Source organism: Halalkaliarchaeum desulfuricum, assembly GCF_002952775.1.
Classification (GTDB): Archaea; Halobacteriota; Halobacteria; order Halobacteriales; family Haloferacaceae; genus Halalkaliarchaeum; species Halalkaliarchaeum desulfuricum.
In genome coordinates, this window is record NZ_CP025066.1 from 1,635,008 (window position 1) to 1,687,632 (window position 52,625).

67 protein-coding genes and 3 pseudogenes (2 of these 70 running past the window's edge) are annotated in these 52,625 nt (G+C 58.1%); 45 read left to right on the top strand and 25 right to left on the bottom strand.

Features of this window, described 5'->3' with window-relative positions; all coding sequences use genetic code 11:
* The 13 genes from AArcSl_RS08030 to AArcSl_RS08090 all read left to right on the top strand — a co-directional run.
* Positions 1-287: the 3' portion of a hypothetical protein gene (locus tag AArcSl_RS08030; RefSeq protein WP_119817456.1), read on the top strand. 4 nt of this gene lie to the left of the window's left edge; only the last 287 of its 291 coding nucleotides appear in the window; its start codon lies off the left edge, out of view; it ends in the stop codon at positions 285-287.
* A 2-nt stretch (positions 288-289) separates the two neighbouring features.
* Positions 290-922 carry a helix-turn-helix domain-containing protein gene (locus tag AArcSl_RS17690; protein WP_321167773.1) on the top strand — a complete coding sequence of 211 codons (633 nt, stop codon included), beginning with the start codon at positions 290-292 and terminating at the stop codon, positions 920-922.
* A 138-nt stretch (positions 923-1,060) separates the two neighbouring features.
* Positions 1,061-1,714: a cupredoxin domain-containing protein gene (locus AArcSl_RS08040; protein WP_119817459.1), complete on the top strand. Its 654-nt coding sequence runs from the start codon at positions 1,061-1,063 to the stop codon at positions 1,712-1,714.
* Positions 1,715-1,727: 13 nt separating this feature from the next.
* On the top strand, positions 1,728-3,548 hold the full coding sequence (locus tag AArcSl_RS08045) for a cytochrome c oxidase subunit I (protein WP_119817462.1): 1,821 nt from the start codon (positions 1,728-1,730) through the stop codon (positions 3,546-3,548).
* Positions 3,538-4,299, top strand: a complete 762-nt coding sequence (locus tag AArcSl_RS08050; RefSeq protein WP_161945923.1) for a cytochrome c oxidase subunit II — start codon at positions 3,538-3,540, stop codon at positions 4,297-4,299. The genes AArcSl_RS08045 and AArcSl_RS08050 overlap by 11 nt, the downstream gene beginning before the upstream one ends.
* Entirely contained in the window at positions 4,289-5,101 is an 813-nt protein-coding gene (locus AArcSl_RS08055) for a cytochrome c oxidase subunit 3 (RefSeq protein WP_133412139.1), read from the top strand. The genes AArcSl_RS08050 and AArcSl_RS08055 overlap by 11 nt, the downstream gene beginning before the upstream one ends.
* Positions 5,102-5,110: 9 nt before the next feature.
* The gene (locus AArcSl_RS08060; RefSeq protein ID WP_245883399.1) at positions 5,111-6,529 is read left to right on the top strand and encodes a heme o synthase; all 1,419 of its coding nucleotides are present in this window, start codon (positions 5,111-5,113) and stop codon (positions 6,527-6,529) included.
* Between the two features lie 56 nt (positions 6,530-6,585).
* Positions 6,586-7,107 (top strand): hypothetical protein, encoded by a 522-nt coding sequence (locus tag AArcSl_RS08065; RefSeq protein ID WP_217563514.1) that lies wholly within the window; start codon positions 6,586-6,588, stop codon positions 7,105-7,107.
* The gene (locus AArcSl_RS08070) at positions 7,085-7,348 is read left to right on the top strand and encodes a hypothetical protein (protein ID WP_119817469.1); all 264 of its coding nucleotides are present in this window, start codon (positions 7,085-7,087) and stop codon (positions 7,346-7,348) included. Before AArcSl_RS08065 ends, AArcSl_RS08070 begins: the two co-directional genes overlap by 23 nt.
* Before the next feature lie 270 nt (positions 7,349-7,618).
* The gene (locus tag AArcSl_RS08075) at positions 7,619-7,840 is read left to right on the top strand and encodes a UPF0175 family protein (protein WP_119817472.1); all 222 of its coding nucleotides are present in this window, start codon (positions 7,619-7,621) and stop codon (positions 7,838-7,840) included.
* The gene (locus AArcSl_RS08080; protein ID WP_119817476.1) at positions 7,841-8,347 is read left to right on the top strand and encodes a hypothetical protein; all 507 of its coding nucleotides are present in this window, start codon (positions 7,841-7,843) and stop codon (positions 8,345-8,347) included.
* 44 nt (positions 8,348-8,391) lie between these two features.
* On the top strand, positions 8,392-8,718 hold the full coding sequence (locus AArcSl_RS08085) for a hypothetical protein (RefSeq protein ID WP_119817479.1): 327 nt from the start codon (positions 8,392-8,394) through the stop codon (positions 8,716-8,718).
* Between the two features lie 314 nt (positions 8,719-9,032).
* A complete protein-coding gene (locus AArcSl_RS08090; protein WP_119817482.1) occupies positions 9,033-10,379 on the top strand; it encodes a tyrosine-type recombinase/integrase in 1,347 nt (448 codons plus the stop codon).
* Here the strand turns inward: AArcSl_RS08090 and AArcSl_RS08095 are convergent.
* The 9 genes from AArcSl_RS08095 to AArcSl_RS16800 all read right to left on the bottom strand — a co-directional run bounded on the left by AArcSl_RS08095 (position 10,361) and on the right by AArcSl_RS16800 (position 13,238).
* Complete coding sequence (locus AArcSl_RS08095; RefSeq protein ID WP_119817485.1) at positions 10,361-10,573, bottom strand: hypothetical protein; 213 nt, start codon at positions 10,571-10,573, stop codon at positions 10,361-10,363. The genes AArcSl_RS08090 and AArcSl_RS08095 overlap by 19 nt on opposite strands.
* On the bottom strand, positions 10,570-10,851 hold the full coding sequence (locus tag AArcSl_RS16625; RefSeq protein ID WP_133412140.1) for a hypothetical protein: 282 nt from the start codon (positions 10,849-10,851) through the stop codon (positions 10,570-10,572). The genes AArcSl_RS08095 and AArcSl_RS16625 overlap by 4 nt, the downstream gene beginning before the upstream one ends.
* Entirely contained in the window at positions 10,848-11,018 is a 171-nt protein-coding gene (locus AArcSl_RS16795) for a hypothetical protein (RefSeq protein ID WP_154670807.1), read from the bottom strand. The genes AArcSl_RS16625 and AArcSl_RS16795 overlap by 4 nt, the downstream gene beginning before the upstream one ends.
* The gene (locus AArcSl_RS08100; protein ID WP_119817488.1) at positions 11,015-11,257 is read right to left on the bottom strand and encodes a hypothetical protein; all 243 of its coding nucleotides are present in this window, start codon (positions 11,255-11,257) and stop codon (positions 11,015-11,017) included. The genes AArcSl_RS16795 and AArcSl_RS08100 overlap by 4 nt, the downstream gene beginning before the upstream one ends.
* A complete protein-coding gene (locus AArcSl_RS08105) occupies positions 11,254-11,607 on the bottom strand; it encodes a hypothetical protein (protein ID WP_119817491.1) in 354 nt (117 codons plus the stop codon). Before AArcSl_RS08105 ends, AArcSl_RS08100 begins: the two co-directional genes overlap by 4 nt.
* Positions 11,604-12,167, bottom strand: coding sequence for a hypothetical protein (locus tag AArcSl_RS08110; protein ID WP_119817494.1), 564 nt, complete (start codon positions 12,165-12,167; stop codon positions 11,604-11,606). The genes AArcSl_RS08105 and AArcSl_RS08110 overlap by 4 nt, the downstream gene beginning before the upstream one ends.
* Positions 12,164-12,511, bottom strand: coding sequence for a hypothetical protein (locus AArcSl_RS08115; protein ID WP_119817497.1), 348 nt, complete (start codon positions 12,509-12,511; stop codon positions 12,164-12,166). The genes AArcSl_RS08110 and AArcSl_RS08115 overlap by 4 nt, the downstream gene beginning before the upstream one ends.
* Positions 12,508-12,792, bottom strand: a complete 285-nt coding sequence (locus tag AArcSl_RS08120; RefSeq protein WP_119817500.1) for a TFIIB-type zinc finger domain-containing protein — start codon at positions 12,790-12,792, stop codon at positions 12,508-12,510. The genes AArcSl_RS08115 and AArcSl_RS08120 overlap by 4 nt, the downstream gene beginning before the upstream one ends.
* 140 nt (positions 12,793-12,932) lie before the next feature.
* Positions 12,933-13,238 carry a hypothetical protein gene (locus AArcSl_RS16800; protein ID WP_154670808.1) on the bottom strand — a complete coding sequence of 102 codons (306 nt, stop codon included), beginning with the start codon at positions 13,236-13,238 and terminating at the stop codon, positions 12,933-12,935.
* Positions 13,239-13,440: 202 nt separating this feature from the next.
* On the opposite strand from AArcSl_RS16800, the gene AArcSl_RS08130 reads away from it, so the two are divergent.
* Entirely contained in the window at positions 13,441-13,698 is a 258-nt protein-coding gene (locus tag AArcSl_RS08130; RefSeq protein ID WP_161945924.1) for a helix-turn-helix domain-containing protein, read from the top strand.
* Here AArcSl_RS08130 and AArcSl_RS17765 read toward each other — a convergent pair.
* Positions 13,653-13,910, bottom strand: coding sequence for a MarR family transcriptional regulator (locus tag AArcSl_RS17765; RefSeq protein ID WP_133412141.1), 258 nt, complete (start codon positions 13,908-13,910; stop codon positions 13,653-13,655). The two genes, AArcSl_RS08130 and AArcSl_RS17765, sit on opposite strands and share 46 nt — an antisense overlap.
* 143 nt (positions 13,911-14,053) lie before the next feature.
* Between AArcSl_RS17765 and AArcSl_RS08140 the strand changes: the two genes are divergently transcribed.
* Both AArcSl_RS08140 and AArcSl_RS08145 read left to right on the top strand, forming a co-directional pair.
* Positions 14,054-14,452, top strand: coding sequence for a hypothetical protein (locus tag AArcSl_RS08140; RefSeq protein ID WP_119817509.1), 399 nt, complete (start codon positions 14,054-14,056; stop codon positions 14,450-14,452).
* Positions 14,449-14,655, top strand: a complete 207-nt coding sequence (locus tag AArcSl_RS08145) for a hypothetical protein (RefSeq protein ID WP_119817512.1) — start codon at positions 14,449-14,451, stop codon at positions 14,653-14,655. Before AArcSl_RS08140 ends, AArcSl_RS08145 begins: the two co-directional genes overlap by 4 nt.
* 298 nt (positions 14,656-14,953) lie before the next feature.
* Here AArcSl_RS08145 and AArcSl_RS08150 read toward each other — a convergent pair whose 3' ends face one another.
* The 5 genes from AArcSl_RS08150 to AArcSl_RS08170 form a co-directional block, all read right to left on the bottom strand.
* Positions 14,954-16,024 carry an HNH endonuclease gene (locus AArcSl_RS08150; RefSeq protein WP_119817515.1) on the bottom strand — a complete coding sequence of 357 codons (1,071 nt, stop codon included), beginning with the start codon at positions 16,022-16,024 and terminating at the stop codon, positions 14,954-14,956.
* Positions 16,025-16,199: 175 nt separating this feature from the next.
* Complete coding sequence (locus AArcSl_RS08155; protein WP_119817518.1) at positions 16,200-16,679, bottom strand: FxLYD domain-containing protein; 480 nt, start codon at positions 16,677-16,679, stop codon at positions 16,200-16,202.
* A gap of 33 nt (positions 16,680-16,712) precedes the next feature.
* Entirely contained in the window at positions 16,713-16,934 is a 222-nt protein-coding gene (locus AArcSl_RS08160) for a hypothetical protein (RefSeq protein ID WP_119817521.1), read from the bottom strand.
* A gap of 10 nt (positions 16,935-16,944) precedes the next feature.
* Positions 16,945-17,124, bottom strand: a complete 180-nt coding sequence (locus AArcSl_RS08165) for a hypothetical protein (RefSeq protein WP_119817524.1) — start codon at positions 17,122-17,124, stop codon at positions 16,945-16,947.
* Positions 17,125-17,207: 83 nt separating this feature from the next.
* Entirely contained in the window at positions 17,208-18,446 is a 1,239-nt protein-coding gene (locus AArcSl_RS08170) for a helix-turn-helix transcriptional regulator (protein WP_161945925.1), read from the bottom strand.
* A gap of 106 nt (positions 18,447-18,552) precedes the next feature.
* Between AArcSl_RS08170 and AArcSl_RS16630 the strand changes: the two genes are divergently transcribed.
* From AArcSl_RS16630 to AArcSl_RS08185, 3 genes are all read left to right on the top strand, one after another.
* Positions 18,553-18,906, top strand: coding sequence for a hypothetical protein (locus AArcSl_RS16630; protein ID WP_133412142.1), 354 nt, complete (start codon positions 18,553-18,555; stop codon positions 18,904-18,906).
* A 216-nt stretch (positions 18,907-19,122) separates the two neighbouring features.
* Entirely contained in the window at positions 19,123-20,295 is a 1,173-nt protein-coding gene (locus AArcSl_RS08180; protein ID WP_119817532.1) for an ISH3 family transposase, read from the top strand.
* A gap of 214 nt (positions 20,296-20,509) precedes the next feature.
* Positions 20,510-20,785: a hypothetical protein gene (locus AArcSl_RS08185; protein WP_119817535.1), complete on the top strand. Its 276-nt coding sequence runs from the start codon at positions 20,510-20,512 to the stop codon at positions 20,783-20,785.
* A gap of 13 nt (positions 20,786-20,798) precedes the next feature.
* Here AArcSl_RS08185 and AArcSl_RS08190 read toward each other — a convergent pair whose 3' ends face one another.
* Complete coding sequence (locus AArcSl_RS08190) at positions 20,799-21,815, bottom strand: hypothetical protein (RefSeq protein ID WP_119817538.1); 1,017 nt, start codon at positions 21,813-21,815, stop codon at positions 20,799-20,801.
* A 147-nt stretch (positions 21,816-21,962) separates the two neighbouring features.
* Here AArcSl_RS08190 and AArcSl_RS08195 point away from each other — a divergent pair, with 147 nt between their 5' ends.
* The 5 genes from AArcSl_RS08195 (at position 21,963) to AArcSl_RS08220 (ending at position 28,505) form a co-directional block, all read left to right on the top strand.
* Positions 21,963-23,036, top strand: coding sequence for a PDDEXK family nuclease (locus tag AArcSl_RS08195; RefSeq protein WP_119817541.1), 1,074 nt, complete (start codon positions 21,963-21,965; stop codon positions 23,034-23,036).
* 150 nt (positions 23,037-23,186) lie between these two features.
* Positions 23,187-24,887 carry a hypothetical protein gene (locus AArcSl_RS08200; RefSeq protein ID WP_119817544.1) on the top strand — a complete coding sequence of 567 codons (1,701 nt, stop codon included), beginning with the start codon at positions 23,187-23,189 and terminating at the stop codon, positions 24,885-24,887.
* Positions 24,884-26,533, top strand: coding sequence for a hypothetical protein (locus tag AArcSl_RS08205; protein ID WP_119817547.1), 1,650 nt, complete (start codon positions 24,884-24,886; stop codon positions 26,531-26,533). Before AArcSl_RS08200 ends, AArcSl_RS08205 begins: the two co-directional genes overlap by 4 nt.
* Positions 26,530-28,092, top strand: a complete 1,563-nt coding sequence (locus AArcSl_RS08215; RefSeq protein WP_133412143.1) for a hypothetical protein — start codon at positions 26,530-26,532, stop codon at positions 28,090-28,092. Before AArcSl_RS08205 ends, AArcSl_RS08215 begins: the two co-directional genes overlap by 4 nt.
* Positions 28,092-28,505: a hypothetical protein gene (locus AArcSl_RS08220; RefSeq protein WP_119817556.1), complete on the top strand. Its 414-nt coding sequence runs from the start codon at positions 28,092-28,094 to the stop codon at positions 28,503-28,505. The genes AArcSl_RS08215 and AArcSl_RS08220 overlap by 1 nt, the downstream gene beginning before the upstream one ends.
* Positions 28,506-28,546: 41 nt before the next feature.
* Here the strand turns inward: AArcSl_RS08220 and AArcSl_RS08225 are convergent, their stop codons facing one another.
* The gene (locus AArcSl_RS08225) at positions 28,547-29,905 is read right to left on the bottom strand and encodes a DNA cytosine methyltransferase (protein WP_119817558.1); all 1,359 of its coding nucleotides are present in this window, start codon (positions 29,903-29,905) and stop codon (positions 28,547-28,549) included.
* Positions 29,906-30,021: 116 nt separating this feature from the next.
* On the opposite strand from AArcSl_RS08225, the gene AArcSl_RS08230 reads away from it, so the two are divergent.
* The 6 genes from AArcSl_RS08230 (at position 30,022) to AArcSl_RS16805 (ending at position 33,411) form a co-directional block, all read left to right on the top strand.
* The gene (locus tag AArcSl_RS08230) at positions 30,022-30,276 is read left to right on the top strand and encodes a winged helix-turn-helix domain-containing protein (protein WP_119817561.1); all 255 of its coding nucleotides are present in this window, start codon (positions 30,022-30,024) and stop codon (positions 30,274-30,276) included.
* Positions 30,277-30,281: 5 nt separating this feature from the next.
* Positions 30,282-31,064: an HhH-GPD family protein gene (locus AArcSl_RS08235; RefSeq protein WP_119817564.1), complete on the top strand. Its 783-nt coding sequence runs from the start codon at positions 30,282-30,284 to the stop codon at positions 31,062-31,064.
* Between the two features lies 1 nt (position 31,065).
* A complete protein-coding gene (locus tag AArcSl_RS08240; protein WP_119817567.1) occupies positions 31,066-31,521 on the top strand; it encodes a hypothetical protein in 456 nt (151 codons plus the stop codon).
* Between the two features lie 126 nt (positions 31,522-31,647).
* Positions 31,648-32,592, top strand: coding sequence for a DUF7260 family protein (locus AArcSl_RS08245; RefSeq protein ID WP_119817570.1), 945 nt, complete (start codon positions 31,648-31,650; stop codon positions 32,590-32,592).
* Between the two features lie 343 nt (positions 32,593-32,935).
* Positions 32,936-33,271 (top strand): hypothetical protein, encoded by a 336-nt coding sequence (locus tag AArcSl_RS08250; RefSeq protein ID WP_119817573.1) that lies wholly within the window; start codon positions 32,936-32,938, stop codon positions 33,269-33,271.
* A complete protein-coding gene (locus tag AArcSl_RS16805) occupies positions 33,268-33,411 on the top strand; it encodes a hypothetical protein (protein WP_154670809.1) in 144 nt (47 codons plus the stop codon). Before AArcSl_RS08250 ends, AArcSl_RS16805 begins: the two co-directional genes overlap by 4 nt.
* A gap of 2 nt (positions 33,412-33,413) precedes the next feature.
* On the opposite strand, the gene AArcSl_RS08255 is transcribed toward AArcSl_RS16805, so the two are convergent.
* Positions 33,414-33,770 carry a GTP pyrophosphokinase gene (locus tag AArcSl_RS08255; protein ID WP_193588453.1) on the bottom strand — a complete coding sequence of 119 codons (357 nt, stop codon included), beginning with the start codon at positions 33,768-33,770 and terminating at the stop codon, positions 33,414-33,416.
* 74 nt (positions 33,771-33,844) lie between these two features.
* The gene (locus AArcSl_RS08260) at positions 33,845-36,931 is read right to left on the bottom strand and encodes a UvrD-helicase domain-containing protein (protein WP_119817575.1); all 3,087 of its coding nucleotides are present in this window, start codon (positions 36,929-36,931) and stop codon (positions 33,845-33,847) included.
* A 155-nt stretch (positions 36,932-37,086) separates the two neighbouring features.
* Between AArcSl_RS08260 and AArcSl_RS17610 the strand changes: the two genes are divergently transcribed.
* Positions 37,087-37,212 (top strand): hypothetical protein, encoded by a 126-nt coding sequence (locus AArcSl_RS17610; protein ID WP_281259874.1) that lies wholly within the window; start codon positions 37,087-37,089, stop codon positions 37,210-37,212.
* A gap of 206 nt (positions 37,213-37,418) precedes the next feature.
* On the opposite strand, the gene AArcSl_RS08265 is transcribed toward AArcSl_RS17610, so the two are convergent.
* From AArcSl_RS08265 to AArcSl_RS17770, 3 genes and pseudogenes are all read right to left on the bottom strand, one after another.
* Positions 37,419-39,140: a HEAT repeat domain-containing protein gene (locus AArcSl_RS08265; RefSeq protein WP_119817578.1), complete on the bottom strand. Its 1,722-nt coding sequence runs from the start codon at positions 39,138-39,140 to the stop codon at positions 37,419-37,421.
* Positions 39,140-40,048, bottom strand: a complete 909-nt coding sequence (locus AArcSl_RS08270) for an ADP-ribosylglycohydrolase family protein (protein ID WP_119817581.1) — start codon at positions 40,046-40,048, stop codon at positions 39,140-39,142. Before AArcSl_RS08270 ends, AArcSl_RS08265 begins: the two co-directional genes overlap by 1 nt.
* A gap of 43 nt (positions 40,049-40,091) precedes the next feature.
* A pseudogene (locus AArcSl_RS17770) lies at positions 40,092-40,361 on the bottom strand (hypothetical protein).
* A 659-nt stretch (positions 40,362-41,020) separates the two neighbouring features.
* Between AArcSl_RS17770 and AArcSl_RS08280 the strand changes: the two are divergent.
* Complete coding sequence (locus AArcSl_RS08280; protein ID WP_119817584.1) at positions 41,021-41,707, top strand: helix-turn-helix domain-containing protein; 687 nt, start codon at positions 41,021-41,023, stop codon at positions 41,705-41,707.
* A 375-nt stretch (positions 41,708-42,082) separates the two neighbouring features.
* Here the strand turns inward: AArcSl_RS08280 and AArcSl_RS08285 are convergent.
* Positions 42,083-42,393, bottom strand: a pseudogene (locus AArcSl_RS08285) (helix-turn-helix domain-containing protein); the annotation flags it as partial.
* Positions 42,394-42,442: 49 nt separating this feature from the next.
* Between AArcSl_RS08285 and AArcSl_RS08290 the strand changes: the two are divergent.
* Positions 42,443-42,790 (top strand): annotated as a pseudogene (locus AArcSl_RS08290) (ISH3 family transposase); the annotation flags it as partial.
* A 625-nt stretch (positions 42,791-43,415) separates the two neighbouring features.
* Here AArcSl_RS08290 and AArcSl_RS08305 read toward each other — a convergent pair.
* Positions 43,416-44,762 (bottom strand): DUF790 family protein, encoded by a 1,347-nt coding sequence (locus AArcSl_RS08305; protein WP_119817590.1) that lies wholly within the window; start codon positions 44,760-44,762, stop codon positions 43,416-43,418.
* Positions 44,749-46,158 (bottom strand): DEAD/DEAH box helicase family protein, encoded by a 1,410-nt coding sequence (locus tag AArcSl_RS08310; RefSeq protein WP_119817593.1) that lies wholly within the window; start codon positions 46,156-46,158, stop codon positions 44,749-44,751. The genes AArcSl_RS08305 and AArcSl_RS08310 overlap by 14 nt, the downstream gene beginning before the upstream one ends.
* 211 nt (positions 46,159-46,369) lie before the next feature.
* On the opposite strand from AArcSl_RS08310, the gene AArcSl_RS08315 reads away from it, so the two are divergent.
* From AArcSl_RS08315 to AArcSl_RS08365, 12 genes are all read left to right on the top strand, one after another.
* Entirely contained in the window at positions 46,370-46,930 is a 561-nt protein-coding gene (locus tag AArcSl_RS08315) for a S8 family serine peptidase (RefSeq protein ID WP_119817596.1), read from the top strand.
* Complete coding sequence (locus AArcSl_RS08320; protein ID WP_119817599.1) at positions 46,930-47,664, top strand: hypothetical protein; 735 nt, start codon at positions 46,930-46,932, stop codon at positions 47,662-47,664. The genes AArcSl_RS08315 and AArcSl_RS08320 overlap by 1 nt, the downstream gene beginning before the upstream one ends.
* A gap of 2 nt (positions 47,665-47,666) precedes the next feature.
* Positions 47,667-47,921: a hypothetical protein gene (locus AArcSl_RS08325; RefSeq protein WP_119817602.1), complete on the top strand. Its 255-nt coding sequence runs from the start codon at positions 47,667-47,669 to the stop codon at positions 47,919-47,921.
* 131 nt (positions 47,922-48,052) lie between these two features.
* Positions 48,053-49,090: a hypothetical protein gene (locus AArcSl_RS08330; RefSeq protein ID WP_119817606.1), complete on the top strand. Its 1,038-nt coding sequence runs from the start codon at positions 48,053-48,055 to the stop codon at positions 49,088-49,090.
* 9 nt (positions 49,091-49,099) lie between these two features.
* Positions 49,100-49,342, top strand: coding sequence for a hypothetical protein (locus tag AArcSl_RS08335; RefSeq protein ID WP_119817609.1), 243 nt, complete (start codon positions 49,100-49,102; stop codon positions 49,340-49,342).
* Between the two features lie 33 nt (positions 49,343-49,375).
* Positions 49,376-49,540: a hypothetical protein gene (locus AArcSl_RS16810; RefSeq protein ID WP_154670810.1), complete on the top strand. Its 165-nt coding sequence runs from the start codon at positions 49,376-49,378 to the stop codon at positions 49,538-49,540.
* Between the two features lie 187 nt (positions 49,541-49,727).
* Positions 49,728-50,012 carry a hypothetical protein gene (locus AArcSl_RS08340; RefSeq protein ID WP_119817612.1) on the top strand — a complete coding sequence of 95 codons (285 nt, stop codon included), beginning with the start codon at positions 49,728-49,730 and terminating at the stop codon, positions 50,010-50,012.
* Positions 50,013-50,090: 78 nt separating this feature from the next.
* The gene (locus AArcSl_RS17375; RefSeq protein WP_245883176.1) at positions 50,091-50,723 is read left to right on the top strand and encodes a hypothetical protein; all 633 of its coding nucleotides are present in this window, start codon (positions 50,091-50,093) and stop codon (positions 50,721-50,723) included.
* Between the two features lie 343 nt (positions 50,724-51,066).
* On the top strand, positions 51,067-51,291 hold the full coding sequence (locus tag AArcSl_RS08350) for a hypothetical protein (protein ID WP_119817615.1): 225 nt from the start codon (positions 51,067-51,069) through the stop codon (positions 51,289-51,291).
* An 11-nt stretch (positions 51,292-51,302) separates the two neighbouring features.
* Positions 51,303-52,217 (top strand): hypothetical protein, encoded by a 915-nt coding sequence (locus AArcSl_RS08355; protein WP_119817618.1) that lies wholly within the window; start codon positions 51,303-51,305, stop codon positions 52,215-52,217.
* Positions 52,214-52,420 carry a hypothetical protein gene (locus tag AArcSl_RS08360; protein WP_133412144.1) on the top strand — a complete coding sequence of 69 codons (207 nt, stop codon included), beginning with the start codon at positions 52,214-52,216 and terminating at the stop codon, positions 52,418-52,420. The genes AArcSl_RS08355 and AArcSl_RS08360 overlap by 4 nt, the downstream gene beginning before the upstream one ends.
* A protein-coding gene (locus AArcSl_RS08365) for a hypothetical protein (RefSeq protein ID WP_119817624.1) crosses the window boundary here: on the top strand, positions 52,421-52,625 show its 5' portion. It continues 56 nt past the right edge of the window; only the first 205 of its 261 coding nucleotides appear in the window; it begins with the start codon at positions 52,421-52,423; its stop codon lies off the right edge, out of view.

Here is a 52,625-nt window from a genome sequence, read left to right on the forward strand (position 1 = left end):
AGTCGATATACGGGATCACGATCGCGTTCGCGCTCGTCGCGGGAACTGCGGCAGCGTTACTCTCGTTGCTGACCTGGAGAGTGTTCCGTCAAACTCCGTTCGGCCGTGCGATATTTTTTCTGACGTTCGTGATGTCGATTTTCATCGTCTACCACGCGTTGTTGCTCACGTTAGCGGCACAGACGCTCCTCTTCAACGTCATCGAAAGCATCGTCTACACCGGATTTGCGATCGTGATCTGGTGGATCGCACTGACACATCCGGTTGGGAAACCGGGAGGGAGCTGACGATGCACACCGCGTTCCACCTCTACAACCTGATCATGGGTGTTCTCGCGACCGCAGGACTCGGGTATCTGTTTTACCTACACCAGTACGAGATCGAGTACAACCGGTTCGTCTTCGTCACGGTAACGGGAATCGTGATCTTCGCCCTGGTTGCACCAGTCATCGAGGCGGTGGTGCAACCCCTGGTCCATTTCGCACACGCTGTCGCAGCGCTTTTCATCATTTTCGGCCTGTACGACCCCGTCAACAACGACCTGCGAAAAGAGCAGTGGGCCGAGTTACTGCTCAAGGATCCGACGACGATACGCAAGCCCTCCGAGTGGATGGTTCCGATGGACGACCGCATCCTCGAACTGTTCCACACGTCGGATCTGGTGTTGACCCCTGCGCTCATCGCGTACAACATCGATTACAGCCGGGAAGAGGTAAACCGTCGCCTCTCGGAACTGGAAGAACACGGGCTGGTCGATCGCGTGGAACGGGGAAAATACCGGATCACGGATCTTGGCGAGAAATACCTCGACGGTCGACTGCACGTAGCACTGCTCGACAACGACGAGACCACAGAAAGCGACCATGTAAACTCGGAAAGCGAGGGCATCACGGGAAGTGACGACGAATCGCCCGATTCATAACCTCAGCGCGCCTCTCGACCCCGTGCTCACTGTCGAGTGAGGCGCACGTCTGAACCCGAATCGGCATCCCTCACTAATTAGTATCATCCTTAACGATCTTTCATACTTAATAGACCTTAGATATGAGGGCGGGTGTATATGATTCGCGAACAAAGCGGCCGACGGCGATTCCTGACAGTGATGGGTACAACGGCTACAGTCGGCCTCGCCGGCTGTGTCGGCGGGGACGAGGAGCCAGCTGAAGAGGAGACCGGAGAAGAAGAACACGATGAGGAAGAGGACCACGACGATGATGAGATGGAAGACGATCACGATCACGGCGTAGATCACGATCTTGGACATCCCGTAGACGAATTCACCGTCGAGATGGCGAGTATGGAGGGCGCCGAACACTTCATGCCGCACGTATTGCACATTGAGGTCGGGGGAACGGTCACCTGGGAGATCGCAGACGATCTCGAAGCCCACGATTCCACAGCATATCATCCCCTCTACGACAAACCGTTGCGAATCCCGGACGAAGACGAACACTGGCAGAGCCCCGAAATGGACGAACAGGGAGCGACCTGGGAACGAACCTTCGATGTCGAAGGCGTGTATGACTACTTCTGTGGCCCCCATTACGAAGACGAGATGATCGGCCGAGTGATCGTCGGCTGGCCGGATCCCGATCCCGAGGAACAGCCGGCGCTCGCGCCACCGGAGGACGAACTCCTGGATATCGAAAAAGAGATGATCGAGATGTTCAACGAGAACACGATTCCGGTACTGGAAGACGGTAACGGCCATTAGGGGGCGGTTCCGAATGGGCGATACTACAGACGACGAGCACGATCATCCGGAGCTGACAGGCTGGCGTCGGTGGCTGCTCACTACCGATCACAAGGACATCGGCATCATGTACCTCTGGGCAGCCGTGTTCTTTTTCGTGCTCTCGGGGGCGGCTGCGCTGTTGTTCCGCATCGAACTGCTAACCCCCGAAATGGGGATGATACTGCCGAACAGCGAAACCTTCAATTCGCTGGTGACGATCCACGGTGGAACCATGGTCTTTCTCGTAGCCATGCCCGCGCTCGGGGGACTGGCGAACTATCTCATTCCACTGATGGTCGGCGCCGACGAGATGGCGTATCCCCGACTCAACGCGTTCGGGTTCTGGGTGATCCCGGCGGCAGGCCTGCTGATCTGGGGCCCGTACCTCACCCACGCAGCCGGCATCACCGGTCTCCCGTTCCAGGGCGGCTGGACGACGTACATGCCGCTCGGTTTGACCTTCGATTCTGTCGGGGCTGACACGTGGTTGCTCGGCGTGATCCTGCTTGCGATCGGCTCCACGGCGAGTTCGATCAATTTCATCGTGACGGCGTTCAACGAGCGATCTCCCGACATGGGCCTGATGGACATCCCGCTATTCGTGTGGGCGATGGAGTTTACGTCCGTGCTGGCGATCATCGCCCTGGCACCGCTTGCGATCGCCTTCGGGATGGTGTTTCTCGAACGGAACGCCGGGCTGGTATTTTTCAACCCGGGGGGCGGTGGAGATCCGATCCTGTATACCAACCTGTTCTGGTTCTTCGGCCATCCGGAGGTGTACATCGTCCTGCTTCCGTTTCTCGGGGCAGTCAGCGAGATCATCCCGCGGTTCTCGGGGCGACCCCACTACAGCTATCGCGGCGTCGTCGCCTCCTTCGCGTTTATAAGTCTGCTGAGCTGCGTCGTCTGGGCACACCACATCTACACGACCACGATCGGGGCGATCCAGTACGCCTTCATGGCACTCACGCTCGCGATCACGGTCGGATTCGGGGCGTTGATCTTCACCTGGGTAGCGACGATGTGGGGCGGAAAGATACAGCTCAAGACGCCGATGTTGTTCGCTATCGGGATGATCGTAATGCTGATTTTCTCCGGACTGGACGGCATCATGCTCGGCAGCCCGGCGGTCGACGCAGTCTTCCATGAAACCTACTGGGTCGTCGCCCACTTCCATTTCACACTGTTCGGCGGCAGCATCATGGGCTTCTTCGCGGCGATGTACTACTGGTATCCGAAGATGACCGGCCGGATGTACAACGAGACGCTCGGGAAGCTTCACTTCCTGACGACGATGGCAGTGGCACCGATCTTCTTCGGGCTGCTGGCGGAGCTGGGCAACGACGGGATGGTCCGCCGATACGCGACGTACGCCTACGATCCCGGCCTCCAGGCGACGCACCAACTGGCGACGGGAGCAGCGATTCTCCTCGGGCTTGCACAGGTGATCTTCGTGGTCAACGTGCTCTGGAGCATGCGGTACGGTCCGCGAACCGACGATCCCTGGAGTGAACCGCTCGACCGGATGCCCTCGCCCGAATTCAACGGCTTCCCGTACCGTCCACCGACGCCGACGGCTCTCGTCGAAGCCGACGGCGACCGACCGGGCGCCCCCGACGACGCCCGCACCGAACAGCAGAACGACAAGCAACCGATGGTCGGCGACGGGGGCCGACTCCGGTCCTTCCTGAAGCGCGTCTCCCCGGGGGAAACGGAACCTGGCACCACGCATGATGCACCGGCTTTCACCGATCAGGAACCGCCAGAGAGGTCCGACGCTCTCGAGGACGGAGGTGACAGAAATGACTCGTGATCGGCTCCTGGGCGGACTGGCGTTGGCATCGCTGTTCGTCGCACCGCTCGTGCTGGTGTACGACTTCGCCCCGGCGACTGTAACACGGACGGCCCCGGCCTTCCCCCTGGACACGATTTTGAGCCTGAAATCCGCCTTGTTCGCGATGGCACTCGTTATGGGTGGCGGCACGATGGCGTATCTCATTTACGTCGCGATCCGGAATTCCGAGCTGTTCTCGACCGAAGCGACACCGATGGTCCCGAACTGGAAACGGGAAACGTTCGTGGCGTGGATCATTGTCGTTGCCGGACTCGTCGGCGTCGCGATCCTGATGAGTGCCGGGACGATCGGTGCCGCCGAGGAACCCCCCGAGGTCGAACAGGAACTCACAGTGGAGGTCACCGCATCACACCCCCAGTGGAGTTTCGAAAACGAGCACATCGGCGTTCGCAGAACCGGTGAACTTCGCGTTCCGGTGGACACTGTTGTGAACCTCGAAATTACCTCCGGTGACGTGATGCACAATCTGGCAATTCACGAGATGGGCGTGAAACAACACGCCATCCCCGGCCAAGAAACGAGCGCGTGGTTCCTCACAGAGGAGCCAGGAGAGTACGATATTGTCTGTGCGGAACTGTGTGGAGAGGACCACTCGCAGATGACGGCAACGTTGATAGTCATGGAACAAGACGAGTACGCGGACTACATCGAGGAGTTGACTGGTGAATCTCCGTACGATTCTGACGGGGGTGACGACGATGGCGACTGAGTCCCCCGAGAACCCCGGCGAGCCAACGCGGCAGGGAGATGGCGGAGAGGGATTCCCGCACGCCAGCCCTGCGCCGGCGATCGTGGCGGCCGGGCTGTTCGGAATCGCCCTTGGATTCCTGTGGCTTCCGCTGCTGGCTGTCGGTGTTCCGGTGTTCGGTTACGGCGTCTATCGGTGGACCCGCGAATACGCCGTCGACGAGTTCGAACGCGGGGTGATACCGGCCCAGAAACGCCAACTGCTCGGACTGCCGTCCGGAACCCTCACGATGTGGCTCGTGATCCTCTCGGAGATCTTCGTGTTCGGAGCGCTGTTCGCGTCGCTGCTGTACCTCGAGGCGGTCAACGGTCCCTGGCCTCCCGACGGGCTCGCGCTGGATCTTCCGTACGCGATCGGGCTGACGGTGCTTTTGGTCTCGAGCGGGATCCTCCTCCACTGGGGGAAAGACAGCCTCGAAAACGGTGACCGGCGGCGGTTCGGGTACGGCGTCGCCGGAGCGTTCGTTCTCGGCAGCGCGTTCCTCGTCGGGCAACTGTACGAGTACTCGCAGTTCATGGCGAAGGGCCTGACGCCGACGGAGGGGCCGTATGGGTCCACGTTCTATGCACTGACAGGTATGCACGGTGCCCACGTCGCGGCGGGATTGGTTCTCATCGGCGTCATCGGCCTGCGTGCCTGGAGGCGTGGTCATTTCAGCGAGAACCGTCACCTCATGGTCCGCGCGACCACGCTGTACTGGCACTTCGTCGACGCGGTCTGGCTCGTCATCCTCGTTGTCGTCTACTTCCGGTTTTCGGGGTGAACACGACGGGTGCTCGGGAGCCAGATTCGGCGGCTTCGTCGGGCGGGACCCGGACTTCGGCTGTCGAGTCTGCTCGTCGTTCTCGCCTCCGGGGGATACCTGCTCGTTTTGAGCGGTGTTACGGCGGGGATAACTGACGCGGCGACGGCGTGTCCGGCCTGGCCGGGGTGTGGTGTTGCTGTCGAAACGCAGCACACCCCAGCGCTGGTCGTCGCAGTCGCCCATCGGCTGACAGTCGGCATCCTCGGCGGACTCCTCGCCGTCGCCGGCTGGCTCGCGTGGAACCGCGATCACTCCACCCGTGTTCGGCTGGCGTTACTGCTTGTGGGCGCTATGTACGCACTTCAGATCGGTGTCGGTGCGACCATCGCCGTCACAACCCCGGCCAGCTTCCTGTCGACACTCCACCTCATCGTGGGGATAGCCGTTTTCTGGGGCCTGCTCGTGGCGCTCGTGTGGACGTTGGAAGACGAACACGGACCTGCCCTCGTTGGCGCGTTCGACAGGACGGCCGAACGGTCACAGGAACCCGATCCTGAACACCTGAACTCCGACCGATCGCCGGTTCTCGACCGGGCGATCGCGTACCTGCGGCTCACCAAGCCCAGGCTCATGTGGTTGCTCTGTCTGGTCGCGCTGGCGGGCCTCGCGCTGGCCGGCGGCCCCGCACTCGATCCTGTGACCGTCGCCGGCACGCTTTTCGGCGGAGTTCTGGCCATCGGGGCGAGCGGGACGTTCAACAACGTTCTCGAACGCGATCGGGACGAACAGATGCAGCGAACTGCAGACCGGCCCCTGGCGACGGAGACGATTCCGGTCGGGCGTGCCACCGCATTCGGGACGGTGTTGACAGTCGCCTCCGTTGCCGTGTTCCTGACGTTCGTAAACGCGCTGGCAGCAGCACTTGGCCTGCTTGCGATCCTGTTTTACTCGGTGGTTTATACGATCGTTCTCAAACCGCATACCTCTGCAAACGTCGTTATCGGCGGTGTTGTCGGTGGGATTCCGGCACTCATCGGCTGGGCTGCCGTGACGGGGACGGTCGGTGTGCCAGCGATCGTTCTCGGTATGGTGATATTCCTGTGGACCCCGGCCCACTTTTACAATCTCGCACTCGCATATCGTGCGGACTACGAACGCGCCGGGTTTCCGATGCTCCCGGTCGTCGCCGGCGAACAAAAGACCGCTCGACACATCGTCCTGTACTTCGGCGCCACGATGCTCGCTGCTGCTGGCCTCGCGGCTGTGACGGATTTGGGAACGCTGTATGCGGCCGGTGTCCTCCTATTCGCCGCCGTGTTTTTCCACGCAGTTGGCCGACTCTACCGACACCACTCCCGGTCGGCTGCACTCCGAACATTCCACGCCTCGAATGCGTTTCTCGCGGTTCTGCTCGGGTCGATCCTGCTGGAGACGCTCGTGGTGTGACTTCCTCCACCGCGCTGGAGCGCGAGGCTTTTTTTTTGAACTTCCGTAATGAGACGATGGTAACTGCCCCACTGATCGGCGATACCCTCCCCGGCGGGAGCGGGATCGGGAGCGTCCTCGTTGGTCGGGCGTGCGCTACTGAAGTCATCGATGTCCTCATCGAACAGTTCGACGAAGAGACTGCAGACGAACTCGCAGAGACACTTGACGAGAAAGGGTTTTGGGGCCCAGCGATGCCGCTCTCTTCGATGTACGAGATGCTCGACAACGGTGACAACAGATGGGTCGCACCAGCGGACCAGGTTACTCCGCATCTCCAACTCAAGTTCGTGCGTGACGAGTTCGACCGTGCGCCCCTCGAAAACGCAATCACGGCCCGAATCGGCAGCGAAGCGATCTCGGTCGGACCGTTAGAACTCCAGATCGCCTACAAACTCCACCTCGGCGCACAGAAGGACATCGAGGACGCGGTCCACCTTTACGCGCTTTTCGAGGAAAGCCTCAGTGTGCCCCGCCTCGAAGAGTGGGTAACGCGACTCAACGTCGAAGACGAATATGCGAGACTCAAACGCGCGTGAACACCTCGACGCGAAGCACGAACGCAACCGTGAGCAGCGCATCGAAGGCATCAAGCGCTGGGTCGAATACATCGAGTCCGAACCGCCCGAGAAGTGGGGACCACAGCAGAACGCAGTCGTCAACGAGCAGATCGAGGCTGCTCAGAGCGTTCAGACGTCGGCTTCTCACCAGCAACACGTGAAAGACGTCGCAACGGAGATTCTCGAAGTGAGCGACGAGTCCGACGTTGAGTCGGAATAACTGCCACCGGCCGGATTTGAACCGGAGTCGTTCCGCTCGCATTCGCTCGCTCCACGACAGGGTTCAAATCGCGGCCGGAGGGCTCGAATTAAGGCAGTGTTTTAAATATAATAAACCATCACATCAGGTGAATTGTCGCCAAATCACCCCAGATAGCGGATGAATAAGTGTTTTTGTCTTAGATTGCGATGTGGATGGCAACCCGGTGAGTTGATGAGTGTCCCCTCCCACGATAGATTATTAGGTCCGTGGATCCGATAACTATGTACGATGGCCTCTTCCAGTAGTGAGTCCTCCGACGAACTTGCGACCGCGGTGGGTCGGTACGTTCTCGGCGACCTCTCGCTCGGACGTGCTGCCGAAGCGGCCGGACTGTCCCGGTGGGAGTTCGAAGAAGTGCTGGAAGACGCTGGCTTCACGTCGCTCTACGGGCCACGAACTAACGACCAGTTACAGCGGGAGATCGACGTTGCACTCGACCTCGACGAATAGATGCCGGACGGATACCCGCAACCGGTTTTCCTCGACGCAACTGTCGTAAGTAATTTCGCCAGTACGAGCTCGGTCGAATTTCTCGTTCACCTACTCGAAGCTCCGATCGTAGTACCCGCAGTCCGTGACGAGATTGAACGGGGAGTCGAACACGGTCACGAGTATCTGACCAGTGCCGTCGAGGCGTTCGACAACGGACTGGCAGTCAGTGACGTTCCACCCGAAATAGGAAGATTGAGCCTCCATAAGCGACTTGATCCGGGAGAAAGGGAAGCATTGCGGGGAGCCGTTGAACGCGACGGGACGATCGCCACTGATGACCTCGCAGCACGCCGTCTTGCGACGGAACTGGATGTGCCGGTTACTGGATCGATAGGCCTCCTCGTCCTCGGCGTCAAACGCGAACACATCGACAGCGAAACTGCGGACGAATGGCTGGAGGTCTGGCGAGACGAACGCGGCTACTACGCCCCCGTCGAGAGCGTCATCGAACTATTAGATGAATAGAGCCGCGAACGGACGAGAACAGGACCAACGAGTTCCTCCCAGTTATGGACCTCAACAACGCAAAAATTCGGGAGACCTGTGCCGACGCGGTGTTCGAGCGCGAGCGCTACCGGGCCGCTGCGACCGTCTACCGTGCGCTATTCGAGGGAATCGACGACAACCAGACCCGCATCGACGCCGCATACGATCACTACGCCAAGGCCTTGCGGTCTGCGCTTGAAGGGTACCTCGACTGCGTGCTCGCGGCCGACCCAAGCGACAACGAATTTGAACGATTCGCCGGCGCACTCGAAGCACAGGCGATGTCCGAACCGCGAATCAACGAGGAGCAGTTCCGACGTGCGCTCGGCACCCTCGAAGATCGACGATGACGTATCCCAGCCCAGGTGAAAACGGACCGTCTACTGAGAAGGATCATTTTTGATATCGGTCCAAATACTCGATAGGGCGACGCAACGCGCTGATTCTGCCCCTGCGGCGGTACTTCGAGACACCCGTGAACGTCGCTTGTGGACCTTCAACGAATGTGCGTCCGAAACTTCAGTCGTATTCCCGAGATATCGTCTTCAAAAGCGAAGATATACCAAGAGAATGTCGTCTTGGGCTTTAGGGTATCGTGTGAGAGCCAAGGGCCGGATTTGAGCCAAACCCTCATAAGCCAAGCGTGTGAGGGTGCGGTATACCGATGCCAGATCAGGACCCACGCGCCCTCGTCGACGATCTCCGAAGTCGACTCCAGGGGCGCGGCGACGAGCCCTGTCAGGTGCCGTTCGAGGCCGACCGCCACCACCTCCTCAAGATGAGCGACAACATGCGGCTCATGCAATCGGAGGTCGGCGACTACCGCCAACTCAAACTGCTGCGTCACGTCCGGCGGATGGCGATCGTCCCCGAGTGGCCCACCGTCGAGGACTTCGAGGAAAACGACGAAGCCGACGACGCCGGCGTCGAAACTGTCGACGACATCGAAGCCCTCCTCGAGGAACGGGGCTACCTGGGACTCGCCCTCGAGTATCGGGGTGCCGCCGACGCGATTGTCCGCTGGATCCACAGCGAGTACGACAACGAACACACCAACCAGGACTACCGGACGGCACTCCGCTCGTTCGGTCGCTACCGGCTCAAGCTCGACGACCCACCCGAAAGTCTCGCGTGGATCCCCACGACCACGAGCAACAACTTCGATCCGGTCCCGTCCGAACGGGATCTCCTGCTGTGGGAAGCCGACGTCGTGCCGATGATCGAGGCGTGTCACAACGCCCGCGACCGGGCGCTCATCGCCGTCCAGTTCGAGGCGGGCCTCCGAAGTGGCGAACTCTTCGACCTCCGCGTCGGCGACGTCTACGACGGCGAATACACGACGAGCCTGCACGTCGACGGCAAACAGGGGGAACGCTCCGTCCCGCTCGTCGTCTCCTTGCCGTACCTCCAGGAGTGGCTCACGGACGATCGCTGCCCCAACGACCCGGATGCGTTCCTCTGGTCGAAGCTGCAAAGCGACGACCGTCCCTCCTACCGCACCTGGCGGGACTACTTCGAGGACGCCGCCAACCGCGCAGGCATCAGTAAACCCGTCACGCCGACCAACTTCCGGAAGTCCAACACGCGCTGGCTGATCGTCCAGGGGTACTCTCAGGCGCGTATCGAGGACCGACAGGGACGCAAGCGCGGCTCCGATCACACCCGCCGGTACATGGCGCATTTCGGGGAGGAAAGCCAGGAGCGGGCCTACGCCCGTCTCCAGGGGCTCGACGTCGAACCCGAAGAGGACGCGGGCGACGCCAGCCCGCTCGAGTGCCCGCGCTGTCGCCGGGAAACCCCTCGCGAGAAAGACCACTGCATGTGGTGTAACTTCGCGCTCTCCGATGACGCCGTCGAGGCGGCCCAGACGCGACAGGAACTCGGCTTGCAGGCGGTCGGTCGTCTCGTCTCCGAGCAGGGTCTCTCTCCCGAGGAGGCGGCCGCCGTGATCGAACGCACCGTCGACGAGCGGGTCCAGGCGGCACTCGCCGATCATTCGGATCCCTCCTGAGTCGGGGGCCTCCGCTGGGCCTGATCGAGCATCTCGAGTGCGCGTCTGGCATCCGCCGACAGGACGCCCAGATCCATCTCGGCGAGCGCTTCGAGCGCCTCGCGGTGGTCGCCGAGTTCCTCTTCGATCACACTGTGGGGGTCCTCGTCGATCGCCGGTGGGTCGGCAGCGTTGATCGAGCTAGAACGGCTCACTCGCACTCACCTCCAGATGTCGCAGACTCTGCATTTGAAGGTTTGGTGGCTTGGAACTCTCGCGTGCAGTTTTTGCACTTCCAGTAGGTCTCCTCGGCGGCCAGATGCGCCTGTGGCGAATGCATCTTTCCGCCGCGCTTCGCGATCGCGACGCTCCCGCAGTGAGGACACTGCGGCCGATCGTCTGTGGGCGTCGTCGAGGGGCGGTACCTAAACTCGTCGAGCAACTCCTCGAGGTCGTCGTACTCGTCGGGATCGATGTGCTGTGAACTGCTCACGTGTCTTCCCTCCTGAGGATGGCCAGTCCCGCAAGCGCCCGGTCGCGCTCGCGGCCACTCGTGGTTCGAAAGCGATCCTGCAGGCGCCGTTCGGCTGCCTCACGACCCTCCTCGGCGACGAGCAACTCCACCGCCTCGCGCACCTCGCCGGGGAACTCGCGGGTCATGCGGCCGCCTCCCCGGCGCCGGCGCCGTTGGGGCCGTTGTCCCCATCGTCGTCGTACTCGCGATGCAGCTCGCGTGCTTCCTGACGGACGCACTCGCGCAGCCGATCGATCAACTCCTCGTGGATTGCGGCGTTGTGTTCCCAGTTGGGATCGAACGCCTCGTCGATCGCCTCCGAGACGCGGTCGTCGTCGACGGAGACGGAGGCGATGATCGCCTCGGCAAATCGGTTCTCGTTCATCCCTCGAGCACCCCCTCCTCACAGAGGACGATCCAGACGAGCGCCTTCGGACACCCGAACGCAAGCGCCAGCTCGCCCAGCGACCAGCCTGCCTGCCACAGCCGGGCGATCGCCTCGCGTTCGAGGGGGTGTTCGAGGCCGACCCGCTGCTGGCGACGGGCGTCCACGGGGGTGACTCCCTGCTCGCGGAGGTGCCGGCGGATCGTCCCGTCGGAGGTCTCGAAGACCATCGACAGCTCGGGGACGGGCCAGCCGGCCCGATGCAGCAGGCCGATGGCGTCCCGTTCCTGCTCGCCGAGCGTGCGTTTGCTGGCCAACTGCAGCCGTCGGGCGGCGCGCTCGGCGCTCACAGCACCGTCACCTCCGGGGCGGTGGGGTCGACAACGGCGATGTCGTGTGTCGCGAGTCCATCGCGGGTGATGCCGAACTCGTCGGTGAGCACGTGTGCCACCCAGTGGGTGATCGCCTCGGGTGGGGTCTGTGAGTCGCCGGCGCCAATCTGGGTCTCGAACCGCTCGACTGTGGGCAGCCCGCGGATCATCGCCGGCTGGGTGAGGTTGATCCGGTTGTAGACGGCCACCTCTTCGCCGTCGCGTTTACACCGGATCACGTCGCGGTGGCGCAGCGACGGGCTCGTCTGGCCGCCGTCGGTCGCGAGATCGACGCCGACGGCGTCACTCCCTTCGCGCACGTGCTCGGGCGGGGTGAAACAGGTGTGACACGCCAGCGCGTTCTTTGGTGTCTGGATCGCCGGATCGACCGAACCCGTGTACACGAACAGCCAGTCCGCGTCGTTGTCACATCGTTGGGGGCGACCGCCCTCACGGGAGTGATACAGCTGGCAGGTGCCGCCGGGTGCGGGCACGGCATCGAGGATGGCGGGCTCGGGGACTGGGTTCTGGTTGGTCATCCGTCGCCCTCCGTTCGCTCGTCGATGATCTCGAAGACCGTCTCTGGATGTCGTTCGGTGGAGATGGCGAGCAGGCCCTCGCGGAGATCGCCGTGATACGCGCCCGCCTCGGGGACGGCCGCCCACGGCGCGTCGTAAAAGTCCCGCTCGGGCAACCCGTGTTCGCTCGTCTGGAACTCGCCGGTGACGTTGGGCGTTCGGACGGTGACCTGGCCGACGTACCCGTGCAGGTACGCCGGGAGTTCGATCCCGTCGGCGGTGAGCCGTAAGGTTGCATCGGGCGTCTTCGTCGGGACCGCCTCGGGCGTGCCCTCGTGGCCGGGGACCTCCTCGGGCAGGCTCATCGAACCACCTCCCGCTTCGAGTCCGTCTCCGTCTCTCCCTCCTCGTCGTCGCCGGGCTCCACCGCGTAGGGGGCTTTCCAGTTGGCATGCGAGCCGACGAACTCGATTTCCTCCCGCGAGCGGAGCCGCTCGTCGACCTCGTCGTACAGCTCCCGGCCGCTGTGGGTGCAGGCGCGACACTCGAAGTAGCCATCGTTGGCTCGCCAGTTGCGGGAGCCACACTCCGGACAGGAGAGTTGCCAGGTGTCCTTCTTCTGCGTCGTATCGACACGAAGTGTCATGTTCGTATGTACGACCCCCTGAATAAAAGGGGTACGCGGGGGGCGGTCTGAAAGTGAAAGTGATAGACAGCGGCGGGGGATTTTGCGACTCGACTCGAGGAATATTAACCTGTCGGGAACGTGGGTGAAAGTGGTCAGGGTCATATCGACCCCTCCTCGGCGATTTCGACCGCGCGCTGGACTTCCTGGTGTGTGGCGCCGACGGGCTCGCCCAGTGCGAGCCGGCACTGCCGGCACAGGTGATCGCCCGCGTCGGTGGGGCGCGTGGGCGAGCGGGCGGCGATCTCGCGGGTACGGAGCCGGCGGCCGCAGGCGGTGGCCGTCCGGCCGGCGCGGGTGCCGGCGCTTGCGTGCCACCTGGACGTGTTGGTGTCGAACAGGTACTCGTCGGGCGGTGCCTCGATGTCGTGCGAGGGTTTTAGCCCCTCGCGGCGTGTAGTTGCCATCGTCGTACCTCCTGGTACGACACTCGTCGGTCGCTGCTTGCTCAGCGGCCGGCCTTTCTGGAACCGGACAGCCGACGAGCATCGCATATCTGTGAGTGTTTACCGGCCCCTCCTTAAATTTTCCGTACGACAATCTAATTCCATATGGAACTTAATTGGCAAAACGGTGATATTTTACACGTAGCAGATGAATAGCTACTTAATGGCCAAACGGGGACGAAAACCGGAAGTCTCTGACAGAGAGATTCTCCGTGAGTTCGTTGTCTCTCCAGATCCAGCCTTCGTAGCCTCTGAATTGGGTGAAAAGTTGAATATGAGTAGGCAAGGCGTGCTTAATCGTCTGGATGATCTTGAAGAGCGTCATCTACTTCAAAGCAAAAAGGCAGCTGGGCGCAGGATTTTCTGGATAACTCATCAGGGCGAAGTCTTTTTCCAGGAATCTGAAGTCGAAGACTCCTGATCGAGCCACCACCCGTATCCACTACCACAGCTCTTTCTAGTAAGAACACCCCGTTCAGCCAACCTATCTAGACGTTTTGCCATACCCTGTCTCGTCATATCGAACTGCTCCGCGAGTTCAGTAGTAGTCAAAAAAGGATCGGAGGATTCCTTGAAGGCTCGGATGATGCCGGATTCAGTAGCTTTCATATTCCCATGTGGAACTGAACTCATATTTAACACCGGTATTAGTTTCCATATGGAAAATTATAAAGGTTGGCGGTGTGTACTATAGAATAGGCTCAAGTTGGTGCAGTCGATGCAAAATCGGCCGGCGTTGCAGCGCCGACCGGCTTGGGTCCTAGGAGAACCCACCAATGGCTACGAACGCCGAATCCAAAGAACGTACCGCTCACGAAACCGACCGGATCGACGATCTCCGCCAGCTCCACGTCGGCGATCTCGTCACCACCCCACGCCGCAGTGAACCCTGCACGGTCGTCGCGGTCCAGTACGACTCGCTCACCATCCGTGACCCCGAGACACTCGAGCGCACCGACGAGATCCCCGTCCGGCAGATGCGCCTCGAAACGCCGCAAGGGAACACGCTCACGCTCACCAACCAGCACAACCAGTGGAGTGGCGATCTCGCTGGTGTGGCGCCGCTCGGTGACACCCCACCGAAAGAAGCGCGGGAGCTGCGGCGGGTCGGTCGCGTCGAGCCCGAACGAGCGCGGGAGGCGTGGGAGTACCGCGAGCGCGAGGCGCGGCGATGACTCACCGGACCGCACGCGAAGAATTGCGGATGCACCTCGCCCAGGCGGCGACGCGGGTGGAGGATCCGGACGCCCGGGTCCACGTCGAGGCTGCGCTGGAGACGATCGAGGAACTGCCGCCGACGCCGCTGGTGGAGTGTCCCGTCTGCGGGCGGGTGGGGCTGCCGGCGCGGATCACCGCGCACGACTGTGTGAGCGAGTAAGCAGAGAGTGGGACTAGCAGAAGTTTTCGTACTTCCTGAGGTGACGGATTGGATATTTGTTTAAATCGGCGTGCAAGATGGAGGGCGCGAGTCTTGCATGAGGGTCTGGTCAAACTGACGCTGGTGCGAACGCTCAGAACAGGTCAAGAAGTGACAGAAAAGATGTACAGTCTCTCAGAAATCCATCAAATACGCTGTATAAGAGTTCGAGGCCGATTTTGTTATAGAATCACAATAAGAATTACTGTGTCTATTGCTGTCTAGCGCTTGAATGTCACACTAAAACTCAGAAGTACTACTATGCGGATTTAGATTGATTTTCAATCGTCTCTAACTTCTTCTCTAATTTTTGATTGTATTTTTCCCCATTTTCACCGTGGTGAACCCTATAATGGCAGTTAGGACAAAGAGCGATAACATTATTTGGTGTATCTGCTCCCCCTCTGCTTAGTTCGTGAATATGATGGACATGAAGATATGGTCCTCCATTTTTTCTGGTAAATGGCGCTGGATCGCCGCACCCTTCGCAGTATCCATCTGCTCTGGCTAATACGTATTCTTTGACTTCCGTAGATCGATCATATTGCGGCTTCTCAGTTGTCGTAGTTGAAATAGTCTCTGGGATATGTTGGGTCGCGCTTTCCATCGCTTTTTCCCTGAGTTGGTCTAATTCTGAACCTGTATTTTGATGATTAGTAGTCAGTTCTTTTTTCTGTTCACGTTCTGTCTGTGTCTCTTGGAATTCTTCAGTCTGCTCCTGCGAAATCTCTCCCTCTGTCGGTGATTTGTTCTTATTCGGTGAATTGGTGGCGGCAGCTTTGGTTTGTTCCTGTTTCTGAGGGGTTTCGTCGGGTTTCGTCAACGATGAATTGCCAGTTTTGTATTTGTATGGGGAATCCTCGTCGGCTAAAATCTCTTCAGGTGTCTTTGATTCAGAATTAGGTTCAGGTGTCTTTGATTCAGAATTAGGTGTACTCTGGGGAGCTGTCGTAGAATTCGATACTGTTTCATTTTCCTTTGGAACGTGTTCAAGAATTGCACCTATGTTCTCTTGTTTTCTCAGACCGTGTTTTGAAATGTTTTCATGTGCATCACCATAATCAATAGAAAAGCCATAATTTGTCATCTCTTCCAGTTTATCAATATAATTTGGTTTCAATATTCCCTTTGGTCTCTTTATTCTTGCAAAAGTTCCGGGTAGTTTCATCGCCTCGATCCGTTCGCCAACTGCACTGGCCTTAACCGGTCCGAGATTTATTTCCGTTTGTGTAGTTTCAACGATTCCATTTCCAGAATTGGTGATCTTGTGCACTTTCGCTTCAAATATTTTCCCGTTTATGGGTACGCCCTCCACAACTTCCCGGTCCATAAAATCTTATTTTGCATGAACGATGCTATATTTTTTGTGTGGGCTACTGACCAACTCGTTCATTCGTAAAAGTTTGAAATCAACGGTTACCGACTGCTGACTTCACATTCTAAGTCTTGTACGGCGTTTGTGATATCGCTCAGATACTATTCGGTCAGAACCGTGCCTTCGTCCCCTACTCCCCGCCACGAGCGAAAAACCGAACGTCATCCCCGAGCGACGCATCCTCACCGTCGACATTCTCCAGTCGGATCAGGAACCGCCACGTCGTTGCCGCCGGGATCGTTGCGCTGGCACTGCCGGTATGGCTCAACCAACTCGACCGGTAGACGCTCGCCGTAAGCGTAAGCGGCACGCTCGTCTCCCGGGTGTTTGCACACAGCCCCGTCACGCCGGGGCGTGCCTCATCGAGCGTGTACTCCTCGATCGTCACCACCTCCGGGAGCGCACTGTCAGCCTGCTGGCCCCGTACCGTGGCCTCGAACTCAGCCACCTCGAACGCCTCGCGGTGTTCGACCACGGCAAACCACGACATCCCGGCGGCAAGCGACGGCACGCTCGCTACACTCCGGCCGAGATAGTGGTCGTCGGCATCGTACCACCCAACGACGATCTCGTTCGGACGACTCGCCACCGCACCGTCATTGCCGATCATGAACTCGGCACGCTCGCCCTCGACCCGCCACGCCTAGTTGTGGATCGAGATGTCGGCCGCAGTCGTTGCGGGCGTCGGTGTCTCTGGTGGCGTCGTTTCCGCAGCTGTCGCTTCCGTCGGCGTTGAGTCGGTTGCTGGTTGGGTCTGCGTCGGCGTGGGGTTGGTCTCGACCGCTGTCGGTTCGGAGTCGCTTGCACAGTCGGCGAGTGTTACCATGCCTCCGAGACTGGCCAGATACGCCCAGCGGTCCATCATAGCCATTGCTTCAAGCGAAGGTATAAAAAAACTCGAGCGTGTGGCCCTCCGCCTTGCCGCGGTCGTGGCGGTCGCGAAGGGCCTGCTCATACTCGGTTGCGTAGTCGGTCGAGTTCAACAAAGCAGTCCCCGAGATCTCGGAGTCGGCGGCGGCCTCAGCGACCTCCTTCACCGTGACGAGAACTTTCATGAAAGAGGGGTCACTTCCGCCGATAGTGAACGTTGTGATAGCCCTCCCGTTCGCGGTTCAACTGAAATCAACGGGAGACGCGATCACTCGTCGGCGTGGGTGTCCTGGTCGGTATTCCCCCCCCCGCCGGTATCGCCGCCGGTACCACCGTTCCCGTCGGCATCCACGTCGTCCGGCAGCGAAATCAGGTTCTCGCGGCCGAGGCGGAGCTTCTCGATCCAGCCCTCGTCGGCCATCCTGGAGAGCAGTTGGGACACCTTCGCGTCCGACCAGCCAGTCTCCTCGACGATTTCCGCCTGTCGCATCCGCCCGCCGCGTTGCTCCAGCAACCGTTCGACCCGCTCCTCGTCGGAAAGCAGCGAAAGATCGACCTCGTCGTCGGCCGCCTCCTCTTCTCCCGGTCCCCCGACCCCCTCGACGGGTTGCGACGGTACGTCCCCGGACGAATCTTCCCCGGCCGTCGGTACCACGGCGTCCGACTGGACGCCTTCTCCCTCCGTCTTTCGACGATACAGCAGCGCGGCGATCAGGATCGCCACCCCGATCAGGAAGGCGCCGCCGATGATCTCCCAGGAGTCTCCGGCCGCCTCGGTCGGCGTTCCCGGGGTGGGATCCGTATCGACGGGGCTGTACGTTATGATCAGACGGTCCTCGGCGGTGAACAGCTGTGGCCCTTCGATCCAGGCGTTACCCTCTCTGAGGTCAGGGTTCACTCCCGGCGTCGTGTCCACCTGGTAGCCGTCCGGCGTCACGACGACGAGCTGCTGGTTCGATTCGAGCGATCCCAAGAGCGGATCGCCGTCGGCTGTCGTCAACGCGTCGTCGAGAACGAGCTTCCCATCGTCGGACGCGAGAAACGCCGTCCAGGTGAACTCCACGCGGAGAGTCCCGACGTTCCCTTCGCGTTCTGCGGCCCGGCGGACGGCGGTCATCGCCATCTCCCGATCGGTGGAGTCGTCGGCGACTGCGACGATCTGTTCGAACGTCTCGACGTCGAACGGGGCGTCCGCGGTCCCACCCTCGAAATCGGTTGCGAAGTCGTCGAACGCGTCCCGGTCGGCGTCAGTCTCGAGGTGGTACTCGGCCGTCACGTTCCAGGTCGCGTTCCCGTCCCCGTGAAGCACGACGCGGAACGTCGTTTCGGGAGGGTTCTCGGCACCACCGAGGGCTTCCAGAGACTGTGTGTGGTCGCCGTCGACGGACGGCTGCAGGGCGTCAGCTGGATGGACCGGAGAGGGCGTACCCGCCGCGGGGACCATCGCGGCTGCCCCGGCAAACACACCGAACAGCACGACCGCGGCCAAGAGGGCGGAACGCCGCATATGGAGGAAACTAACCGGCCCCAGGCAAAACGCTTTCCATGCTTCCGGGGGTGACTGGATCTGCGTAGGAGAGTTTTTGTAGCGCCGGGGGATAAGCCATCGTACGATGAAGGCCGCCCCGATCCTGCTTTCGGTCCTCCTGGTCGTCGCCACCGCCGGCGTCGGCGCGTTCGCCCCGGACGCAAACGGGGAGCAGCCGGCCATCGAGGCCGGCGACGACGTCCCCCCTCCTGACGCCTTGATTACCGCCGTCAGCGCCGACACCGGGCAGCTGGAGCCCGAAGGCGACAACGCCACCCGGATGCCCGGAATCCCCGACGACGTCGACAGCCCAGATGTCAGGCGGGAACACGCCAGCACTGGCCCGACCGTCGGCTACGGCACGGGCGCCACCGGCATGGAGAACAAAACGGAATCGATGAACTTCATCGAGTACCGGGAAACTCTGACCGGGGCCTGATGACTGGAAGCCTCAAATCGGTCAGGCAACCAGACAGGAAGCGAATTAGAGAGATTCCGGAAAATAGAGAAAGGAATAATTACACACAGTGCTTACCTCCTGCATCAATGCCCAGTCACGAACCGCGTCAGAAATACATGGTCGGTACTTCCCAACCGGCGTAATCAGTGGAATTGAATCGTCGGATTAACCACGAGAAAGTGTCTGGTTCTGGATGTGTTCAAGATCCCCGAACCAGACGGTTATCTTTCGGCATCGGACGTCAAAGATGTAGCGGAAGAAGTCATCACTCCACTCCCGTTGCCGGGTGTCGAGGGGAGCCCCCTCGACCCCGGCGACATCTGGCTCGTCGTCATATTAGCCTGCGTCAACGAGACCTCGATCTGGGAAACCTGCAAAGACACCGACGGAACGCCATGTGACGACACCACCTTCACGTGGCTCCACACCCTCAACCGTGAGTGGCTCGAAGTCGTCGCTAACCTCCTGCTTAAACGCCTTGCTATGACGATTCTCGACCGGTCTGGGTCGAGAATCGTCTCCATCGACTTCATCGACAATCCCTACCACGGTGATCACTACGTCGATGAAGGTGAACTCTGCTCGATGGCTCCGAAAGATGGCACGACTACGTGCCATCGGTACTGTACGGCATACGTTGTCTCAAACGAAAAGCCGGTGACTCTGGCGATGACGTACGTCCGCAACGACGAAGACGAGGCCGACGCGGTCGAGCGCGTGCTCGCCCGCGTCGAGAACTATCCGTTCGAGATCGATCTTTTGCTTGCCGACAGCGGCTTCTACAACGAGCGCGTCATCCGCCGGTCTCGTGAGATCGCTGCAACGGTCGTTCACGTCCCCAAGAAGGGTGAGCGGATGAAGGACAAACTCGACGTCCACAAGTCGTACATGACGACCTACCGCATGTACAAGGACAGCGAGCGGGAACTGCGCTTCCCGCTCGCGGTCGCTGTTTCCTACCAGAACGGTAATCGGGGCAAGCACGGCGAGGTTGTCCGAGGCTACGTGGCTTGCGGCGTGACTGATCGATCAGCAAAGCAGGTCGAACGCCTCTACAGAAAGCGATCAGGCATCGAAACGAGCTACCGACTGCTTCGGCAAGCACGAGGGATCACGACGACACGTGATCCCGTCGTGCGGTTTGCGATCATGCTCGTTGCAGCGCTGCTGGAGAATCTGTGGTTGGTGCTGCGATGGGCGGTCGTCGCCCGCCCGCGGCGGGGCGGGCGCGACCTGCCCGAGGAGTTCACGTTCAAGACGTTCTGCGACTGGATTCGACACGAACTGGAAGCAGAGTTACGGCGTCGGTGGAGACTCAAGATGAATGGAGTTGGTGTGCCGGCGTCACAGGCTGTGGCCGCGGGCTGACCGGGGTCAGCCCACGGCCAGTCTGCCACGCCGTGAGCGACTGCTCTCTTCGATAGGCGACAATAAGCGGGTGAGATCGTCCGTCTGAAGCGGTGTATCGCTTCTCTAGTCAGTTACTCTCCAGTCATGACGGGAGTTCGGCGTAGAACCATACAAGAAGTGACTATTTCAGGGCGTTCAGACACCGCTGTTTCGACTCGTTCGGGAAGTACCGATGGTAAAAGCCGAACTGTCTGCAGAAGTCGCAGACATGGTCGGCATCGATACCTATGACCCGGAAAGAGAGGCGCATGGACCGGCAGATTTTCGACGAGAAGAGATCGAACAGATCTACGAGACAATAACCGGAGAATCTGGAGAAGATCTATCTCAGCGGGAAATGAATAATGTGATGATGCAGGAGCTGGGGACGGACCTTCATTCAAAATTTCCATTTGATCTCTCACGGCAGGATCTCAAGATAATACATAAAGCGCTTTCTGAAGACTAGCGCAGCTGGATATCTAAATACTGCTCTGGAAGTTACCAACGAAGTCCGAGTGACTGGATAGATCTATGGTTTCGAAATCAACTGTGCTGAACTCTGATTTTGGAATCATCAGGGTCTGTGTTCTCCCGCCAGTCATCCCAGGACCACCACCTTGAATCTGCCAAGCGGAAGCCCGGATCACGTCCGACAGATGAATTGACTGCCAGTTCACAAACGCACGGTCAAATACGTGAAGTTCATCGGCTTCTTCAACCTCTCTGACGATGTAAATCGGGTCTAGGCCTCTGGTCAGTGCGACCCGCATCATTACGATTAAACGGCTTACGTCCAGCCCGAATAACTCGGCCGTATCCTGATAGGCTGTTTTTTCCTTGATTTCGTAGGGAACAATCTCAGAATCGCTGACCAAGAGACCGTCGACGTCGAAGTAGGTGCCTGTAAAGCTGTATGTCTCCTTCAGGTGGTGGGAGAAAAAGTGCTCTTTGTAGAACATCTCTTTCAGCACATCATCGGAGAAATCAGTGACAGCGTCAGTGAACTCGTCCAAGTAATCGTCATCATCTTGGGTAGTTCTCCCTCTTGTTCTCCACGCCTCTGTTTCGTCTTCAATATTCACCTGGTTGAGTTCACGGTCATCAACGTCATAGGAGCGCCATTTCCACTCCAGTTCGTGTTCTATAGGTGTGTCCCCTGACCCGCCTCTAAAACTGCTCAGATCTGATTGCTCACTTCCCTCTACAGAAGGGAAAATCACCGTAGTTCCGGCATCCTCCATCAACCGAGCGGCCTCTATCTGTCCCTGTGTAAGACTCTCCTCCTCCGCCGCGTCCAAAATAAAAGTATAGATATTTCCCCACGGCTGGAACTCATTGTTTGCTGGCTTCGGTTGAAACAGCATCACCTCTGACACGGGTTCTATGTCAGTAGGCTCCAGACAGTCTAGAAACCGGGCCTCGGCTATCATTCCGACTGCTTTCTGTTGTGCCCAGTACGTGTGCAGATATTCGAGATAGTTCTCTCTGTCTGCCATTATCGACGGGAGAATCCCCCGACCTGAAAGAAGAGATTACAATATAGGCATAATATACACACATTTAATGCGGGCTCTATTTGTGGCCAAAAAGTATTCAAGATGTAACCACTCCTCATTGCACTTCAATGAATCGTTGCCAGATGGATGGCAGATTATTCCGGTGACCCCTCCGAGTTCAAGGTGTACTGGTTTGCTCGAGATCTTGTTGCTTCCAGTTACGGAAGCTTTGCTACGAAGGAAACGACCACCCTGAAGCAGCTTTCTTCCCGGATTGAACAGGAACTTGAGAGTAATGATTCCCTCAACAGGACTGATCTCGAAACCCAGAAGGAGCAGATAAGAGACACAATCACTGGTTCCGTCAACAGAACCTATGGAGGAGATATCTCAAAGCGCTATCGCCAGACAGAGGACCTTGCCGAAAGAATCCTCCGAAGAATTGAAGAAGAGGACGATATCCGGGAATTGCGGATTGCAATAGACGCAGTAGTACGTACCAGCGAGATACTGGATACTGCCCCGAGTTTCGGAAAACAGGAAATCGTCAATATCGTAGACGAAACACTGCAGAATGATCAGGGAACACTCGATCCCTCGAAGGCCTACGACGCCCTCTACAGCGTTGATTTTGACGGAGAGGCCTATCAGCTTGGAGCTCAGCGAGAACCTCTTATCGACTACGTCTACAAAGAGATGGAGGAACTCCGGGCTGATCCTCGCATCGAGGAAAAGGAGATAGCGCGGATTATATCCGGTATCGTTCAGGAATATGAACGGAGAGCTGGCCAGAGCCGGGCCTCTACCGCAGGAAACGTGCTTGAAACTGGGTTACAGCATATATTCAACCAGTTTGGGATCCCGGCGACTGGAGATTCAGCTCACTTCGGCGATCTCGAGATAGACAACATGGTAGATGGCCCGGACGGCAGTATCGGTTTCTCCTGCAAACGGACACTCCGGGAACGCTTCCGCCAGAGCCTCTCCCGGGAAGCCGAGATTGCTGTCGATGAAGTCTGGTTTGTCTCCCTGTTGATGGCTGACGTTTCAAAAGAGAAACTGCGGGACATCAGTAACGACGGAAGTCGGATCTACGTGCCCCGGGACTCCTTCGTCTGGGATCAGTACCACACTGTCGATGATCTCTCCTATACGCTCCGTCCTGCTGATCAGTTCATCGAAGATGTAGTAGAATTCACGGGAGTCTCCTCTCATCTCTAGGAATCTGAGCAGTCGACAGAGGGGGCTATCAGTAACTGAATAAAGGCTGTGTATCCGCAGTCAGTTCCCCTCTCCTTCCCGTCTCGAATAGATATTCGTAGTAGATCTACCCGAAATAGATTTAACATTGGTGCCTGTTGAGGCTAAAGTATGTCTTCAGCGGAGCAACCGGTCGCAGCGTCTCTGTTTCACACGGAATGGAAAGACCTGTCAGACACACATAAAAAAAGACGAGAAAGATTGGAAGCGCAAATTGATGGGTTTCCACAACCACAGAAAGCACTGTATATTGTTGGAGCGATTGGGAGTGGCAAAACTGAATTGCTCTACCATGGTCTAACGCATACGTGGACCCAGACGGAGTTACCGGCGCTCTGCGTGACAATGAGCAAGTTGCTGAATGATATTATTGATGAAACAGGGATTGACCCTCAATCCCAACTGGTCACGCAGGCAGAGATCTACAATACGATCAAATCTATTTGTTTCGACAGGCTCGATCAGATATCCACTCTCATAGAAAATGATGGTGATATGAATCAGGTCAATTATCTTCCTGATGCTCCCCCTGATTCATCCCAAGCCAGTGAATACTTCGGGAATCTATTTAATCGTGAGATTGAAGCGGGAGATCTTGAAAAACTCGCTAAACAGGCTCAGAACGACTATTTTATTCTACATGTAGATGAGATGGAAGAGACATATGACCGACTTGATAAAGTGATTGAGGGGCATCAGGGGCCATTGAGAGAAGTAGTTAATAAAATAGCAAACGGGACATCGTCATTCTATTTCATCGGTTCATTTGCTTATGCCAGCATCCAAGAACTTGGACAGGCCGAGGGACGACGAACGCGCAATCTAAATCTGCCGATAATCCGTCCAGATGATGCGCGAAAGATACTCGGGGATGCACCATCAAGACACACCCTGAATCTCGCTTGGTGGGCAGGACGTGGCCGACCCGGATGGCTGTCAAAAGCAATCGATGAAGTTGATCTGGTAGAGGGTGAATTTGAGGGTTTATATGATACACTGGATGTGTTCCTCCCGAGTCAGATTTCCAATGTAGACTTGCTTGCAACACAACCACTTGAGTCACATCTCGAGAATAATCGCGTTGATTCAGCAGGCCGGAATTTGCTAACGTATCTTTTGCTCAACCCCGGGCCAGTCAAAATTAACGAGTTTGAAGACCCCGAGCAAGTCTACGGCATCCTCGATCGGAATGGCGAGTTACCCGTCTACACCATGGAGGAACGAACACCGCTAGAGGACGTGCTGACCTCGATCACGGAGGACATTCAGAGAATGGCCCTGTATGAGAAGTATGGTGAGCAAAGCCGAGAGCTCCGGCAATACATCAAGCGGGTGCTGTCAGCGGTGACCGATGATGATGCAATGATGGTATTTGGAGACGGGCTTTCCACCATCCCCAATCGAGGGAACCGTTTCAAGGAACTGGTGGCAGAACCATTGACAGAGAGAGCTCACGACATTGCTCTTGAGGAGATTCAGGACGAATCGGATGAGCTAGAGTTCCTCTATCAGCTATCGCAGCAGACTGGAAATCTCAGTGCCACCGAACTCGATGAGGCATACCCACAGTCAGTCAATAATTTTTCTGATGCACCGCGTGAGACATCTGAAATCAAATATGTGAGTGTTTCAATCAAAACCCTGAAAATAGCATTCCCGAGTTTGATCACGAACCCAATCCTGAACTTCCGCAACGCAAGTCTCGGGAAATCTGGACAGATAGAGATACTGGCGGAAAAACTCAACACGGTCGGACAGAGGCATCGAAGATTGACACAGTTTGGTGACCTGTTGCGGGGGGAGACTGAATGAACACGACCGTATTCCCGGTTCCAATCGGTGAGAGCGTCGACTTCGGGACCGACGAGATTATTGAAACCTACATTCGTGAAGATATTTCACCTCGAGTTTTTGATGAAGAAACTCTGTTTCTGGTGCTGCTCATCGGTGAGAATCCCGGGAATAACCGTGATCACATCCGAGATCAACTGCTGGAGAACCAGAAAGTAAAATATGCGGATCAGTTCGACAAAATCGACATTACAGTGCTGGGGGAACAGAGACTGAACGATTTCGCGGTCAGCCTTCTCTATAACTGCATGGATACGGACCCCGGACGCGACCCGAGAGAGATCATCAACGATGAGACTATCATTACAGACGATGTTCGTAGAAAGATTGAGTTCTATCTTCCCCGCATCCATGAAAGAATCGAAGCGGTGGAAAGCCAGCTGATCAGTCAATTCCAGAACCGACAGAAGGAACTATTCCCTGTTGATGCGAATTCCAATGACGCACAGGGGTTATTCAAGACACTTGACGATGATATCGTAAGCGACGATCCGATCGTTGATTATGTTCTTGTGGCCGGGGCCGCTCTGGAAAGTCGACGCGATACGAGAAATATTGTCGAATATATCCGTGAAAACGGCCTTGATGATGCCGGAATTCTCTCGAAAATTCGGGGATCTGGCGGCTATCAACGTATTTTCACCAACATCTACAGCCGACAACGAAGTGACTTCTTCCCGCGATTCACCGAAGCAATGAGTCTGTATGAAGACGGGATTACCGAAGTACAGACGCTTTCTCAGCTATATACAGCTCCTAATTACAGGGATGTCTATAACCTCGAATATGAACCGGAATCTCTCCTCCTCCATCGGTTTTCTGGGTCGAGTCAGCAGCTCGGGCGATATGTACTTGAAGCAGCTCTCATAAGCCGGATTATCAGTCAGAATGAGGATGACATATCGGATGATTACGAGTCCACACGATCAGATCTCACCGATAAAATTGATAAAGTACGGGAGCTGCAGGACGATATTGATGAGTTGAACGAGTGGTTCGACGGAACCAAGATAACATACAATGCGAAGGACCCCGCAGACCAGGCCTCCGGGCTTGTAACCGAAGTTAACAAGACAAATAACACTATCCTGAAGTTTCTGTTCGGGGTGAACAGGTCGAACCGTACATCGGTCTTCACTACGGTAACACGACATCTGGAAGAGGAACGCCAGAATCTGTCATCCAATATCGGCTCTATTCGCGGACACGTTGATCAATTAAAAGGATTTGAGTCTGAGCTAAATGAAATCCTCGAGGATATCGACGAAACATACAGCGAGATCGATTCGACTACGGTAGCGATCGAAGATCTTCCTTCTCAATCCACATTCAAGCAACACATCAAAGAAGAATGGGATACAACTGTTGAGGAGGTTTCCGAGTCGTTATCTATGGTCGATGTTTCAAAAGACCAGTCTGAGTTCAGGAACGATGAACGGGAATGGGGAGAGACGCTACAGGAGGCGGATAAAGATCTTAATGAACTTAGAAACCGAGTCAGCAAACTCGAGGATATCGGAGAACATGCTGAAAGTATCAGTAATGAGCGTTCAAAAAGTGAAGAGAAACTTGCTGCTATTGATCAAAAACTCGGGGGCGACACATGAGTTCACAGGGTGAAACAGACGATTCAGAAGCATCGGAGTCAATGGTAGCGCAAATCAGAGAAGTCGAGGTGTCAGTTAACAACCATATTGATGAGCATATCCAAGTCAGACAGTCTCTCGAGAGTGTACTGGAGGAAATCCAGTCTGAATATGCGAATGAAGACATCGATGAGGCGATCAGGAACGCGATTCGGGAGGCGTATCAGGACAATGCACAGAGTGCAGTTCGAAGATACCGAAATCTGAACGAAGATGTTTCTCCAGAACAGTACTGTGAAGATATAGAAGGGTTGGCGGACCAGCTTTCTAGTATTCTGAATGAACCCCATGCGCGAAAGCTGGTGAATGATATGTCATCATGGTTGACTGAGAGAGGGGGAGAACCGCTTGATGAAGATGAACGAGACGACCTTGTCGAGGCGTTCAAGGAAGATGTGAGTGCAACCAGAGGATATTTTGAGGATTTGAGAGAGTACTGGTCGTTACTTTGTGATGATGTACCGGACGAAGAATCATTGCTCAGACTTGTACGTACACAGCTCAAGGACAGTAATCGAGTGGAGGATGTTCGCTCGCTCACAATAGATATCCGGAGCGTTGGAAACGAACTAGTCTATCCAATCGAACTTGATACGGAAATCCCTCCGGCAGAGATGCTGGAATCGCGCATTAACGAAATCCTCAATGACAGAGTCAGCTCATGGGCGAGTAGCAGCGATCGGTTCAGTGAATTCGAAAACAAAGTCACCTCAGAGTGGGATACGATTCGGAACACTGTTGAGGCAATCAACGAGAATGCTGTCAAGCTTGATAATATGGCTGATGATATTGTCTCAGAAGGACTTGGCTCTGAAGATATTACGAGTCTGATGGATCGGATTGGGCGGGACGGCATCCCCGAGTGTGAGTCTCTCGAAGCACTCTGCGAGTTTATTGAGTCGCTTGTATCCGGTATTAAACTTGTCCGAGAGATGGCCCGAACCAATCTTGACCGGTTCGGACATACAGAGGACAGCGTTCCGGATCGAATCGAAAATCGCGTTATGAAAACCACCGAATACGAAACGCAAGCCAGAAAGACCCGCGAAGCCGCAATCGCTGTAGACACAGTATCGGACATCGAAGAAAAGAAAGGAGATTTCGACACGGCTGTTGAGGAAGCAAACAAGCTACTCATCCGACTTGAGGATGGCCTCAAACGCCAAGTTGAAACGATTGAAGAGATTGCAGCTCAGTTCGACGCTGATGATGAAATCGACGAGGCGCGGTCTCTTCGAGACAGAATCCCTTCGATGACACAGCTTTCAGATTATATCACTGGTTTTCGAGATTACGAAGAGATCCGTGCCAATGTACTTGAAGAAGCTCGTGAAGGACTCAGCGATGACGAGAAAAAGTTGTTTGATCACATTATCGATAAGGGCGGAGAACTCACAATTGATGCGGGAGATGTCGAAGAGTTTGTTGATGGACTGGGCTGGTCTGATAACCGACTCGGGCACGCATTGACAGGGCTAAATAACGAGGGAATCATCAATGTCAATGTGAGTGTTTTCTGATGAGCGAATACGACCATAACGAACTCGTCCGTCTGGTGTATCAGAATCTGGAAGAGGACCTTGATCAGGCAGAACTCGTAGCGTGCAAAGACGGGAAAGAAATCAAACTGGGAAACCTGAATGTGCAGCGGCGACACTGGGACGGAAAAGAAGGTGCGCCGGATATTGTGGTACAACTCCGTGGGCTGTCACTCCTCGGCAGGAGATTTGATACGATCCCATTCGCACTCGTCGAGATCGAGGAGTCCATAGGTGCTGCCAAACGGGATCTTGAAAGCTTCCTTGACAAGAAAGAAGACAACAAACCAACAGTCATCGTTACGGATGGTGAAAGCGAATCGCGGCGGCTTGACAGGGAGGGAACTCATGTCTTCGATATTGAGGGAATATCACATACAGACATCGATGAATAACGCGTACCTGAGCGGATCCGATCGTAACAGCACTGGTAAAATCAATCTGCCTTCTGTGGTTCTTCCTCCCTGATGGGCTGATTGAATATCTCGCTCCGGATAGCCGTACCAATCGCCTGAGCCAGCAGCGGGGGAACAGCATTCCCGACCTGCTTGAAGGCGTGCGTACGGGAGACAGGAAACTCGAAGGTATCTTTGAAAGACTGGAGCCTTGCGGCCTCTCGAACCGTAATGGAACGCGCCTCGTTCGGATGGATAAACATATGCCCGTCCTTGTAGAGATGGGCCACGATTGTTGTAGCAGGTTCTTTCGGATTCTGTTTCTTGAGTTTGTCCGGGAAGATGTCAGTCCGGTATGGCTGATGTTCTTCGGGTATATCACCGATGATGTACGAGGTCCCCTCGCCGAGGAGTTTGTAGAGAGTCAGGTCTCGCATATTGTGTCCCCGGCATTCGTGGTTCAGGAGTTCCTGTTCCTCCCAGTCCTGACCTTCATCACGGTCGCGGGCCCAGTACTGGTACTCCGAAACAGGGCCTAGCTCATATTCGTCTGCTCTGGTGGGCGGCGTCTCTCCGCTCGGAGATACCGGCGGGAGATCGAGGATACCGTCGGCCACGGTATTCCAGGACTCTTTGCTCCGCCTGTTCTTCCGGAAGGCAGGGAACTCCTCGTCTTCACGGTCGTCAACAAAGCCGTCAAGAGTATGCTGGTCCTCTTCAGATCTCTTGGATGGATCTCTGCTGTACTTGATTTTCTTCTCCTCTTCGGTCTGGGGAGGTCGGTGTGTCTCCCACTGTTCCATGTCCGGGTTCTCAGAGCCGATGCGGTTGCCGATAAAGAACAGACGTTTTCGGTGCTGGGGAACGCCGTAATTTGCCGCATCCAGAAGCTGGACTCGAACACTGTAATTCAGATCGAGATCCATATCCGCCACCGGCCTTTCGCCACGTATCTGCTCTTTGATGGTGTCGACGACGGGTTTTCCATCCTCGTTTTCAGCTGAAAGCATCCCCTCCACGTTCTCCATCAGGAAGGCTCTGGGCTGATAGTGATCGACGAATCGGAGGAACTCTTCGTACAGGAGATGCCGCTCGTCGCTCTGGTTGTCCTGCCCTTCAAGGGAGTTGATCTTGCTCCGGCCGACGAGAGAAAACGTCGGACAGGGCGGTCCTCCCGCCACGAGATCGAGTTCCCCCTCGTCCAGCCCGAGATCCGGCGGCTCCTCTTCCCGGATATCACCGACCGTCATCTCGCAAGCGTGATTGGCCTCATATGTCGGCTTCGTCTTTTCCTCGTGATCGATACCCCACAGGATCTCAAAACCGGCATCGTGCAGCCCCTGTGAGAGCCCACCAGCTCCGCAAAAGAGATCAATTGCAGTCGGCATGTTGCTAGTCATTCGTACGAACCAATACGGTGGTGATCGTTTAAATCTCCCCTTCCAGTCATGTGTGTATACTGTATCTATATTGTAACCAAGTTAAATACTTCGCCACAGGAAACTCATCGGACTGGATGGACGTCGAGGAATACTCGTGGGTGAAAGCAAGCACATATCGCGAGAACATTCTTCTGGCTCTCGAAGAGAAACCGCGGACCCCAAAGGAACTCGCAGAGATAACTGACTACTATCTCAGTCACGTAAGCAACGTGCTCTCCGATCTGGAGGACCATGGACTGGCTGAATGTCTGACTCCGGATCGACGGAAAGGCCGACTCTGGGCAGCTACCGAGAAAGGTGAAGAGCTGATTGCAGATCTCAAACGCTAGAGACAATGAGTGAACTTCCGTTTGGCAAAACCCGGACCACGCCCGATGAACTCCGGACACAGATCGATACAGCCGCCGCGGTCAGACGCGCGAGAGAGGGCGGAGTAAGCTGCCCGGAACAGCGTATTGATCGGTTTATCCAGATCGTTCCGGATCTTCTTGAATGGCTGGAAAACCATGGGAGGGAGTATCCATGGCGACACTCGTCGGACGCATGGGAGGTCTACATTGCCGAGATACTTCTGCAGCGAACGCGTGGTGATGCCGTTGCAGAGGTCTATAGCGCATTTCTGGATGAATTTCCTGATCCCGACTCACTGGCGAACGCCACTGAAGAGGATATACGACAGCTCGTTGAACCGCTTGGGTTCGTGAATCACCGGACACGGACTCTGAAAGAGGTGGGAAAACTGTTTTCAGCAGAGTTCGACGGCGACGTTCCGGATTCAGTCGAAGAACTGAAGCGGCCCTGGCGTGCCGGAGAATACTCGGCCCGTGCCTGTCAGATGTTTGCCCGAGGGAAGCCCATGGCGCTAGTTGATGCCAACTTCGCACGGGTTATCGGCCGCGTCCTCGGTTATGAAATGCCGGTTCAGCCACACAAAAGCAGTGCAGTGTATGGCCTGCTTGAGACGCTGCTCCCGACCAGTCCAGAGCTCGCACGGGCATTTAACCTTGCAATTCTGGATCTTGGAGCACTGATCTGTACAGCCGAGCACCCGGACTGCAAATCATGTCCTATTAACCGGGGATGCGTCTATTACTGCACCAGAATGGAGGATGAGTAGAATGGCGTATTTCTGGCTCAACCAGAAGGAGACTGACGGAAGCAACTACTATGATGAAATTGGTGAGGTCTACCACTACAGAGAAAACACACCGGGCTATACCCAGCTTTCTGCTGGCGACGAATTCGTCTATTACAGACCGGGCGAGTGCAAACTATTCGGAACCGGGGAGATAGACCGGATCGAAAAAGAAACGAGAAATCCAGACGCTGATTCCGCAGTCGTCGAGTATTTTGCACACATCATCAGCTATCAGCCCTTTGACCCACCGATTCACCTGAGGGACAACCCCGGTGTGACAGACGAGATTTCGTTCCTCAGAGAAAAACCGGGGCTGACTGGTGTTCCGCAGCACAGTATCCATCAGATCTCCCGCGAAGACTTCGAGACTATCCTTGCAGCTGCTGAAAAACAGACAGAGGCGGCGGAACTTACAGAGAAACAGGAGAACCTCTGATCACCATGTATGCGGTGAGAAAAACCGCTCACTTTCCCGCGAGGTGAACAGGTTCTCCAGCGGAGAGGCTCCGGAGTTCACTCCCTGGGGCGTAACATCTAAGCACACCCTGATAGATTATCACACATGAGCACAGCCGGGGGACAGCAGTGGCAGCTCGATAGAACTGCCCTGGAGACTGGATGTACGGGCTGGGAGTGCGGTCTCGTCGAGGCACTCGGCGAGCCCGCGGTCGCGCTTGTCGCGATCGCCGTCGGACTCGCCGTCTTCGTCTCACTTACCCTCCTCCGGGAAGCGGCCGACGCGGTCGTCGAAGAACGGAAACACGTCGTCCGCGAACGGAACGCGTTCGAAGCGTTCGCCGAACGTGTCGAACGGCTCCAGCCCGAGATGAGTTCCGACGGCGGAAAGGGCGGAACGCTGTCCGGGGCAGCCGCAGTACGAGTGGTCTCCGACGGCGCGACCGGAAACGGCGAGGGGATCGACGCCGTCGAAACCGCCTACGAACGAACCGTGATGTCCATGCAGCATTACGACGACGAGTACGGCGAGTCGCTCACAGAGAACATGGCTGCGGAGCTGGGAAGCGACGTGGCCACGGCAGTCGCTGCGGGCGAACAGCTCACGCCCGGGTTGCAAAGAGCACTGGTTTCCGAGGCCCGCCGTGCCGCCAAGCGCCGTGAGACACTGCTTGCCCAGCTCGAAGACGAGGCAGAACGGATCGACGAGGCGTACCGCGCGATCGAGCCGGTCGAACACCGCCTCGAATCCGTCGAAGCGGATCTGGACGCGTCCGGCGGCTTCCACGAGGGGGTAAGCGCCTGGAACCGGCTCCGCTCGATAGAAACGGATCTCGAGGGCGAACTGGAACGCCAACAGACACGGCTCGACCCGTCGGAGCATCCGGCCGAGGAGCCGCACGTGTTCTGCAGATACCTCTACGGAGACGATGCCGGGAACGGCGAGTACCCGGTGCTGGGGACGCTTGGTCGCCTCCTCGAGCGGGTCGAACGTGGCAAACAGCTCGCCGTCCGGACGATCACAGGGAATTCGGACCCGTACTTTCCGTAATCTTCCCGGATATCAGTTCACGACAACACCACCACCTCCAGTCTTATGTCGTCCAGCCGAACCTCACAGCGCCGGTAACAGCACTGACTCGACGCCGCCATCAGCTCTCGCGGAAACTCTTCGCGACGTTGCCCCGGGTTCCACACCGTAGATTGCTACACGCTCTTCCCTCATTTGAGGAGTACAATACCTCCAATTCTCCGCCTTCACACGACAGCAGGAGCTGTATTTCGACTGCCAGCCCTCAACTATCGAACTGAAACCACGGATTTCCTGCGGCAACTACTCAAAATGTGGGTGAAAATGGGAAACTATTAAGTTGATGTGGTCATACAGATCAAGTATGAGCGCCAAACCAGATAGCGCGCAGTCGAAGGAGGAACTGCTTGCGGCCGCGGGACGGGACACGCTCCCGGACGGATGGGACGGCGGCAAAGCGTACCACAGCGGGGGCGGCATCTGGATCCGCCAGTTCACGAACGAGGAACGCGAATTGCAGGTCACCTACAGCCTGCAGGACGGCACGCCCGGCGTCGGGCTCGACGAGATTACGTGGGACGCGGATCTGGAAACGTGGCTCCCCGAAGACACGATCGCCACCGAGCCCGACCCCGCCACCGACGCGGAGAAATTTGAGGCGGCACTCAAATTCATGCAGACGCCAGAGGAGTACCAATGAGCGAGGAGGCAGACGACACCCGCGTGGTCATCCCGAAAGAGATCACGACGAAGACGACCGATTCGCGCGGCCGCATCACGCTGGGCACCGACTACGCCGACAAGGAAGTCACCGTCGCGGTCATCGAGGTCAACGACTGAGTCTAGAGATTCCAATCGGTACTGCTACTCCCGACGATAGCTTCGCTCAGCTGCCCGAAGATGATACCAACACCGCGAGCGCCACGAACACCTGTTGGGTATGATTCGCTCTCACGTTTTGCGAGTGCATCAACGGAATCGCGGATTCTAGATCCAACCTCTCTCTCTCTCTCGATGTCCTCCAACGTGTAGCTGGTGTCTTCGACAACATCGTGGAGAACAGCCACGACTCGTTCCTTTTCAGAATCCATTTCCTCCATAACGCGAAGCGAATGACGGATGTGGGTCTCGTCGGCCTTGTCGGTCTGTCCTGCGTATGCATCTACAGTCAGATCGATCGCCCGTTCGAGGCCGTTCATATGATTCAATGAACAGCTGTCTATCTTGATGTTTCATTCATCCCGGAGACATCCATGACGTGGGTCATTTGCAGCTATCGTGCCTGTTCACCACAATAGAGCCTCGTTGCAGTGGTTTCGGCTCCAAACTGGACCTGTGGATCCCCGTTGAACTCCTCGATCTTGACGTTCTCGAACCGGTACCAGACTCCCTCCTTGACCGTTGGTGGCGACTCGTTGGCCCACGAGACGAACTTGATTGTTCCGGACTGGTCCTCAAGGACTCCTGCCTGATGCTGCGTATCGTGCAGATCCTCCCAGAGAAGTCGCACTTTCGCAGTAATTGACTCCTCCTCATCACCCGGGGTGAGGCTGGCGACGGAGCGATTAACGGATAAGTATGGTTGGATCTCCTCGATGAATGGGGACCACTGGCCCGCACGGGTCAGTACGTGAACTTCTGATTCGGCCCGAGTCAGCGCAACGTAGAACAGTCGCCGCTCCTCCTCGATCGTTGCGGTCTCAAGCTCTTGGACCGGTGCGATCAACGTATTCTCCCGGTGATTCGCCGGGAAGCCATACGTCCCCGAGACAACATTCAACACGATTACCTGCTCGGCCTCGCGACCCTTTGCCTGATGAATCGAGTACACAGCAACTCCGGCGTCGGGATTGAAGTCCGGATCGTATTCGCCGGGTATGTCCCCGGGACGGTAGTGCTCGTTCTTCCCGTCGTAGGGGATATTTCGCCGTTCGAGTTCTGACTTCACGCGATCGATGAACGGCGCACCAGCGTCGAACCGACACAGCACCATCGCATCTCCCGGCTTCGTGTCTGTACGTTTTTCGAGGCGCTGTTCGACGAGATCGACAGCGTACTGTCCAACCCGGCGCTCGTAGGCGGTGTCGGTATACCCGTCAAGGACGTGCAGCGTTGGCTGGCAATCGTGACCTCCCGCCGATCGAACCGTCTTTTCGATCTGGTGGTCGTTATTTGCGATCAGATCGTTGCCCGCATCAAGCACCGTCTCCGGGTTGCGATAATTCTCCGTGAGCCGCGTCTCCACCGCAGGCCCGAAGTGCTCTTCGAACGCTATGAACTGGTCGACGTCTGCCCCCTGAAACGAGTAGATGCTCTGCCAGTCGTCACCGACACAGAACAATCGCGGGGCATCGTGCTGGTCATCATCGCCAGTAAGTGCCCGAATGAGTTCCAGTTGGTGTCTCGAAACGTCCTGAAACTCGTCGATAAGTAAGTGCTCGTACTGGGAGCGGTACGAGTCGGGATCGTCACGGATGGCGGCGATTGCCTCGTTGATCATGTCGTCGAAATCGACCAGACCCGCCCGCGTCAGGTACGCATTGTACGCCTCGAGTACGAACGCACCACAGTGACCGAAGTGGTACTGCCGGGGATCGGTCGGCGTCAGTCGCTCCCTGGCGTCGTCGGCATCGACTCGAAACGTCTTGGCATTGTGAACAAACGACGCCAGCAATTCTTTGATGTCCCGCTCCTTCTCGTTGTACTCGAAGGCGCGATCAACGAACTCTTCGAAGTCGAGGCGGCGAAGCTCGACGCCCGCGTGTTCGAGGCGGTGCCGAAGGGCTGCTTCAAGGCGATTCGTCTCGTATTCAAACTCGTAGGTTTCGATGAGAGTCTGGTCGCTGTCGGCAAACTGCTCGCGTGCCCAGACGAGTTTCTCGTGGTACTCCTCGGTACTCCAGGTGAACCAGGGTGCGACCTCGCCATTCTCATCGATCCCCCAGTGTTCGATGTAGAGACCGTCCTCCGGGAGGTAAAAGTCCGGGCGGTACTCCCCTCTGTCGTCGGCGCTGTCCGCCCACGTTGCGACGGCCTCGTACTGGTAGGTCACGTCGTGGGTAAACAGGAAATCGGCGATGACCCGTTCGGCACGGGAGGCGACGGTTTCACCGGCGAGCGTCTCGTAGGATTCCTCACGTCGCTCGGCGAGGTACGCGGTTCTCGAGTCGAAGTCAGCTTCCTTGAGGTGTGTGTGATCGTAATGGAACAGAAACCGTGTATAGTGTTCAAGGAACTGATCGTGGTCTCCGTTCCTGGCGTCACGGATGACTTCGTCGATGAGGTTGTAGAGATCTTGCCCGTCCGCGACGTCGAGATATCCATCAGCGGTTTTCTGGGCGATTTCGTAGGCGAACGAGTGAATCGTCCGGACATCGGCTCGATCTATCCCGAATTGCTCTTCGAGACGGAGATCCATCTCGCGGGCAGCCTGGCGGGTGTATGTGAGGGCGGCAATCCGGGCTGGGTCGACACCTTCCGCGACGAGGTAGGCGACCCGGTAGGTCAGCGCGAGCGTCTTGCCAGTACCCGCACCTGCGACGATGAGGTTTCGAACGCCGTTGGTCACGATCGCCTCACGCTGGGCACGATTGAGGTCATTGCCCTCCCCATCAATATCCGAGAAAAGGCGATCGTACTCGGCACAGCGCCGATCGACGAACTCGGCGTTGTAGTCCCGAAAATGGTCGACTATCGTCTCGAGTTCTGTTTCGACATCGGCCAGACGCTGCCGGTCAGCATCGGCAAGCAGTTCGAGATCTACTGTCTGGTGGAGATCGTCGATGTGATCCCCGATCTGATCACAGAGCCGATCGATCTCGTTTTGCTCGGGTCGCGTGAGGTACTGTTCGTACGAGCGGTAGCCTTCCATCCGTGTGTCGAGAGTCCTCTTTGCACGTTCGATGGCAGGAAGCCGCTCGTTGAAGGCCATCTTCGCGTTGAGGAAGGTCTCAAGCCGATCGATCTGCCGCTCCCAGTCAGCGAGCGTGCGTTGCTCTCCGGAGCGAAGAAATGATTCAGGCGAGTGTTCGTCCGGAAGCTGTTCGTCAAGTTCGGTGCGGAACGCGTCGATGTCGGCCCGGAGATGGTCGATCGTCAGCTCGTGGCTGGCGGCGTCGTCAATTGCCTGCCCTGTCTCCATCGCGGGTGCGAGGTCAGCAGCTAATTCCGCAAGGGGTTCCTCGATCTCGGAAGACAGATCCTCATACCGGGTTTTGGTCCGTTCGCGGGTAACCTCGTATCGGCGCCGTTGCTCGCCGGGATCACCGAACAGCCGAATATGAACGGGGCGAGGGAGAAGTCGGCGCCACAGTCGACGCTCGTCACGGTCGAGTTCTCGCTGTAGTTCCTCCCACGACATACGGCGTCCGTCCTAGACTGTGCGAGCCGCTTCTTATTGGAATTGGCGTTCTGTCTGCAAGTGCGATTATTCCTCATTGATGCACTCCTTGCCGTGAACAGGAGAGGGTTCCTCGCGCTCGGCTGCGAGGTGTGGCTAGTGGTGGAGGTGGTTTAGTGGCCGGAGCGACCGTCCTCTACCCGACCATCCGGGAACACCCGGCGACTCCGATGGTGGGTGTCGGCGCGGCGATCGGGACACTCGAGACGGATCTGCTCGCACTCGGCGGGATGGTGGTGTGACTGGCAATCGCGAGCGAAACCAAGAGCAGGTGCGAATGCATCTTCCCAAGCGACGACACGCGCCGTGGATCTACCGAAGTGTAGAGGGTTGACCTCCTGTACCACAGAGGTTGCAGCTACTGATATGGATCCCAATGACGGTATCTCGACCAATCGTCATCTCGCGTTGCATCTGAACATCAGCAAACCGCAGATCACCCCCGGTTTTAGCGGAGACGTGAAATCGCCCAGGCTGCTCGTTCGCGTACCGTGTCGTCCAGATCGTTGTCCTTCACTTCCTCAAGCTTCTCGATAGGCATGTTCACGTTCGTATTCCCGATCAATGTACACACGTTCGCCCGGACGTCCGGGCTCGGATCCTGTAACGCAGCTTCTAACTGGTCCTTTTGTGCCTGTATCGCAGCAGGATCCGCTTCACCTGCTCGCTGGAGCGCAATTGACGCGTTCACACGTGCCTGAATATTGGTGTCATCCAGCCGGGTTGCGATTCTGTCAGTGTATTCAATCACGATCGCTGGCTGTTCCTGTGCGAGATCGGCGAGCAACCCGACCGCATTATTTCGAACCCGTTTCGCATCATGGTCCAGTAATGTCACAAGCTCATCCACGATGGGTTCCGCAGCATCCGGATAGCTCGATGCAATCTTCCCGAGCGCTGCCAACGCGTTCGTCTGGATCGTCTCATCCTCACTCTGAATCGCCTCAATGAGGGCATCAATCGCGGGAGACACCGGTTCGGGGTACTGTTCCGCGATACTGGAAAGTACGTACACTGCGTAACTCTGTGTCGCTTCCGTCTCTGCTGTGGCTGCCGCTTCCAGGGCCGGAATCGCGCCAAGAACACTCGCCGGGTCGGCCTCCGCCAACGTCATCAAGCACCGCGTCGCGGCTGCCTGACACATCGAATCTTGACTCGCATACCCCGCCAACTGTGCCATGTGTTCGTCCAAAACCGCTGGCTCATCTGTCGCCGCCTCGTGGAGTGCCTCTAACGTCGCTCGGTCAAGCGCCGTCGGCTCGTCAGCCAGTAACGCGAACGTCGCATCGACGGCGATTTTACGGACATCCTCTCTGTGTTTCAGTGTGGCCCTCGCCAAGCGCAACGCTTCCCGGCGATCCACGCTCATCGCGTCCGCGGCCGCATCAGACAGCATCGTCCGAAGTGTTTCCTCATCCACTGACGCAGGGTCATCTTCGAGTTGTTTTCGGACCGCCGCGAACGCAGCCTCCGCGAATGGGTCAGCGAGGCTGTCGTACGGGACTGGGTGTAACGCTTCGATCTCGGGAAGACGCACGGAAAACCGCTCATTACTGCCAACGTTTTCGAACCAGAACGCCGGCGGGCCTTTCAACGGCGTCATCGAAGGGCGATCCGGCTCGACATGTGTGACCAAGTGCGTCTTCTGTCCGTCGTCGGTCCGGTGTGTGAGTTCGAACACGTACCCATCGGCCAGGACGTCTCGCACAGCATCACCCGATTCGAATCCGCCGTCCGGAGCCAGGTCACTTGAGGGCGGTACCGACACCTCGAACTCCCCACGACGGATGTGGTCGAGGAAGTCCCATGCGTGATAATGCTTCCAGCCATCGACGTGAGTTAAATCGAGATCATCGACGACGATGTATCCCTCGGCGTCAGGGAACAACTCCGCAAGGATCTGCAGGCGCTTTTCGCGTTCGGGCCACCACTCGTAGTACCCGTACTCGTCCTGATCGCCGAGCGCGTCTATGTGGCCATCACGCCGTCGAATCGACTCCACCGTGCCCGGAATGTCTGCTTCCTCGACGAGGTCCTGGTTTCCGATCGCCCAGACCTCATGGTCGGTCTCGTGCGCCCAGTACCGGACCCACTCAAGCGGGACCGCTTTCTGCCGCGGGTGTGGATTCACGTCCACCGTCCAGTCTCGGTCGAACGCGAGTACGTACATCACGGTACCTCCTTAAGTTGCGCTGCCAAGGCTTCGAGCTCGTCGATTTCGTCGATAGCGCGACGCCATCGATCGGGTAGCTGTGAGGCCCCGAACCGCGTACCGGCGACCGCACCCGCAATCGCCCCGATCGTATCCGTGTCACCACCGCGATTCACTGCCGTCACGATCGCATCCTCTGCGCTCTCCGCGAATAGGCCGTCGTGAAGTGCCGTCTGTAGCGAATGGACGACGTACCCAGAGGTCTCCAGCGTGTCCGGGGGGTCTCCACGAGCGAGCGGTTGAAGTGCCGTTACGAGTTCGTCGGGCGCGTCCGCGCCAACGTAGTCGAGAGCCTCCTGCAGCGGTGCGTCCGCATCTTCGATCAGGCCAGCTATCGTGAGATTCAAAATCACACAGCCTTCCGTACACCGCGGATCGGCATGCGTGATCTGTGAGGACTGGCGACTGACCTCGGCGAGTCGGTCGCGATCGTCTGCGCACGCAATTGCAAGCGGTGGACACCGCATCACGCTGCCGTTGCCGGCGTTGCTCCCTTCAGGACTGGCTTCCCAGACCGCCTGACCGGCCTCCTCCCAGGAGTCGCCCGCGGCAAGTCGCTGGAGTGCTTGCCGCGTCATGTTCCCGATATCGAAGGGCCCGGACTCGTACCACTGGACGAACCGGTCGGCCACGTCTGCGGGATCGAATTCGCTCCGATCGGCGAGGCTCCGCGCGATACACAGTGCCTGCTCGGTGTCATCGGTGATCGTCCCGGCGGGTTGTCCCCACGTCCCGTTTCCTACCATCTCGGTGAGCGTGCCATGCTCAGCACTGATCTGGCGGGCAGAACGGAACTCAACTGGCCGGCCAAGCGCATCCCCGCAAGCCAGCCCAAGAAGGACTCCACTGGCGCGAGCCGAAGTCATACGTGACCCAACGGCTACTCGTGAGAAAAATGTGGGGCCGGAGTCACTTGTCGGGTTTCGTTCCGGTTCGGACGTTTTCCAGGTACTGTCCCAACGCCTGGTACATCTCCTTGCGTTCCTCCTTGGTCATCGTGTCGTGTTCGTCCGGATCGTAAAACGGGAGTTCCTCCTTTTCGGGCATTGACATCAGCCTCCCGAGTGGATAGATCTAATCGTAGTAGTTTTCGAGCACCCAGTCTTCGCCGTGGTCGTCGACGGCTTGCTGGATGACCTCTGCTGCCTCCGGGTACTTCTCTTTGAACTCGTCGTTCATTGTCCGGAAGTTGCTCCTAGTGAAGTTTGAGCCTACCTGTCCATGAATCTACGGGCAGGTATCCGTTAGACATCGTCCGGTTTGCAACCCCAATCAAATTACTTCAGATGAGGCGCCGTTCAACCACTCAGTTCTTCATATGACTCGACGATCGAAATATCGCCTTCCAATTTCGGTTTGAGCATCGGACTGCGTGCGTCGAGTTTGACGCGCTCGTATTGCCAGTCAAGTTCGTCTTTCCCATGCCAGACACCCGTAAATGGTGACGCTCGGGAGCTCAACGATCCCGAAAACGATCGCCAACATGTACAGGAGAATCTCGATTTCCCGCCAAGTGGCTATCGCATCGTCGGGAAATTCTGCAAGGATATCGCCTCGATGGCCTAACATTAGGCTGATAGAACTCGGCGCATCGAGCTTATTCTGACACCGAAGTCAATCTCAGGAAACAACAGGGACGACGCTGCTGACGTGATCTGCTTTGCTTGTGTAGCATCAACCATACCGATAAAACGGAGCCTGTCAAGTCGGCTCTTTGCCTCCCTCAGCAACTACTGTTAAGGGCTGTCGCTCTACATGGCTCACCATGCTTTTCTCCCCGGGTTGGTCAACCAGGCCACCTATATTTACCAGTCTCAATCACAATCATCTATCAAGGAATGGCAGTCATCGCGCATCTTCGGGTTCCGGCTGACTCGTTCGAACTCGGTCGGATCCTCGAACTGGAAGCCGACGGAACGATCGAACTCGAAAACATGATTCCGATGGGCGAGAAAGCCGTTCCGTTCTTCTCAGTGAGCGAGGACGTCCGAGAATCCTTCGAGCGAAACGTCGAGAATCACCCATCGGTCGATCGCATCGTCGAAGTGACGCGCCACGACAGCGAGCGACTGTATTCGCTGGACTGGAACGTTTCCCGCGACGTATTCTTCCAGGGGATCATCGATCTGCAGGGACAACTCCTGAGTGGCACTGGAACAGTCGACACGTGGGAGTTCGAGATTCGGTTTCTCACCCACGAGAGACTCGGTGAGTTTCAAGACCACTGTTCGAATGCGCACATCCCCCTCGAAGTCGGACGCATCTACAACCCCGTCCGTCCGGGGACCGGTATGTGGTACGGAGTGACAGGACCGCAGCGTGAAGCGCTCATGTGTGCTGTGCAGGGTGGATACTACTCGATTCCGCGAGAGATGTCAACCCGGGAGTTGGCAGACGAATACGGAATCTCAGATACAGCCGTCACGGAACGACTGCGGCGTGCGATCGAGACGCTCACCGAGAACACGCTCGTTGCAGTGCAAGAAGAGCGCGACGAGGAGTTCGAGCAACCCCTGGATTCCTGACAGACCTACTTTCTACTCAAAATCGGACTGTCGGCGTGATTATTCCAAGGTCAGTGTCGAACTATCAGTGGTTTCCCGCGCTGTAATAGAAAATCAGTTTCGTGAGGGTAGCAAAGTGTCATGCACGACCGTTGAATGGGAGGGCGTGAACTCGAATGAACATTTGGACTCGTCCAGCGGCATTGCTTTGTATCTCGTTCGTCGATGAAACAATCACCCAGTGTGACATCTGACCTCGACGAACATCCAGACGGCCAATGCGTAAGAGGACACGCGTTGAGTGGCCAACTATAGACACGAACCACCCGGATTATTCAGCGATCGATCCTTTGATGTAGTAACAATGGCCTCTTCCTCTTCTGAAATGGAGAGCGTCCAAGGCTGTCCCTCACGGAGGCGTTCGATGAGGTGTTCTCGTTCGGCTTGGTCGAGCTTCGGGGGCCTGCCGCCCCCGAAGTTCGGGGTTAGTTTCCCCAATCCACCCTGATTCCAGCGCTCAACCCAGTACTGGCAGTTCCTTCTGAGATGCCAACATCTTCAGCTGCCTCCGCAAGTGTAGCTTCACCGTACAGGAGCTTCAGAAAGACAAGTCGTTTGTACACTTTGATCTCATCAGCTTCGGTCAGCAACCGCTCCAATTCTTCCTCGATCAGATGCCGCACAAGCTCCTTCTCCCGACCAACCATGCTTGGTTCGATGAACTCCAGCTGCACAAAACTTCCCTGACGTACTAACGCCGCTGACGCGCCGTTCATCAACACTCCACGAGATGCACGAGAACATTACGGCAAGCGGTTCGGAATCGCATCAAGCTACCGATTAGCCAAGCAAAGCCTCGCTCTGACCAGTTCTCGTGATCCCGGGCTTCGGCTGTTGCTGTTCGTGGTGAGTCTGCTGCTCTAGAACAGCTGGCGCTATCTCCACTGGAGGTACGTGGCGGCGCCCCGCCGAGGGGGGCGCCGCCTCTGGAGATGGCCGTTCAGAGAGTTCTGTGAGATGGTGCTCCGCGCAGCCTGGACAGCACTTGGCGTCCGCAGAGCTGTCCCAGCGAATCAATCGCTCGACGACCGGTTCTTCCGGTAGCTGTCCCCAAATTGGGGCAGTGGTCGTGAGTGGCAACGCCGTCGCGTCGGCGGCGATCTGCCGCCGACAGCGACTGGCCAACAACAAAATTCGGCTGCCGAGAACAGAACTCAGCATCTCAATCCGTTTGAAGGCGATCCATGTATCGAAGACAACGATTCAGCGGCTACTGGACAGGATCGTGAGCTCTTCGGTGTGATCGACTGAGCCTGTCTGAGTTGTGGACTGGACGCCACCAGAACGGTTGTACTCACTCCGCTGACCGATCGATGTGGAGTACACTGGAAAGGTGGCGTGCGCCCTCGCCTCCATATCGGCGACGAGGTTCGCTTCCGTCACCAGACACATCCACTCCATCGGTCCTCCCCCAGTAACTCCCCGTACTCACTTAACCGTGTTCTCGAACTCTGTTTTGATTACTGCCGAATACCGTCGAATTTAACAACAGTTACGTAATCCTTTACGCGGTTTCGAAACGGTCCGCGATCGAAGCGATCCACCGCGAGTATCCAGCGGTCACGATCGCGACCGACCTGCCGGACACCACCCCGATTCGCGGCGATCAGTTGATCTATCGGGCGCTCCTCAAACACCTAGAGAACGCGATCGAACACAACCATCACGCCTATTGTGCCACAGTCTGGATAGCGTGTTCCTCGGCTAACTCCACGACATCGTAGACGTGAATGCCGGACTTGAACCACAACACTCGGTCGCTCGCCCCCTCGAAGTCATCCGCCGAGCACTCTAACCGCTCGGACACCGCAACGAGGAGATGGTCGATGTCGGCCTCTCGTATCTTCGCCAGTTTCTCGTCGAGGTACTCGGGCGTCCAGAAGCCCACGATTTCGAAAATCGCCCGTCGTCCGTCCGGGTGTTCGAGCGCGAAGTCCGGTAGCATCACCTCCGCGCCCAAGTCCAGTACGTCGTCCTCCCGTACCAGCTCCCAGTCCGTGTTCGCTCGGTCCCACTTCTGGGCGAGCGTCCGCTCCACGTCGCTGTCGAAGTCACTCTGGGCGGTGTAGTGCGATTCGAGTCCGTCCGTATAGTCGAGGTCGAACGAGAGCTTCGTGCCGGTCGATCCATCATCGTCGAGGATGTCAGCGTGCATCTCCCAGCGGTCACACAGCGGGAGTGCGGGCAGGAAGTTCGCCATCCGAATCCCATACTTTCGTGACTGCGAGAACAGCGAGGCTGGGCCGTCCAGAATCGCCTCGTATCCCGCGGCGTGGTCCGTGTTCGCTACGCGGTTTCCGTCCTCGTCGATGGGATAGATGCGGTGCATCAGTCCGAACAGCTTCACGTAGCTGAACACGGTCCCGAAGTGGTCCCAGACTCGAATCCGCATCCGCGTCGCGTCGTACAGGACCGCCTGCGCCAACGCGAGGTTGTACCGCGTGAGGAGCCAGTCCACCGTGATGGTATCCTCGGCGTACGACTCCTCGCTATCGCCAGTCAGCCGTGTCGTTGCTGGTGAGTCGTCCGACGCCTCGTATGCAGCCGCCACACGATCGCCGAATCGGACGAGACGCTTGTTGTCCTCCAGGTCCGCGTACATGCCCCGATAGCACTCTTCGAGCGAGATGCCCAGCCTGTCGGCGACGGTACTGTAGACCTCCAGCTTCTGGATGTCCTCACCGAGCGTGGGCTGGCGGACGATCGGATACGACTCGTTGGCCTTCTCGAAGAGGTGCTGGCGAATCTCTCGGGGGTCGGCTGCGGCGACGGTCTCGAACTCGCACTCGTCTTTCAGAAGCTTCGCCAACCCCTGGACGACCTTGTAATCCGTGTCCGCGATGGTGAGCTGGTCGATCGTCTCTTCGAGGTCGCCTTTCGGCTCGCCCAGGTGGTCCTCGAACAACTGAATGAGTTCCGCAGCAGTATCCCGATGCCGTTGCTCCTCGGGGTCGATGAACAGCGGGGAGATCGACCCATCTCGCGTCCGCGACCGGGCGAGGTTAGCCGTCAGCACTCGTGGTCACCCCCTGGCGGCGGCGTTCCGAGACGTACCGCTCCATCGTGTCGTCCGTAATAATTTCATAGAGGCGCGCAGGTTCCCGGTCATCTGTGGGTCGAAGAATCCGTCCGAGTCGCTGGGCGTACTGGCGCTTCGAGGCACTGCCCGAGAGGATGATGCCGACGTTCGCCGCAGGCACGTCAATCCCTTCATCGAGCACCTGAGACGTGACGAGCATCGAGTATTCGCCGGTGCGAAACCGCCCCAGAATCGCTGTCCGCTCATCCGTCTGGGTCTGATGGGTGATACACGGGACGATGAACTCCTGGGAGATGTCGTAGGCGAAGTCGTTGTTCGCGGTGAAGATGATGGTGCGGTCGTCGTAGTGGCGTTTCAGCAGGTTGTCGAGGGTGTCGAGTTTCTTCCCGGCGGTGCGGGCGATTTCCTCAGCGCGTTGCTTGGCGATGAGTGCGCGGCGACCGTGCGGGTCGTACGATGTCCGCTTGAGGAACTCCTGGTAGCCGTCGTCTTTCCAGATGTCGAAATCCTGGGTCTCGATGTAGTCGCGGTAAATCTGGTACTCCTCGTCGTACTGTTTGCGTTCCTCGGGCGTGAGTTCGACCTTCAGGTGGATCGTTTCGTATTCGCTGAGATACTCGCCCGCAAGCTCGTCGACGTTCTCCTCGTAGACGACGGGGCCAATCAGGTCCTCCAGCACCTCGTGTTGCCCATCAGCGCGTTCGTAGGTAGCGGTCAGGCCGAGACGGTAGGGAGCAATCGTCATTTCGGGGATTTGTTGATAGGTCGGTGCTGGAAGGTGATGCACCTCGTCCACGACGAGGAGCCCGAACTGGTCACCGTACTCGTTGATGTAGCGGTAGGCACTGTCGTAGGTGGTCACCGTGATGTCGGTCACGTTGTGGCTTCCGCCGCCGAGAACACCGACCGCATCGGAGAGTTGGTCCCCAAAGGCGTTGGTGAGTGTCGCGTGCCACTGATTCATCAGGTCGATGGTGGGGACGACGACGAGCGTGCTCACACCTGCGTCGGCGATAGCCTGGACAGCGAGGAACGTCTTGCCGCTGCCGGTCGGGAGGACGACGCTCCCTCGGCGGTCGTGGTCGGTCCAGGCTGTTAAGGCGGCTTGCTGGTACTCCCGCGGCTCGATAGTAACTGCAGGTGTGAGTTCGAGTTCGCGGTAGGCGCGGGCGGCATCCTCGACTGCTTCGACGCTATGTGCGGCCCGATCCAGCGTTGCTTGCCCGTCACTGTTTCGTGCCCATTCACAGAGGTCGCGATAGTGGAGCGCACGCGCCCGGTACTCGTTGACGCGGTCATCCCACTCGGTGTAGGGAACGGCGTCAGGCGCGTCTTCGATAAGGAGAGTCCCATCATCGAACGCGAGACGCATTTATGCTTGGTCTACGGAGGTGGTGGTACTTGTCCCTGCCGACGGAACGGTCGCTCTGTGTGCCTCATCGGCCAGCATGACACGGTGATTGGACCGGGATCTCGCGATGGGGCGAAGACGAAGGGGACCCCTCCCGGGCGCCGTTCACCCGGGCGAAACAGCGGCTCGATGACGTGAGTGCGATCACAACCAAGAGGGGAAGCAGTTGCGGATGCCTCTCGTTCAGGCGGCGACGCGCTTCGTGAACTACCCGGCCTCGAGCGACCACACGATCGCCGTCGCCGCCACGACCGCAGAGCCGGCGCCCGAGGAGACCCGGTCGGCGTCGTTCTCGAACGTCGGCCCGGCGCCAGGAACGGATGACTTCTCCGGCGGCGAGTCGGCCGGCGCCGAACCGGATCTCGGTGCGCCCGGCATGAAGCTGGCAGCGCTCCGCGGCACCACCAGCCAGACCACGTTCGAGGAGACACTCTCGGGCACGTCGATGGCGGCGCCGCTGGTGGCTGGCGGCGTGGCGGCCCTGCTGGAGTCGACCGGATCGATGGAGTTCGACGACCTCACAGACCGCCTCGAACGGACGGCACAGCCCGCCGAGCAGGTGGCCGAGGCAGAGGTCGGCGCCGGACTGCTGGACCTCGATGCAGCCGTCAGCGACGACGAGCGCGAGGAGACGCAGGCCGACGCGATGGACGACGAGGCCGTGACGCGCGACGAGGCGTTCCGCTCGGAGTCCGACTGGCGCGGACGCCCCTTCCTCGGAGTGTTCGACTGATGCTCTCGCGGAGAGAGTTGCTCGCCGGGACAGCCGCAGCGCTGGCCGGGACGATCGGCCTCTCCTCTGCGGGCGCCGCCGTCGACTACGAGGGCGTTCCCGACGATGTCGAGCTGACGTTCGACGAGGAGTGGCTCGAACGCTACCAGCCGGCGCTGATTAAGTCCTCTGACGGCCGGCGCCGGTCGGTCGGGCTGTTTGCCTATCGCGCCACGAAGGAGGACACAGACACGGAGGTGGCCTGCTACTGGCACCGCCTGACCCACCAGGACGGGCTGCCGCTGATCGGCTCCGATGGCCATCTGTACGATCACGAGCCCGCGTACGTGTTCGTCGAGGATGGCGCCGTCGAGGAGGTGGTCTTCACCGGCTACCACCACTTCGCCAGCTCGATCGAGGGCGACCGCCTCCACGATCACCTCGTCGCGAACCACACGAGCGAGGCCACCCATCCCGTGCTGGAGGTCGTGGATCCGTGGCATCACTACGACGCCGTCCGGGCGAGCGACTCCGACGAAGGCGAGCGAGCGTTCCTCGCGCTCGAGGACTTCACCGCGGCGGAGTCGAGCTGGCGCGCGAACGACATCTGGGAGGCGACAGCGTCGGAGGCAGTCTACGATCCGCACTCGATGCGGGATCGCGACTCCTGGTGGGACGAAGGAACGTTCGACTACCGCATGGCCAGCCTGTGGCGCCGACTCGATCGCCGCCTCGGCTGGTACGGGAGCCCCTGAAGATGGCACGGAAGGAGGCGAGCAAGCGGCTGCTCCTGGGGATCGTGTACCTGCCGGTGTACTACTTCATCCTGTACCCGGTGGTGTTCTTCCTCGGCGTCCTCGTGACCGCCGTGGACATCCTCTGGACGATCGTGTTCGGCGAGTCGCTGGGGCTCGTTCCGGCGTGGTCCTCGTCCACCTGGGAGTCGATCTCCCAGCCCGTGACGTGGATCTTCGGAGGCTCGCGATCCGACAAACCCAGCTGGATGTTCTGATGACCATGCACTTCACAACGACCTGGCGCGGCATGGGCGGAGGGATCCCACCGCCTGTTGTGCCGCCTCCCGACAACCGACAGGCCGGTCGCATCGCCCGCTAACCGACTGCTGATCTATTCCAACACACCATGAAACTCCCGAAGAGAAGCCTCATCGCGCTGGTTCTGGCGGTGCTTGTGCTGGGCGCCGGAGCGACCGTCGTCGCGGCCGAAGTCACGGCACCGTCAGTCACCGCAGACTCCGACCTGGACGAAGGAGTCACCATCGCGAACTTCAACGCTGACGCCGAGGAGAACAGTACACTCGAGATAGCAACGGACACCGCAGATGACATCGAGGTTGCCGATGTCGAGATCGAACTCGCCGACGAGGATCGCAACCTGACGGCCTACACGGCTGACCTCGATGCCGACGAGTACGAGCTGGTCGAGGAGGACAACGCCGATGGCGAGGACATCCACGCCTGGACGATCGACCACGACGAGTTCGAGGAAGTGCCGATGGCGATCGACGAGCAGGTCGACATGGACGTGACCGTCACGATCGAAGACGCTGACGGCGCCACCGCCGACACCGAGTTCACCTTCACGCTCGAGAACGACGACGAGCGCACCGTGATCTACGTCGACGAGGTCGCCGAAGACGACGGTGATGTCGGCCCGAGCGTCGACACGGAGACGCACGAGGCCAGCTGGTTCGCTGCGAACATCCTCGGTGAAGACGACCAGACCATCCACCAGATCGAGGAGGAGCGCGAAGTGAACGGCTCGGCAACTGATGTCGAGATCTACTTCGCGGACGACGCGGCTGACTCCTTCGACGACTCGGTGACCGAGGACGCCGACACCGAGGACATCCTCGCCGACCAGACGATCCTCGTCGACGGTGACCTCGCGTTCACCTTCCTCGATGAGGAGAACAGCGACTACGTGTCCTCGGACGACACCTACGCAGTCTATGATGACTCGGCCGACCAGATGACGATCAACCTCGGCGACGAGCAGGACAGCAACATCGCGGCTGATGTCCACGTCGCCTCCGAGTCGCCGTCCGTGAGTGAGGAGGTCGCCACCGCCGACATCTCGGACGCGTTCGCGGATGACCTCTCGTTCATGGAGATCCGCGCCAACTACGGCCTCGCGCCGGCCATCCGCGCGCTGATCTAGGAGGCCAGAATGGGCCTGCTTGAAGCGCTGGGTCGGGTCGTCCTCGGTATCGTCCTGTACCTCATCCAGCTCCTGATCGCGTTCCCGCTGATGCTGCTCATCGCAGCGTACTTCGTCCTCGACGTGCTGCTGGTCGCGATCGGTCGCGATGGACTCGACAGCGGGGACTTCATCAAGGAGATCTGGTTGTGGTACGTCGGCAACGCCGAGTACGTCTTCTTCGGCGACGGCAGCTGGGACTGGACACCATGACCAACAACCCCACTACTCAACGGAGGTGAACACATGGACACACGATTCCTGCTGCGCTGGGCAGTCGCGGTCGTCCTCGCGGTGATCGCGCTGTCGCTGGTCCTGGGCTTCTTCGCGATCTCGCCGCCGATCGGCGGGACGCTCGGGATCGTTCTGGTCGCCATCGCGGTGTACCTGCTGATGCAGCGACGCGAGTGACGACCGATCATCCGCCATTTTTGCCCGCTCGTGGCCGAACACGGCTCGAGTACTCCGGATTTTGATACCACATCCGGTGATCCGGGGAGTCAACGAGGTGAGATTGCCAGCCTCTCGCGGGGCGCTCCCCGGCCGGTGGAACCGGTCGTGTGCTGCGGGTTCGATTCCCGCTGCGGGCATCGAGACCATGTCGAAAGCAGACACCTCTGACGAACTGGTTCCGGTTCACGTCGTCGCCTACGAGAAGAATGCCGATCTCGAGATCGACAACAGCGGCGAGGACGCGACGGTCGTGAACCACGACGAACTGGTCGACAAAGGGCAGACGTATCAGGAGATCCGGGCACTCGCTCGCAGTGCTGCCGAAGAGTACGATCTGGATATCGTAGAGCCTGGCGATCCGCTCTGGGATGACCGCTTCAACGATCTCGAGTCTGGCGACTCGTGGCGCCTCGAGGAGATTCGCGGCTGAGAGGGATCAGCAGAGATTTGCAGAGTTACTGTTAGCTAGTATAGATGTTGAGATCATCGTGCGAGATGTAGAGGGTGAATGCAACAGACGGTGAAGACGCTCTCAAAGAGAAGTTATTTGGTATTCGTGGAGGTAGATAGAACACCTCCGATGGCTTCGCCCTCCTCTCGGCGAGATGTAATTACGTTCGCAGCGGTGATCGGACTTCCCGGTCTCAGCGGGTGTCTCTCACTGACTGACGAGACGGAGTCGGTGGAACTACTCTACATCATGCTGACGACGAACCTCGTGCAGGAGCAAGAGATCAAGTTAGAGGTAGTTTCAGGACCTGACCACCATTTCAGCATGACCGTGGAAATGCCGCCGATCGGAACGGACAGTTCCGAAGTACCCGGCACAACGACGACCAGCCAGTTCATGATCGTTCCCGATACGAGCGATCTCACCGTCAATTCCGTACTCAGGGCACGCTATCCAGATGCGGATTCGTGGGTCGAAACTGCCCTCACAGACGCGGATCATCGCCACGTCGCGGGGTGGATCACGTTGTGGTCGCCCGCACCGACAGTCGAGTACGTCGAGTACCCGGAGAAGCCGAATCAAGAATCAGGAGCGGTCGAAGGTGCTGGAATAACGGTGAGCGAAGCGGAAGAATTCGTCGACTCGTTTATGAAAGAGCAAGCAGACCGAGACTACACGGTTGACGATTGATGAACTGAAACTCGTCTCTTACATCTGCGGCCGGTTATATTCGCGCCGCCCATCTTGCACACCGTCTCTGACAACTTCTGAATAGCTCTGTTGCTAACCTATGGACTGCTTCGGTTCCGATGAAACGACGCCCACGATGGCGTAGTCAGGTTCGATCCCTGGCGTGGGCTTCCCCCGGCTCCGGGGGGCGAAACCGGGCGATCCCCATCCTGACGCCTGCCGGCGGCGTCCCTTTTGCCCAGTAGTCGGCCATCGTCGTGGCTCATCCGACACCCCTCTCTTTTCCCCTACCCGCTTTCGAGTCCGCTAGGAGCAGCTCGGTTCGACTCCGGGCGCGGACGTTATGGCCACCCCAGTAGACTGGCTCCGCGAACTGCTGAAGGACGGCATCGGGCAGCACAGCCCGGGCGACCAGATCACCGCCGGGTTGATCCTCGGCGCCGTGATCATCGCGACCTCCGCGGTCGGTCTCGTCGGGACGCTGCTGCTGATGCCGATCCCGATCCTGATGGCCGGCTTCGGGATCCTGCGGCTGTCCAGCACCGTCGACCAGCTGTACCCGCTGTAAGGAGAACTTGCATGAACCGAACGCATGGATGGGGACTGCTGTTGCTTCTCGTAGTCGTCCTGTGTGGCGGCCTCGTCGCGGGGGTGAGCGCAGACGAGACGGTGACGCAGATCGACGCCGATCACGAGCTGGCGACCGAGGAGACGATCCAGACGTACCACGCCGAGGGCGTCGTCTCCGGCGATGCCGAGCAGATCCAGCTCACGCTGACAGTCGCTGAATCCGCTGACGATGTCGGTATCGACCGGACGGCGCCGCTCGACTGGCGCAACGACTACCTCCGCCTCGAGTACGACGAAGAAATCGACCGCACGGTGCGCGTGTTCATCCCCGCCGAGATGGTGACGCCGTACACCCGAGAGGGTGTCGAGGCGCTGAACAACTCGCACACCACGTCGTTCGAGCCGATCCGCGATGGGGAGTTCCTCGCGGTGACGGTCGTCCTCGAGGGAGAGGACACGGTTGTCTTCCCGCTGGACAAGAGCGCGTCGGCCTCCTACGATATCATGGACAGAGCGAACGACCGCGTCGAGCGGGCGACCGGCATCTCGCTGTCCGGTGACGAGGAGTGGACGTACGTCGACGGTGACGACATGGCCGGCCACACCGTGATCGAGCTGGAGGCGGACCCCGACGCCGTCGAGATCCAGTTCGACGCCCGCCACGGACAGGCCGACGAACTGTGGGTGACGATGCCCGAAGGCGACGATCCGCGGGCCGAGGTCTACTGGTACTACTCGAGCAGCGACGATCTCGTCTACATCGTGCCGAAGGCGGAGGATCCGCCAGCCGTCCGCTACAAGACGGAGGCGACGTTGCGGGATCGGATCGATGGCGCCGTCAACGATGCCCGACAGCTCGCAGAGAATCTGCGAGACCGGCTGTCGCTGCCGTGGACCGACTCCGAGGAGGTGACCACGCCATGATATTCATCAAGCCAGACATTCAGATGGGACCGCTTACTGGATCGCTGTGGATGCTGTTTCTGATCCTGGTCGCGATCGGCGCCCTGGGGACCGTGACGATGCCCGGACTGATCGTCTGGGTTCTGGCTGCGTTCATCCTGGTTGCAGCGCTGTGGATCATCGGCCGACGCATCCTCGGTTGGGGTGCAGGGAGGCGGATGTAGATGCTGTACGAACTCGTCCTCGCCGGCTTCGCGATCGTGCTGACGTGGCTGTGGGTCCGCAAGAATCCGGAGACGGCAGAGCGCACCTACGGCTGGCTCGAGCGATCGCGGAAGGTCACTGGATCGATCATCGTGATCCTGCTGGCGTTTACGTTCCTGCAGTCTGGCGTGGTGCTGCTGCAGGTGGTTGCGATCGTGATGCTCA

What these genes read in the sequence shown, in the direction of transcription:
- AArcSl_RS08360 (WP_133412144.1), top strand. Translation starts at nt 52,214, where the DNA reads ATGATATTCATCAAGCCAGACATTCAGATGGGACCGCTTACTGGATCG.
- AArcSl_RS08355 (WP_119817618.1), top strand. Translation starts at nt 51,303, where the DNA reads ATGAACCGAACGCATGGATGGGGACTGCTGTTGCTTCTCGTAGTCGTC.
- AArcSl_RS08200 (WP_119817544.1), top strand. Translation starts at nt 23,187, where the DNA reads ATGTCTTCAGCGGAGCAACCGGTCGCAGCGTCTCTGTTTCACACGGAA.
- AArcSl_RS16805 (WP_154670809.1), top strand. Translation starts at nt 33,268, where the DNA reads ATGAGCGAGGAGGCAGACGACACCCGCGTGGTCATCCCGAAAGAGATC.
- AArcSl_RS17375 (WP_245883176.1), top strand. Translation starts at nt 50,091, where the DNA reads ATGCAACAGACGGTGAAGACGCTCTCAAAGAGAAGTTATTTGGTATTC.
- AArcSl_RS08145 (WP_119817512.1), top strand. Translation starts at nt 14,449, where the DNA reads ATGACTCACCGGACCGCACGCGAAGAATTGCGGATGCACCTCGCCCAG.
- AArcSl_RS08150 (WP_119817515.1), bottom strand. Translation starts at nt 16,024, where the DNA reads ATGGACCGGGAAGTTGTGGAGGGCGTACCCATAAACGGGAAAATATTT.
- AArcSl_RS16800 (WP_154670808.1), bottom strand. Translation starts at nt 13,238, where the DNA reads ATGGCAACTACACGCCGCGAGGGGCTAAAACCCTCGCACGACATCGAG.
- AArcSl_RS08320 (WP_119817599.1), top strand. Translation starts at nt 46,930, where the DNA reads ATGCTCTCGCGGAGAGAGTTGCTCGCCGGGACAGCCGCAGCGCTGGCC.
- AArcSl_RS08270 (WP_119817581.1), bottom strand. Translation starts at nt 40,048, where the DNA reads ATGACTTCGGCTCGCGCCAGTGGAGTCCTTCTTGGGCTGGCTTGCGGG.
- AArcSl_RS08330 (WP_119817606.1), top strand. Translation starts at nt 48,053, where the DNA reads ATGAAACTCCCGAAGAGAAGCCTCATCGCGCTGGTTCTGGCGGTGCTT.
- AArcSl_RS08220 (WP_119817556.1), top strand. Translation starts at nt 28,092, where the DNA reads ATGAGCGAATACGACCATAACGAACTCGTCCGTCTGGTGTATCAGAAT.
- AArcSl_RS08040 (WP_119817459.1), top strand. Translation starts at nt 1,061, where the DNA reads ATGATTCGCGAACAAAGCGGCCGACGGCGATTCCTGACAGTGATGGGT.
- AArcSl_RS08045 (WP_119817462.1), top strand. Translation starts at nt 1,728, where the DNA reads ATGGGCGATACTACAGACGACGAGCACGATCATCCGGAGCTGACAGGC.
- AArcSl_RS08250 (WP_119817573.1), top strand. Translation starts at nt 32,936, where the DNA reads ATGAGCGCCAAACCAGATAGCGCGCAGTCGAAGGAGGAACTGCTTGCG.
- AArcSl_RS08260 (WP_119817575.1), bottom strand. Translation starts at nt 36,931, where the DNA reads ATGTCGTGGGAGGAACTACAGCGAGAACTCGACCGTGACGAGCGTCGA.
- AArcSl_RS08315 (WP_119817596.1), top strand. Translation starts at nt 46,370, where the DNA reads ATGCCTCTCGTTCAGGCGGCGACGCGCTTCGTGAACTACCCGGCCTCG.
- AArcSl_RS08080 (WP_119817476.1), top strand. Translation starts at nt 7,841, where the DNA reads ATGCCGGACGGATACCCGCAACCGGTTTTCCTCGACGCAACTGTCGTA.
- AArcSl_RS08055 (WP_133412139.1), top strand. Translation starts at nt 4,289, where the DNA reads ATGGCGACTGAGTCCCCCGAGAACCCCGGCGAGCCAACGCGGCAGGGA.
- AArcSl_RS08050 (WP_161945923.1), top strand. Translation starts at nt 3,538, where the DNA reads ATGACTCGTGATCGGCTCCTGGGCGGACTGGCGTTGGCATCGCTGTTC.
- AArcSl_RS08120 (WP_119817500.1), bottom strand. Translation starts at nt 12,792, where the DNA reads ATGACACTTCGTGTCGATACGACGCAGAAGAAGGACACCTGGCAACTC.
- AArcSl_RS08185 (WP_119817535.1), top strand. Translation starts at nt 20,510, where the DNA reads ATGGTAAAAGCCGAACTGTCTGCAGAAGTCGCAGACATGGTCGGCATC.
- AArcSl_RS08245 (WP_119817570.1), top strand. Translation starts at nt 31,648, where the DNA reads ATGAGCACAGCCGGGGGACAGCAGTGGCAGCTCGATAGAACTGCCCTG.
- AArcSl_RS08205 (WP_119817547.1), top strand. Translation starts at nt 24,884, where the DNA reads ATGAACACGACCGTATTCCCGGTTCCAATCGGTGAGAGCGTCGACTTC.
- AArcSl_RS08265 (WP_119817578.1), bottom strand. Translation starts at nt 39,140, where the DNA reads ATGTACGTACTCGCGTTCGACCGAGACTGGACGGTGGACGTGAATCCA.
- AArcSl_RS08340 (WP_119817612.1), top strand. Translation starts at nt 49,728, where the DNA reads ATGTCGAAAGCAGACACCTCTGACGAACTGGTTCCGGTTCACGTCGTC.
- AArcSl_RS08090 (WP_119817482.1), top strand. Translation starts at nt 9,033, where the DNA reads ATGCCAGATCAGGACCCACGCGCCCTCGTCGACGATCTCCGAAGTCGA.
- AArcSl_RS08160 (WP_119817521.1), bottom strand. Translation starts at nt 16,934, where the DNA reads ATGATGGACCGCTGGGCGTATCTGGCCAGTCTCGGAGGCATGGTAACA.
- AArcSl_RS08240 (WP_119817567.1), top strand. Translation starts at nt 31,066, where the DNA reads ATGGCGTATTTCTGGCTCAACCAGAAGGAGACTGACGGAAGCAACTAC.
- AArcSl_RS08235 (WP_119817564.1), top strand. Translation starts at nt 30,282, where the DNA reads ATGAGTGAACTTCCGTTTGGCAAAACCCGGACCACGCCCGATGAACTC.
- AArcSl_RS08195 (WP_119817541.1), top strand. Translation starts at nt 21,963, where the DNA reads ATGGCAGATTATTCCGGTGACCCCTCCGAGTTCAAGGTGTACTGGTTT.
- AArcSl_RS08230 (WP_119817561.1), top strand. Translation starts at nt 30,022, where the DNA reads ATGGACGTCGAGGAATACTCGTGGGTGAAAGCAAGCACATATCGCGAG.
- AArcSl_RS08170 (WP_161945925.1), bottom strand. Translation starts at nt 18,446, where the DNA reads ATGCGGCGTTCCGCCCTCTTGGCCGCGGTCGTGCTGTTCGGTGTGTTT.
- AArcSl_RS08280 (WP_119817584.1), top strand. Translation starts at nt 41,021, where the DNA reads ATGGCAGTCATCGCGCATCTTCGGGTTCCGGCTGACTCGTTCGAACTC.
- AArcSl_RS17765 (WP_133412141.1), bottom strand. Translation starts at nt 13,910, where the DNA reads ATGAGTTCAGTTCCACATGGGAATATGAAAGCTACTGAATCCGGCATC.
- AArcSl_RS08130 (WP_161945924.1), top strand. Translation starts at nt 13,441, where the DNA reads ATGGCCAAACGGGGACGAAAACCGGAAGTCTCTGACAGAGAGATTCTC.
- AArcSl_RS08335 (WP_119817609.1), top strand. Translation starts at nt 49,100, where the DNA reads ATGGGCCTGCTTGAAGCGCTGGGTCGGGTCGTCCTCGGTATCGTCCTG.
- AArcSl_RS16630 (WP_133412142.1), top strand. Translation starts at nt 18,553, where the DNA reads ATGAAGGCCGCCCCGATCCTGCTTTCGGTCCTCCTGGTCGTCGCCACC.
- AArcSl_RS08100 (WP_119817488.1), bottom strand. Translation starts at nt 11,257, where the DNA reads ATGAACGAGAACCGATTTGCCGAGGCGATCATCGCCTCCGTCTCCGTC.
- AArcSl_RS08255 (WP_193588453.1), bottom strand. Translation starts at nt 33,770, where the DNA reads ATGAACGGCCTCGAACGGGCGATCGATCTGACTGTAGATGCATACGCA.
- AArcSl_RS08070 (WP_119817469.1), top strand. Translation starts at nt 7,085, where the DNA reads ATGCGAGACTCAAACGCGCGTGAACACCTCGACGCGAAGCACGAACGC.
- AArcSl_RS08140 (WP_119817509.1), top strand. Translation starts at nt 14,054, where the DNA reads ATGGCTACGAACGCCGAATCCAAAGAACGTACCGCTCACGAAACCGAC.
- AArcSl_RS08325 (WP_119817602.1), top strand. Translation starts at nt 47,667, where the DNA reads ATGGCACGGAAGGAGGCGAGCAAGCGGCTGCTCCTGGGGATCGTGTAC.
- AArcSl_RS08155 (WP_119817518.1), bottom strand. Translation starts at nt 16,679, where the DNA reads ATGATCGGCAATGACGGTGCGGTGGCGAGTCGTCCGAACGAGATCGTC.
- AArcSl_RS17690 (WP_321167773.1), top strand. Translation starts at nt 290, where the DNA reads ATGCACACCGCGTTCCACCTCTACAACCTGATCATGGGTGTTCTCGCG.
- AArcSl_RS16795 (WP_154670807.1), bottom strand. Translation starts at nt 11,018, where the DNA reads ATGACCCGCGAGTTCCCCGGCGAGGTGCGCGAGGCGGTGGAGTTGCTC.
- AArcSl_RS08350 (WP_119817615.1), top strand. Translation starts at nt 51,067, where the DNA reads ATGGCCACCCCAGTAGACTGGCTCCGCGAACTGCTGAAGGACGGCATC.
- AArcSl_RS08165 (WP_119817524.1), bottom strand. Translation starts at nt 17,124, where the DNA reads ATGAAAGTTCTCGTCACGGTGAAGGAGGTCGCTGAGGCCGCCGCCGAC.
- AArcSl_RS08075 (WP_119817472.1), top strand. Translation starts at nt 7,619, where the DNA reads ATGGCCTCTTCCAGTAGTGAGTCCTCCGACGAACTTGCGACCGCGGTG.
- AArcSl_RS08215 (WP_133412143.1), top strand. Translation starts at nt 26,530, where the DNA reads ATGAGTTCACAGGGTGAAACAGACGATTCAGAAGCATCGGAGTCAATG.
- AArcSl_RS08085 (WP_119817479.1), top strand. Translation starts at nt 8,392, where the DNA reads ATGGACCTCAACAACGCAAAAATTCGGGAGACCTGTGCCGACGCGGTG.
- AArcSl_RS08110 (WP_119817494.1), bottom strand. Translation starts at nt 12,167, where the DNA reads ATGACCAACCAGAACCCAGTCCCCGAGCCCGCCATCCTCGATGCCGTG.
- AArcSl_RS08190 (WP_119817538.1), bottom strand. Translation starts at nt 21,815, where the DNA reads ATGGCAGACAGAGAGAACTATCTCGAATATCTGCACACGTACTGGGCA.
- AArcSl_RS08115 (WP_119817497.1), bottom strand. Translation starts at nt 12,511, where the DNA reads ATGAGCCTGCCCGAGGAGGTCCCCGGCCACGAGGGCACGCCCGAGGCG.
- AArcSl_RS16810 (WP_154670810.1), top strand. Translation starts at nt 49,376, where the DNA reads ATGGACACACGATTCCTGCTGCGCTGGGCAGTCGCGGTCGTCCTCGCG.
- AArcSl_RS08065 (WP_217563514.1), top strand. Translation starts at nt 6,586, where the DNA reads ATGGTAACTGCCCCACTGATCGGCGATACCCTCCCCGGCGGGAGCGGG.
- AArcSl_RS08225 (WP_119817558.1), bottom strand. Translation starts at nt 29,905, where the DNA reads ATGACTAGCAACATGCCGACTGCAATTGATCTCTTTTGCGGAGCTGGT.
- AArcSl_RS08310 (WP_119817593.1), bottom strand. Translation starts at nt 46,158, where the DNA reads ATGCGTCTCGCGTTCGATGATGGGACTCTCCTTATCGAAGACGCGCCT.